Consider the following 56,739-nt stretch of genomic DNA (forward strand, 5'->3'; position numbering starts at 1 on the left):
GGTTACTCCTGGTGAGCCGGGGGCCCCCCCCCCTCGGTTTTGGTGGGTGGCGCGGGCCCAGGCCGGGGTGGGGGGTTGACCGGGGGGGCTGGCCCCGCCGCTACCGGTCAGAGCAGGCCTTCGCGCTTCACGGCCAGGTAGCGTTCCACCAGCGCGGCCGGCAGGGCATCGGCGGTCACGTCCAGAACCATTACCTTCTCGCTGCGCAGTGCTTCGTGCGCCTTCGCGCGCTGCTGCAGGTACAGCGCCGCGGCGCCGGCCTGCGCGGCGTCCTCCAGCGTATGCACCTCGCCTTCGAGCGCGCCGTCCAGCTCGTGCTCGCGTAGGCTGGCCACGCACACCAGGTGGCGGCGCTGCAGCAGGCGCACCGCGGCCAGGAGGTCCTCGATGTCTTCGTCGCGCACGTTGCTGACCAGCATCACCAGCGCACGGCGTCGCTGGCGCAGGGATACTTCGGTGGCGGCGGCCAGGTAATCGGTGGCCACCGGCTGCGGCTGCAGGTCGTAGCTGGCCCGCAGCAGATGCTCGACGGTGCCCATGCCGCGCTGTGGCTGCACCCACCGACGCTCGCCGCCGACGGCGAACAGGCCAGCCGCATCGCCCTGCCGCAACGCCAGATAGGCGACCACCAGCGAGGCGTTCAAGGCATGGTCGAAGTGCGAGAGTCCGCCTTCGCTGGCCAGCATGCGGCGGCCACTGTCGAGCATCAGCAGCAACTGCTGGTTCTTCTCGTCCTGGTACTCGCGGGAGATCAGCTTGCGTGCGCGGGCGGTGGCCTTCCAGTCGAGCTGGCGCAGGCTGTCGCCGACGCGGTACTCGCGCATCTGGTGGAAGTCAGTGCCTTCACCACGCCGGCGCTTCACGTGGGCGCCCACCAAGCGTGAGGCCTGATCGGCGCTGAACAGCGCGAAGCGGGTCAGCGGCACGAAGTTCGGATAGACGCGGACGTCCAGCAGAGGGGGCAGGGTGCGCTGCTGCCACCACAGGCGCCATGGCGAGCGGATGCGCAGCTGCACGCCCTCGAAGCGGAAGCGTCCGCGCTGCTGCGGCTGCAGGGTGTAGTGCAGCGCGCAGGCATGCCCGGGACGCAGCTGCACGCGCTGGGGTAGCGACTCCAGCGGCCAGCCACCCGGCACCAGATCGAATACCTGCACCCGCATCGGCTCTGTGGTCTGCAGGCGCAGGCCCACCTCGCGGCGCACGCCCAGGGCCAGCGCTTCGGGCAGCTCGCGCTGCACCTGTGGCGACGGTCGCCGGGCCTGCCGCCACAGGTCCAGCAACGCCAGCGTACCGATCACCGTGGCAACCAGTGCCCAGCTCCAGCGCGGCAATGCGCCGGCCAGCACCACGCCTCCCAGCGCAGCCCAGGCCAGCAGCAGGACCAGCAGCAGCGGCGCAGGCCTCATCGGCGCGGTGCTTCCACCTTGGCCAGCAGCGCACCCAGCACATCGTCGGCGTCCTGGCCTTCGATCTGCAGTTCCGGTGCCAGCGCGATGCGGTGGCGCAGCGCCGGACGCGCGATGTCGCGCACGTCATCGGGGGTGACGAAGTCACGACCGGCCAGCACGGCCTGCGCGCGCGCAGCACGCACCAGCGCGATGCTGCCACGCGGTCCAGCGCCCACGGCGATGCCGGGCCATTGCCGGGTGGCAGCGACGATGCGCACGGCGTAGTCGATCACTTCGTCATCGACGGTGATCGCGGCCGTGGCCTGCTGCAGCTGCAGCAGTTCTCCGGCGCCCAGTACGCGCGGCACCCGGCTCAGGTCGAAATCGCTGGCGGCGCGGCCACGGGTGATGGCCGTGACCATGCGTTTCTCGTCCTCCAGCTGCGGATAGTCGATCAGCACCTTCAACAGGAAGCGATCCAGCTGCGCTTCCGGCAGCGGGTAGGTGCCTTCCTGTTCCAGCGGGTTCTGCGTGGCCAGGGCCATGAACGGCGGCGCCAGGGTGAACGCCTTGCCTTCGATGGTCACCTGGCCCTCCTGCATCACTTCCAGCAGTGCGGACTGGGTCTTGGCCGGTGCACGGTTGATCTCGTCGGCCAGCAGCAGGTTGGTGAACACCGGCCCGCGACGGATCTTGAAGCTCTCGCTCTTCGGATCGTAGACGGCGTGGCCGCTGACATCGCTGGGCATCAGGTCCGGCGTGAACTGCACGCGGCCATAGTCCAGTTCCAGTGCCTGCGCCAGTGCGCGCACCAGCAGTGTCTTGCCCAGTCCGGGCACGCCTTCGATCAGGACATGGCCGCCAGCCAGAAGGGCAACCAGGATCTGGTCAAGCACGTCGGCCTGGCCGATGAAGGCGTGGCCGACGGCCTGGCGGATGGCGTCGACGCGTTCGATCAGGCGGGCATTGGCGGCCGCCGGACGTTCGGGGACTTCGGTCATAGCAGGGATCTCATCTGGAGCAGCAAGCGGATGCGCTCGCGCAGGGCGGAGGAATCGTGCGGCGGAGGCGGAGTCAGGGCACTGGCAACGCGGCTGCGCGGCCACTGCAGCAGTTCGGCGATGGCCTGTTCGCGTGGCGCGCCTTCCAGCGCAGCAGCGAGTGGCGCGCGCAGGCGCAGGCGATGCACGAACAGGGCATGCACGGCCTGGTACAGGCGCACGCCCTGGCCGAAGCGCAGCAGCAGTTCGCCGCTGGCGCGCACATGTTCCAGCAGCGAGCGGCGCTCGATCACGGGCGATGGCAACAGGCTGCCGAACCGCTGCGAGCGCGCCCACAGCCAGGCCAGCAGTGCCATCAGCAGCGGTACCCACAGCGGCCAGCCCTGGTAGAACAGGCGCACCCACAGTGACGGCGGACGACTGGCATAGACCAGCCACATGGCGCCCTTGCCGTAATTGGGATCGAGCAGGTAGCGGGTCAGATCGCGGTGGGAACGGTCGTGCAGGCCGTCGCTGGCCTGGCCCTTGGCCGCGGCCATCCGCGCGGCCTGCGACTCCACTTCGCTGCGCATGAAATCCATGTCCGCCAGCACGCTCACCCGGCCTTGGCCGTGACGCAGGCGCGCGAACACCAGGTCGTGCCCGCTGCCCCACCGGCGTTCGGTCCGCGCCTCAGCGGCGAAGCCAAGCGTGAAGCGGCGGCCCTTGCAGAATTCCACGTGGCCGGGATCGTCCTGGACATGGAAGGGCTGGCAGTCGCTGCGCTGGTAAAGGCTGTCCACGCCGAGTGCATCCAGCAGCGGCCCCTGCGTGCTGCCGGCATCGTCCTCGGCCGGCGGCGGCGTGCGCAGCAGCAGATGGCCACCGCCGTCGACCCACGCCAACAGCGCCCTGGCGGCCGGCGCCGGCAGCTCGCTGCTGTCCTGCAGCAGCACCACCGTGTCCTGCGGCCCCAGCGCCATCTGCTGCAGGTCCAGCCGCGGCCGCGCATGCACCTCGATGCCATCGGCGCGCAGCGCCTGCCCGAGCACGTACAGCGGGTTGTAACGGGCCTCGCCCTGCGGTGGCAGCGTGACCGTTTCGGTGACCCGCTCATGGGTACGCATGAACAGGATCGCCAGTGGCACGCCGAGCAGCAGCAGCGTCCCCAGCAACAGTGACCAGAACAGGCGCGGGTTCATGCCTGCCACCCGTACTGCTGGCGCAGGGTCGTGGCCAGCGCATCGAAATCGCCGCGGCTGGGCAGGTGACCACCGTAGGCGGCGTATTGCCACATCCGCACGATGCGCGCGAACAGTTCACGGTCGACGCTGTCGGGCATGCGTCGCGAGGCACGCAGGCACTGCGATTCGGTGGCGCCCGGAGGCAGTGCGATGCCGGCACGCTCGCTGACCGTGCGCACGCTGGCCCGGTACAACAGGGCCAGCGCCTGGCGCGGCCGGCCCTGGTCCCACAGCAGACCAGCCTGGGTCGCCACGTCCGGCGGCAGCACCACCGGCAGCTCGACCTGTTCCTCGACCACGTGCGGCGCCGCTGCGGCCCGGCGGCGGCCCGAGCCGCGCAGCCACGGCAGCCACAACCGTGCAGTCAGCACCAGCACCAGAAGGAGGGCACCGAGCAGGCCCCACAGGCCCCATTCGGCCAATCGCGCCAGCCAGGCGATGCTGCTGCTGCGCGACGTGCGTTGGCTCTGGCTGCTGCCGTCGCGTTCCAGTTCCTTGCGTGCGTCCTTTTTCTCTTCCGCCTCTTCGATCGCTTTCCACTGCGTGACCTGGCGGGTCGGGCGCTGCAATGGATCCTCGTAGGCGCGGCTCACGGCCTGGCGGAAGCCCGCGGTATCCACCGGGGTGTCGCCGAAGATCATGGCGGGTGTATCGCCGGGGTTGATCTGCGGTGCCCGGCGCGCGTCGCTCTTGCGGTTGCTCGATGCGTCACCCTCCTGCGCGTGCACCGGCATGGAGGTGAGCGGCAGTGCCAGGCACAGCAGCAGCGCCAGCGACGAGGCAACCGGCAGCAGGCGTTCGCGCAGCCGGCGCAGGGCGATCTCCACGTCCCAGGCTTCCATCTGTGTACGTCGATTCAAGTACAGGCCGAACCCTGCACCGACGTAGAACGGTCCGATCAGTACGGAGGCCAGCCAGCAGGCCAGATTGAATCCCAGCTTCGCCCAGGCGGGCGTGTCCTTGCCGATCATGTCCCAGGCCGCGCGCCAGGAATCGGAGAGCAGCTCGAACGGGATGAACATGAACACCGCGCCGATCGCGCCTGCGACCAGTACGCCCTCGAACACCATGCAGGCTACGGTCAGCACCAGCGCCGGACCCGCCGCGCCGGCTGCGACCGCGCGCCGGCGCGGGCCACGCTGTTCGGCGGTGTTGCCCTCCAGCAGGTTGACCGGCAGGCACAGGCTGCGCAGCACGCTGAAGCGACGCCAGCCCAGGTAGCCCCAGAAACCACGGTTGCCCCACTGCCGCTGTGCCCGCAGGGCGGCCAGGGCGGTGACCGGCTCGCCGAACACACCGCGTGACAGCACATACAGCGGCGCGCGTTCGAACACGGGCTTGCACCACCACATCAGCAGCCAGGCCAGGCCGAATGCGTCCAGCCACCAGCCCAGTGCGTTGGCGATCACGAACAGTGGTGCGCTGGCCAGCAGCCAGCTGCCCCACACCGCACGCGCATGCCGGCGGGTCAGCGCGCTGCCCAGCTCCATCGCTTCCCAGCCGCTGCGTGCGCGCAGCACGACGTCCAGGCGATCAATGCGCATCGCCGCCTCCGCGTCCGCCACGCCACAACCACAGCAGCACGCCGGCCCACAGCACCCCGGCCACACTGAACTTGCCCCACGCCGGCACTTCGGCAATGGACGACCAGAACGCCTCCACGAACGCCGCGACCAGCAACATGAAGGCCACGCCCAGGCACAGCCGGGCACCGATGCGGCCACCTTCGACCAGTGCGTCCAGGCGGCTGCGGCGTCCGGGCGCCAGCAGCTTCATGCCCAGCTGCAGACCGGCGCCGCCTGCGATGACGATGGCGGTGAGCTCGAATGCACCGTGGCCGACCACGAAGCGCCAGAAGGGATCACCATGGCCGATGTGCTGCAGGTGGCCGGCCACCGCGCCGATGATGACGCCGTTGAACAACAGCACCAGCAGCGTGCCCAGCCCGGCCAGCAGGCCGCTGGCGAAAGTGCGCAGGGCGATGCTGATGTTGTTCATGATGTAGTGGCCGAACATCATCCAGTCGGTACCGCTGTCGCGGCCCAGGCGTTCGGCAGCCGGGTCGTACATGCGTTCCATTTCGGCGATCTGGCGGTTGTCCATCACCTGGTGGATCAGGTCCGGGTACAGCTGCACCAGCACGAAGCAGCCCACCGCCGGCAGCGCGAACATCGCCAGGGCGGCCCACATGCTGCGTGCCTGGCTGCGCACCAGCAGCGGGAAATCGGCCACCAGGAATTCAAGCGCGCGCCGCCAGCGCGTGGGAGGCGTCCGGTACAGCACGCTGTGGCCCTGCTGCATCAGCTGTTGCAGGCGCTGCACCAACTGCGGGCTGTAGCCCCGCTCACGGGCCAGTGCCAGCTGCTGGCACAGCCGCCGGTAACGCTGTGGAAACGCAGTGTCGTCCAGCGTGGTGGCCGCGGGCTGGCGGCGGCGACGGCGGGAGGCGCCGGCACGCAGCAGCAGCCACTGCTCCAGGTCCAGCCATTCCTGCTGATGGCGGGCGACGAACTGTTCCTGCTTCATCGCCGTCCCAGCAACCAGTTGGCCATCGCATACAGGCGCAGCACGCCGACCTGGCCATGGGTGCCGGTCAATGGTTCGGCGATGGCGGCCAGTTCCTGCTGGCGGAGCGGTGCCAGCCGCGGGGCACGCTCGGCGAAGGCCAGCAGCGCCGCCTGTTCCTCCGGCCGCAGCGGCTGCGGCGGCGCCAGCACGCTGTCGATGGTGGCCGGCGGCGGCAGGTACAGCGCCGGCGCGTGCACCACCACGGTGCCGGCGACCAGATCGCCCAGGCGGCGGCCGTGCGCGTCGAACAGGCTGCTGAGCAGGCCCAGCGCGTAGGCGAACGGCAGCATGTCGACGGTCCGCAGCAGGTTGCGGGTGATCGCCGCCATCCAGCCCACCGGCGCGCCATCACGGGCCAGCACGCGCAGGCCCAGCGCGCGCTTGCCCGGGGTGCGGCCCCACAGCGCCTCGCAGACGATCGGATACGCCCAGTACACCAGGAACATCAGGGCCAGGTAGAGGCCGGTGCCGAATTCCTTCAACAGTGCCAGCGGGATCGACAGCGCGGCAAGAATCGCGAAACGAATGGCCAGATCGACCAGCCAGGCCAGCGCACGTGGCACCGGACCGGCGGCCGGCAGCTGCAGCGGCACGCCTTCCGGCGTCACCACCTCGCGGTAGGTGTCGAGCATCGGTGCGGCCATCAGAGCGACGGCCTTCGTTGTGGGCGCTGGAGTCCTCTCCGGCTGGCAACCACAGGCATGGGGGTCTCGACAGTTCCTGGTCGGGCCCAGACTTTAGCAGAGCGCGCCGGCAGTCGAGGGCCTCAGCCCAGGTATTCGTCCTTCAGCCGGACGTAGTGGTCGGCCGAGTAATGCAGCGACTCGATCTCCCTGTCGCTCAGCATGCGCGCCGGCCGGGCGGGATTGCCCAGCCAGAGTTCGCCTTCGCCGACCACCTTGCCAGGGCCCACCACTGCACCAGCACCGACGAAGCCGTGGCGCTCCACGCGCGCGCCATCGAGGATGCAGGCGCCCATTCCGATCAGGCTGTAATCGCCGATGCTGCAGGCATGGATGATGCAGCCGTGGCCGACTGTCACGCCTTCGCCGATCAGGGTCGGATGGCCGGCCTTGTTGTACGGGCTGTGATGGCTGACGTGGATGATGGTGCCGTCCTGCACGTTGGTGCGGGCGCCGATGCGGACGAAATTGACGTCGCCACGGATGACGGTACCCGGCCAGATCGAAACATCGTCGGCAAGCTCCACGTCACCAATGAGGGTACACGCCGGGTCGACGTATACGCGTGCGCCGAGCACCGGCATCTTGTCGCGGAAAGGGCGCAGCGGGGTCATCGGTGTCTCCGGAAATCAGGGCGATCGCGACGATGATACGCGGGCCGCTGCGCTCGCCGGGCATGGCCCGGCGCCACCGTCGATGCTGCGTTACGCCACGCGTCCGCGGCGAGCGCGCTCCAGGTGCACCAGCAGCAGCGAGATCGCGGCCGGCGTCATGCCGGGGATGCGCTGCGCCTGGCCAATGGTCTGCGGACGCACACGTTCCAGCTTCTGCAGCACTTCGGCCGACAGGCCACGCACGCTGGCGTAGTCGAAGCCTTCAGCGATCGGCGTGGCTTCGTGCCGCTGCTGGCGCGCGATCTCGTCGCGCTGGCGGTCCAGGTAGCCAGCGTATTTCACGCCGATCTCGACCTGCTCGGCCACCTTGCCATCGGCCACTGCCGGGCCGAGCGAGGGCACCTGCATCAGCTGCGCGTAATCCAGCTCGGGGCGCTTGATCAGGTCGAGCACATTGGTTTCGCGGCTGACAGTCACCCCCAGCGTGTCCTGCACTTCGCGGCCCAGGGCATTGGCCGGGGTCGCCCACAGCGCACCGAGCCGCGCACGTTCGGCGGCTACGGCAGCCTGCTTGGCCTCGAACGCCATCCAGCGCCGATCATCGACCAGTCCCATGTCGCGGCCAACCGGAGTCAGGCGCTGGTCGGCGTTGTCCTCGCGCAGCTGCAGCCGGTACTCGGCGCGGCTGGTGAACATGCGGTACGGCTCGTTGGTGCCGTGGGTGATCAGATCATCCACCAGCACGCCCAGATACGCTTCGTCGCGGCGCGGGCACCAGCCATCCAGGCCGCGCACCTGGCGGGCCGCATTGAGGCCGGCCAGCAGGCCCTGCGCGGCCGCCTCTTCATAACCGGTGGTGCCGTTGATCTGGCCAGCGAAGAACAGGCCGTTGACCAGCTTGGTTTCCAGCGAAGCCTTCAACCCGCGCGGATCGAAGAAGTCGTACTCGATGGCGTAGCCGGGGCGGGTGATGTGCGCGTTCTGGAAGCCCCGGATGCTGCGCACCATCTCCAGCTGCACGTCGAACGGCAGCGAGGTGGAGATGCCGTTGGGATAGATCTCGACGATGCCCAGCCCCTCAGGCTCGACGAAGATCTGGTGGCTGGCCTTTTCGGCGAAGCGCACCACCTTGTCCTCGATGGAGGGGCAGTAACGCGGGCCGATGCCTTCGATCTGGCCGCTGTACAGCGGCGAGCGGTGCAGGGCGTCACGGATGATCTGGTGGGTCTGCTCGGTGGTATGGGTGATCCAGCAGCTGACCTGCTGCGGATGTTCGTCCACCGAGCCGAGGAAGGACATCACCGGCCGCGGCGTATCACCGGGCTGCTCGTCCATCACGCTGTAATCCAGCGAGCGGCCGTCGATGCGCGGTGGCGTGCCGGTCTTCAGGCGGTCGACCTGGAACGGGCGCTCGCGCAGGCGTGCGGCCAGCGTGGTGGCCGGCGGATCGCCCATGCGGCCGGCGGCGTACTGGGTCGGACCGACGTGGATCTTGCCGGCCAGGAAGGTGCCGGCGGTCAGCACCACCGCCTCCGCATCGAAGCGCAGGCCGGTCTGGGTGATGACGCCGCGCACGGCGTCGCCCTCGATGACCAGATCATCGACGGCCGCCTGGAACACGGTCAGGTTGGCCTGGCCCTCGACGAGGGCGCGGATCGCCATGCGGTACAGGTTGCGGTCGGCCTGGCAGCGGGTGGCGCGCACCGCCGGACCCTTGGAGGCATTGAGCGTGCGCCACTGGATGCCGGCGCGGTCGGCGGCATGCGCCATCGCCCCGCCAAGCGCGTCGATCTCCTTGACCAGATGGCCCTTGCCGATACCGCCGATGGCCGGATTGCAGCTCATCGCGCCCACCGTTTCGATGTTGTGGGTCAGCAGGAGGGTGCGCACGCCGGTGCGGGCCGCGGCCAGCGCGGCCTCGGTGCCGGCGTGGCCACCGCCGATGACGATGACGTCGTAACGATGGAAGGAGTGGGTCATGGGGGCGGAGTCGATGGGGGCGGGCGCGGCCGGAGGCGGTGCCGGGGTGGCGATTTTAGCGCCATTCGGCAGGGCGACGCCCGGAGAAGCCAGGGCCGGACGAAATTGACCCTAAAGTTGGCAGGATTTTTGCAGATAACCCAATAGCACCCATCGTGGCTGGCGCCGAAGGCGCCCGTGACCGGAATTGGAACAGGGGCCGGTACAGGCGCACGATGGGGGAGCAGAGGGCCGGCAGTCGGGGGACTGTCCGGCCCTGTTTTTCTTCGCGGAAGGCATCCGCAAAAACAGACGGCCCCGCATTGCGGGGCCGTCTGCCTTCAGAGGTGCCGACATCCGACAGGGCCGGAACAGGGGGGATCCAGATGTTCCTGTCGGATATCGACGTAGAGCTTTCCGCGACGGCCCATACCGCTTCTTGTCACTTTGTGACGCGGGCCGTCACAACCGCTTTAGATTGCCGCTTGGACCGTGTGAAATGCAAGACGGTTCAGCGCTCAAGTGTGCGCTGCGTCGCACGATCCATGTTGCGCCAGGGGGAACCGTTCATCCTGGGCGCACTCGGTGCCGGCGCCGGGCGGGCCGGCGGTGCCGGGCGCTGCACGCTCGGCTGCGGCGGGCGTCGCATCGAGTCCATGTTCCGCCACGGTGAACCACCATTGTTCTCGCGAGGCGGACGCGGCGGACGGTTCTCGCCATTGCCCGGCGGGCGCGGTGGCGGGCGGTGATTGTGCGGTGGACGATAGATCGGACGCGAGTAATACGGGTAGCCATAGCCGCCGTAATAGCCGCCATAGCCTCCGTAGTACGGGCCGTAGTTGTAGGGATAGCCGGCGGGGTAGCGGTACTCCACCGACGGCGCACCGTGGTAGTAGCTGCCGCTGCGGCCACCGCCGACATAGTCGTAGGTGGTGCAGCCGGTCAGGGCCAGCAACAGGCCACCGGCAAGCATCAGGCGCGTTTTCATGTGGGTCCCCCCAGAACGGGTGTGCAGTCAGCTTCGGGCGTGGGCATTGAATCGGCCCTTAATTCCACCACCCAGGATGAATGGCGGCGAAGGCCTGCATGCTGGCATGACCCGTGCCGGGGTCGCCAGCACGAGGGCATACGTTAATCTTGCGTCATGAGCGATTCACTGTTGCCCCGTGCCGAAGATGTCCTGGCTGCCGCCGCGAGGATCGCGCCGCACGCAAGTGTGACGCCGGTGCTGCGCTCGCGCACCCTCGACACGCTTGCCGGCGCACGCCTGGCCTTCAAGGCCGAGCACCTGCAGCGGGGCGGCGCGTTCAAGTTCCGGGGCGCCTGCAACGCCGTCTGGTCGCTGTCGGACGAGCGCGCCGCACGAGGTGTGGTCACCCATTCATCGGGAAATCATGGCGCGGCCCTGGCGCTGGCGGCACGGACGCGGGGCATTCCCTGCCATGTGGTGGTGCCCGAGGGCGCTGTCGCCGCCAAGCTGGCCAACATCGCGCGCCATGGAGCCACGCTCTGGCGTTGCGCGCCGACCATTGCCGAGCGTGAGGCCACCTGCGCCAGGGTGCAGGCCGACACCGGTGCAACCCTGGTGCACCCGTATGCCGATCCGGCGGTGATGGCAGGGCAGGGCACCGCTGCGCTGGAACTGCTGCACAGCGACGGGCCGTTCGACGTGCTAGTGGTGCCAGTGGGCGGTGGTGGCCTGGCCAGCGGTACTGCGCTGGCGCTGCAGCTGGCCGGCCCGCAGACCCGGCTGGTGCTGGCCGAACCGGCTGGTGCCGACGATACCGCCCGCTCGCTGGCCGCTGGCGAGCGGCAGGGCGCGTTCACCCCCGATACCGTCTGCGATGGCCTGCGCACCCTGATCGGTGCGCCCAACTTCGCGCTGCTGCGTGCTGCCGGGGCGGAGGTCATCGTGGTCGACGACGCCGCCACCCTGGCGGCGATGCGCCTGCTGTGGGAGGTGCTCAAGCAGGTGGTTGAACCGTCTTCGGCGACGGTGCTGGCGGCGGTGCTGTCCCAGCCGGAACGGTTTGCCGGGCAGCGGGTGGGCCTGGTGCTGTCCGGTGGCAACGTCGATCTTCCCGCCCTGCGCTGGGGCATGCCTTGAGCCGCGGCCGGCACCGCGAGCGTACCGGCCTGTTCGGTTGGGCGTGGCGGCTGTTCGTGCTGCTGGTGATCTGGCTGCTGGGCGTGACCGCATGGATCGTCTGGGTGGGAGAGCGCGATCAGGCCGCCCAGGCCGATGCGATCATCGTGCTCGGTGCGGCCGCCTATGACGCCAAGCCGTCGCCGGTCTTCGAGGAGCGCATCCGTCATGGCCTGGACCTGTACGAGGCCCGGTATGCACCGCTGCTGATCTTCACCGGGGGGTATGGCGGCAGCGGCGCCCGCTTCTCCGAATCGCAGGTGGCGCGGCGCTATGCGCTCAAGCACGGCGTTCCGGACGACGCGATCCTGATTGAAACCGCTTCGCGCAACACCGTGCAGAATCTGATCGAGGCCAAGCGGCTGATGGACCAGCGCAACCTGCACCGGGTGATCATCGTCAGCGATCCGCTGCACATGGCACGCGCGCTGCGCCTGAGCCGGGCGCTGGGCATCGATGCGCTGGCGTCATCGACGCCGAGCACCCGCTTCCGGAGCTTCCACACCAGCTGGCGTTTCCTGCTGCAGGAAATCTATTTCTTCCATCGCGATCTGGTGCGGCCACCGCTGAGTTCGCCGGCCAATACCTGAGCGGCTGCCGCCTGCGTTGGGTGGGTGCCGACCTTGGTCGGCACATCACCCGTGATCGATCGATCAGGTCTGCTTGCGACGGATCGGAATGGCCGACACCGGTACCGAGGCCACGTCGTGGCCGCCTTCGCGGATCGGTGCGCCCGGGTCCGGTGCCCAGGCATGGGCATAGATCACTTCCCAACTGCTGGGCAGCGTGCCATCGGCACGGCGCATCGGCTCGTAGGCGGCCGCCGCAGCGGCGAAGCGCCCGCGGCCGGTCAGCGTATGCCGACGGTCCACCCGTGCATTGGTCGCGCCCATCGCCCGCAGTTCGCGCATCAAGGCGGGCAGATCCTCGTAGGTCAGGGTGAACAGGTCGCGGTCCAGCACGGGGTCGCGGAAGCCGGCCATCATCAGCGCGTCGCCGAACTGTGCGATCTGCGCGAAACGGCTGACGTGCGGGCGATCATCGGCAGCAGCGAACGCTTCGTTGAGCTCGATCAGGGTTTCCGGTCCGAAGGTCGAGCACAGCAGCAGGCCGCCGGGCTTGAGCACGCGGCGGAAGCCGGCGAACACCGCAGGCAGATCGTCCACCCATTGCAGGCAGAGATTGCTGAAGATCACATCGACACTGTTGTCGGCCAGCGGCAACGCCGCCGCATCGGCGCACAGGCGCTGGAAGGGCTTCCACCACCCGGCCTGGCGCCTGGCCTGATCAAGCATCGGCAGGGCGATATCCAGCGCGATCACCTGTGCCTTCGGCCAGCGCTTTTTCATCAGTGCGCTGGCATGGCCGGTACCGGCACCGATGTCCAGCACCACCTCGGGCCTGCGTGCCTCCAGGTAGTCCAGCGATTCCACCAGCCGTGACTGCACTTCGCGCTGCAGGGCAGCGGCGGCGTCGTAGCTGCTGGCGGCGCGGGAGAACGCACGGCGCACATGGCGGGGATCGAAGTGGGACGGCATTGCAGAATCTCTCAGAACGTACCGGGGTAGGCGCCGCCATCGATCAGCAGGTTCTGCCCGGTGATGTAGCCGGCCTGTGCGCTGCACAGGAAAGCGCAGGACGCGCCGAATTCGTCGGCGGTGCCGAAGCGGCCGGCGGGGATCTGCTGGCGGCGGCGCTCGGCGATCTCTCCGGCATCGCCATCCTTGCCCGCGCTGTGGGCGAAGTTGGCGCGCAGGCGATCAGTGTCGAACTGGCCAGGCAGCAGATTGTTGAGGGTGACGTTGTGGGCGACCGTGCGCCGCGACAGACCGGCGACGAAGCCGGTCAAGCCACTGCGCGCGCCGTTGGACAACGCCAGGGTATCGATCGGCGCCTTCACCGCCGACGAGGTGATGTTGACGATACGGCCGAAGCCGCGTTCGATCATCGCGTCCACGGTGGCGCGGATCAGCGCGATCGGGGCCAGCATGTTGGCGTCCAGTGCAGCGATCCAGTCGTCACGCTCGAAGCTGCGGAAATCGCCCGGCGGCGGCCCGCCCGCGTTGTTGACCAGGATGTCCACCTGCGGGCAGGCGGCCAACGCAGCGGCACGTCCGGCTTCTGTGCTGACGTCGGCAGCGACCGCGTGCACCTCGCCGGCGCCGGGCAGTGCGCGCAGATGCTCGGCGGCGGCCTGCAGCGCTGCTTCGCCGCGCGCAACGATCACCACGTTCACGCCTTCGCGCACCAGTGCGCGCGCGCATCCCAGGCCCAGCCCCTTGCTTGCACCGCAGACCAGGGCCCAGCGGCCCTTGATACCCAGATCCATGCGTCAGCCCTGCGCAGTTCGAAGGAACGTCATTGTCCGTCATCCGCCGGTGTCAGGCCGGCAACGAAGCGTTGCAGGACGGCGGCCACTTCGTCGGCGTGGCCGAGGAAGGGGGCGTGGCCGCCGTGAGCGATGGTCAGCGCCTGTCCGCCGGGCGCGAGCGCCGCTGCAGCCTGTATGGCGGCCGGTGGCACCAGCCTGTCGCGTTGACCGGCGATCCACAGGCTGGGCTTGCCCAGTGCCGGCAGGGCGCCGCGCAGGTCGGTGCTTTCCAGCAGCTGCAGACCCTCCCGCAGGGCGCGTGCGGTCGGTGCACCGCGTTCCACCAGGCGCTGGCGCAGGGTGCGCAGTTCCTCGCGGGCGTGCGCCGAACCCATTACATCCAGGGCCAGGAATCGTTCCAGCGTGCCACCGAAATCGCCGGCCAGCTCACGGCCGAACTGCTCGAACACGGCCGGCTCCACCGCATGCGGCCAGTCGTCGCCGCGCACGAAGCGGGGCGTGGCAGCGATCATCGCCAGTCCCCGCACTTTCGGCAGGGTCGCCGCGGCATGCAGTGCGAACAGCCCGCCCAGCGACCACCCGCACCACACCGCCGGTGGCGTGGCGGCGGCGATCGCGTTGACCACGAAGGGCAGGCGCAACGGCGTGGTGTCCCCGCGGCTGTGGCCGTGTCCGGGAAGATCGACCAGGTGCAGGGTGAACTGCTGCGCCAGGCGCTGGACCAGCGGCGCGAACACACCGCCCTGCAGGGCCCAGCCGTGGATCAGTACCAGGTCCGGCCCCTGGCCGGCGACTTCGATATGCATGCGGAAACCAGCCGAACCTCAAGCCAGGGCCGGCAACGGCGGTGGCGCGGCCTCGCGCGGCGTGATCGAGAGGCGATCACGCGCGCTGGCGATGGCCTCGACCAGCCCCCGCACCTGGTCTGCCGTGTGCAGGGCAGAGAGGGTGACGCGCAGGCGTGCCTTGCCCTCTGGAACGGTCGGCGGGCGAATCGCTCCGACCAGCCATCCCGCCTGCTCCAGCGCCCTGGACAGCGCCAGTGCGGTGTGGTCATCGCCGCACAGCAGGGGCTGGATCGGTGTCTCCGATGCCATCAGGTCCAGCCCGTGGCGGCGCGCTTCGCCGCGGAAGAGTGCGATCAGGTCGACCAGCTTGGTGCGGCGCCAGTTGTCGCGGCGTGCCAGGCGCACTGCTTCCAGTGCCGCCGCCGCCAGCGCCGGCGGCATCGCGGTGGTGTAGATGTAGGGGCGGGCGGTTTCGGCCAGATGCTCGATCAGGTCTTCGCGGCCCAGCACCACCGCGCCGGCGCTGCCCAGCGCCTTGCCCAGGGTGACCAGTTGCAACGGCACGTCGTCCACGCCCAGACCGGCGGCCGCCACCGTGCCCCGGCCATCGCCGACCACGCCAACGCCATGTGCATCGTCCACATAGAACAGTGCCTGCTGCAGGCGCGCGACCAGTGACAGTGCGCGCAGCGGCGCGACGTCGCCGTCCATGCTGAAGACACCATCGGTGGCCAGCATCGCTGCGCCATCGGCTGCGTGCCTGAGCTGGCGCATGGCCCCTTCCGCATCCAGGTGCGGATAGCGGCGCAGGCGTGCGCCCGCCAGCCGCGTGGCATCGAGCAGACTGGCGTGATTGAGCTTGTCCTGCACGCAGACGTCGTTCTCTTCGCTCAGCAGCGCCTGCTGCACCGCCAGGTTGGCGGCAAAACCGCTGCCGAACAGCAGTGCGCGCGGGTAGCCCAGCCACTCGGCCATTTCGCGTTCCAGAGCATCGTGCATCGCGTGGTGGCCGCAGACCAGGTGCGATGCGCCGGCCCCGGCGCCTTCGCGGGCGGCCGCGTCCTGCAATGCATTGACCACGCTGAACTGCTGGGCCAGGCCCAGATAGTCGTTGCTGCAGAAGCCGGTCAGCCAGCGGCCTTCCACTTCCAGGCAGACGCCATCGCGGCGGGTGACCGTGCGCCGTGGGCGGCGACGACCTTGGGCATCGCGCAGCGCGCGCTGGTCCTGGATGCGGGCGGTGAGGTCGGGGCGGGCCATGGCGGCGGGAGGCGGCGACGGGGCGGCTAGGGTAGCGCGTTGCCGCGACGCCTGCTCGGGCCCCGTCTCAGGCTGCGTGAGCGCAGCCGCAGCCGGGTGCAACGCTGCCGATATCGGCATGTACGGTACCGCCGTGGTCGTGGCCCTCGGCGTCCACCTGCACCGCCATCGGCTGCAGGCCCAGCCGCGCGAACAATGCCAGATCGCGCTCGCTTTCCGGGTTGCCGGTGGTCAGCAGCCTGTCGCCATAGAAGATGGAGTTGGCGCCGGCCAGGAAGCACAGCGCCTGCAGTTCGTCGCTCATCGCCTCGCGGCCGGCCGACAGGCGCACCATCGAACGCGGCATGGCAATGCGTGCCACCGCGATCATGCGCACGAACTCGAACGGGTCCAGTTCGGCACTGCCGTGCAGCGGCGTACCGGCCACCTGCACCAGTCTGTTGATCGGCACCGAATCCGGATGGGCCGGCAGCGTGGCCAGGGCCAGCAGCAGGCCCACGCGCTGCGCCCGCGTCTCGCCCATGCCGACGATGCCGCCGCAGCAGGTCTTCAGGCCTGCATCCCGCACGTGTTCCAGCGTGTCCAGGCGGTCCTGGTACTGGCGGGTCTGGATGATCGAGTCGTAGTAGTCCGGCGCGGTGTCGAGGTTATGGTTGTAGTAGTCCAGGCCGGCGTCCTTCAGTGCCCGTGCCTGGTCGCCACTGAGCATGCCCAGCGTTGCGCAGGTTTCCAGGCCCAGTGCCTTCACCCCGGCAATCATCGCCGCCACTTTCGGGATGTCGCGATCCTTCGGCGACCGCCAGGCCGCGCCCATGCAGAAGCGCGACGCACCGGCAGCCTTGGCCTGGCGCGCCTTGGCCAGCACGGCTTCGGTGTCCATCAGCTTCTGTGCGTTGACGCCGGTGCTGTAGCGCTGGGCCTGCGGGCAATACGCGCAGTCCTCCGGGCAGCCGCCGGTCTTCACCGACAGCAGCGTGGAGACCTGCACCCGGGCGGGGTCGAAGTGCTCGCGATGGACCGCAGCGGCCCGGAACAACAGGTCGGGGAGGGGAAGTTCGAACAGCGCCTGCAGTTCATCGTGTTGCCAGTCGTGGCGGATGGCAGTGGCCATGGCGGGACCCGGGTACGAGTGGAGCGAGGGCGGCAGTGTGGAGGGGGGCGGGAGGCCTGTCAACCAATCTATTGCAATTTAAGTTTACATCGGGCGGCCGGACGGGATCTGCGCGCGTAGCGGCACCGTCAGGGCTGTGAGTGGCCAGCCAGACCGCGGCTGTCGCTGGCGTCGGCAGTGGGTCGCGCCTTCGTTGGGGGCGGATCCACATTCGCTGTGCGCGGACCTCCATTCCTCTCATCGCCCCGGAGCAATGACAGCACCGCTCATTTCGCTTACTTCTATGCGCTGGAGGGCCATGCATGGAAGAGCACGGGGAGGTTCCGATGCCGGAAATGCTGGCGAACAATCAACCCAGGAGAAGTACATGTTCGAGAGCCACTATGTCTGCTATTTCTTCATGCAGTGGGGATACATGCAGGGGCTGAGGCGGGTGCCGCTGGAGCATGCGCTGCTGGGCAACATGCAGAATGATTTCGACGCGAAGTTCGGCGATGTCTGTGGAGAAGCGGGCGCACGATTCTTCATCATCGAATTCAAGTCGGACCGCAAGCTGTTCCGCACGGAAGTGGGGACATCGGGAAAACTCCATCGATCAAGGCTCTACCAGCATCTTCGCCACGATGGCCGCTGCCGGGATCTGGCGAACCTTGGCCATTTTGGGTGCTATCCCGTGGAAGGTCAGTCACTCGCCTTCGAGCCGTACGCACACTGTCCCGCGCCACAGCTCAGCAGAGCGGAGCTTTTGGAAGCTGGTCTGGCGACATCGGCCGATTCGCCCTGGAACCAGCTGAATTACCAGGACTGGGTTATTGACTTCCAAACGTTCTATCAGAAGGTCGTACTGTCGGGCGATGAGATGAATGCGTACCATACAGACAGTTTCAAGACCGGCCTTGGCCTGAGTCGGCCGCAGCTGGAGGAGTATGTGCGGTGCATGTATGAGCACCTGAGCTACTTTGAAGACGAGCAGGGCCAAGCTGTCCTCGGCGCGCTCTGCCCCGCATCCGGAAAGGTCTTCATGTTCGAGGACAGTCTGGAGAATCTTCTGAAACGGCTGCATCGCTGCCTGGCCGAATTCAGGGCAACGCTCCATCATGACCACGAGGACCCCCGAGGGACGCGCGGCCCGTCAAGGTGAGACAGCGAAACCGTGATTGGGGCCGTGCCGTAGCGGCTGACCCGCAGTCCAGCTGAGTACCCGTCGGCACACGATGACGGGCATTTCACCGACCCATGTCTGGTCCTTCCGCCGATGGCGTCGCTGCCTGCCATGCGCGAGCCTGCGGCATGCGCATCGTCCACCGCATTGTCGCCGGGGCCCCGTTGCAGCGGCTGCTGCGCCTGCTGATTCCGCTGCGCTGCCTGGTCTGCAACGACCCGGGTCACGACGAGCTGGATCTCTGTGCGGCCTGCTACGCCGGACTGCCGTGGTCGGGTCGCGCCTGCCTGCGCTGCGCGCTGCCGCTGCCGGATGCGGCCCTGACCGTCTGCGGCAGCTGCCGCGAGGAGGCACCACCGCAGCTGGCCACGCACGCGAGCCTGCTGTACCTGCCGCCGGTGGACCAGCTGCTGGTGCGCTACAAGTTCCATCAGGACCTGGCGGCCGGACGCCTGCTCGCGCAGCTGATGCAACGCGCGCCGCCGCCCTGGTCGTGCGCGCCGCTGGTGCCGGTGCCATTGCATGATCGGCGCCTGCGCCTGCGTGGTTACAACCAGGCCGCCGAACTATGCCGGTTGCTGCCGATGCCGGTCTGGCAGGGCCTGTACCGTCGTCGGCATACGGCACCACAATCCGAACGCACGGCCGAACAGCGCAGGGACAACCTGTTCGACGCCTTCGATGCACATGCGCCGGTGCCGCCGCGGCTGACCGTGGTCGATGATGTGATGACCACCGGCAGCACCGTGATGGAAATCGCTGAGACACTGCGCTGCGTGGGTGCCGCAGAGGTGCGCGTGTGGGTCTGCGCACGGGTTCCGTGATCGCCCTCTTCATCGCCAGGGGCTAGGATGAAGCCGATTCCGGATCGAAGGAGTGGTCATGAATTCCCCCTTGTCTCCCCTGTTGTCGGCGGTCGGTCGCAGCTGGTGGATCCTGCTGCTGTATGGCCTGGTCGCACTCGGCTTCGGCATCATCGCGATCGGCTGGCCGCTGTCGGCGGCGACGGCCCTGGCCTGGACGCTGGGCGTGATGGCCATCATCGAAGGTGTCATCAGCCTGTTCGCGCTGATCAGCGGTGGCAGCGGTGCCTCGCGTGGCTGGCTGGCGCTGTATGCCATCGCCTCGCTCGGTTTCGGCATTCTGGCGGTGATCAATCCGCTCGCCACCGCCAGTGTGCTGGTGCTGTTCCTGGCGGCGTGGCTGCTGGTGGCCGGCATCTATCGCATCGTGTACGCAATCCGCGTGCGCAGGCAGATCCAGGGCGAGTGGTTGCTGATACTCAGTGGTGTGCTGGCGGTGGTGCTGGGCTTGTTGTTTGCGGCCAATCCCTACGCGGGCGTGGCCGTGACCACGCTGTGGATCGGCATCGGCAGCCTGCTGTATGGGCTGCTGCAGGTGCTGGTGGCATTCAAGCTGAGGAAGCTGAAGTGAGGTGGGCGGGTTCGTTTCTGCTGGTCGCGGTGCTGGGCCTGGCCGGTTGCATGCCCGGCGCAACAGCGGATGCGGAGGCTGGCAGGGATCATGCGCCGCGTCCGGGCGTGGATGTGCGTCTGAGCGCGATCGATGCTGCCGGCAACGGCACGGCGGTACAGTGGCAGGGTGAAACACTCGCGCTGCGTGAGCCGCCGATTGCCGGCAGTGCCGACATCGCCGATGTCCGTTACGTGCTGGACCAGAGCCAGCAGCCCGGCCTGCAGATCCGCTATCGCAAGGAGGCACAGCAGCGCATCCACGATGGCACGGCCGCACTGGTGGGGAAGCGGGTGGCGATCAGCGTGGATGGCCGCTTGCTGACGGTGGCGACGGTGAGTGGTCCGTTCGGCGAATCGATGATGTTGAGTGGCCTGCCCAGCGTGGCCGAGGCGCAGGAACTGGCATGGCACATCACCGGCCAGCGGGTGCCGGCGCCCTGAACCCTGCTCAGCGCTGCCTGGTCGCGAATCTGGCCTCGATTTCCTCCAGCGACCTGCCCTTGGTTTCCGGCAGCCAGAACGCAGCCACCAGGAAGAACACGAATGTGCATGCCGCCCAGAACAGGAACATGCTGGCGTAGCCATAGTGGCCCACGGTCGGCAGGAAGATCGCGGCGATGGTGGTGGACACGAACTGATTGATCAGCAGCGCGATGCTCATGCCATTGGAGCGGATCCGGTTGGGCATCAGCTCGGACAGTGCCAGCCATACGCAGACGCCAGGGCCCACCGCGAAGAAGGCAACGAACACGAGGATGCAGGCGGCCACCGCCCAGCCGTGGGCCGGCGTTGGCACCGGCCCGATCCGCGCCTGCTCGATGCGCAGTGGTGCGTGCGCTGCGCCGGCCGGGTCTGCGAACGGATTCAGGTGCAGGGTGCGGAAGAAGGCGCCGATGACGCTGTCCGGCTGCACGGTGCCGGCACGGTCGATGCGCAGCTCGCGATCGATCAGGTTGTCACTGCGCAGTGCGCGCACGTTGGTGAAGTCGCCATAGGCGTAGGAGATGGTCAACTGCATCGGACGGCCTTCGCTGTCGATGCCGTCAGTGAGGCGTTGCCACTGCGCCTCGTCCAATACCAGATGCAGGCCATCGCCGCTGGCTGCGGCCTGCAGCTGCGGCTGCACATCGGCGCGGCCGCGTTCGGCCTGGAAAAACAGGGTGGCGGCGGCCAGCAGCGCCACGCAGATACCGCCGCTGCCGAGCATCAGCAGGAACTTGCGGCCCTTGCGATCGACCAGCAGCAGCGCGACCACGGTCATCACCGCATTGAGCAGCTTGATCGCCACGTCGGCGCCATTGGCCACCGAACCGGACAGGCCCGCCTGGTTGAGGATGTTCACCGCATAGGCGAGCACCGAGTTGATGCCGGTGGCCTGGGTGCAGGCCAGGACCACGCAGGCCAGCACGAACGGCACCACGTAGCGGCGGCTGAGCAGCGGATCACGCCTGCCGTTCGTGCCACTGGATTCCGGTGCCTGGATGCGCGCGAGCGTGGGCTCGACCTCGGCGGCAGGCAGCACCCGCAGCAGGCTGCGACGGGCGTCGTCCACCCGACCACGGCGGACCAGCCAGCGCGGCGACTCCGACAGCCAGAAAATGCCGGCACAGAACACCAGGCCCGGCGTCAGGCAGCTCCAGAAGATGGTCCGCCACGCATGGTCCTTCACGGCGAACAGTTCCTGCGCCTGCTGTGCCAGCGGCAGCGAGCGCACGGTTTCGGCAGCGGCATCCACGGTCTGGGCGTGGTACAGGCCGATCAGCGCCGCCAGCACGAGTCCGATGGTCAGCAGCAGCTGGAACATCGCTGCACCCCGGCCACGCCGCTCCGGACTGAGCACCTCGGCCAGGTACAGGGGTACCACCACTCCGATCAGGCCGCCGCTGATGCCCTGCAGCAGTCGGCCCAGCAGCAGCGGCGTGTAGCCCGAAGCGAGCGCCATGATGGGAATGGAGGCGGTGAACAGAACGCCAGCCAGCAGCATCGCGCCGCGGCGTCCGATCAGGTCGGCCACCATGCCGGCAAACAGTGAGGACAGCACACTGCCCAGCAGAACGGCTGCAACAACGAATCCCAGCTGCTGGCTGCTGAGCTGCCAGGCCTGGCTGGCGGTCGCTTCCAGATAGGGCAGGGCACCGGCAATGATGCCGATATCGATGCCGTACAGCAGGCCGCCGAGGCCGCCGATGAAGAGCAGATAGCGTACGGGCCAGCGCGGAGCGGTGCTTGCAGTCATCGGCAGTTCCTGTGGTAGCGCCGGGCCCTGCCCGGCGGCGGTTCTTCGCAGATTGCGTTCTGTGGCGCCGCGCGATGCGTGGCTCTACGGCAGGGATGTTGCTCAGTGCAGCTCGACCACCCGGCCACCCACCACCACCTGCTGCAGGCGCAGTCCAGCGTCCAGCACCACCAGATCGGCGCGGGCGTCGGGCGCGATGCGACCGCGATCGCCCAGGCCCAGGTAGTCGGCCGGGAACGTGGAAACGCGCTGCGAGGCGTCGGCCAGATCCAGCCCCACACGCACCAGGTTGCGCAGTGCCTGGTCCATGGTCAGCGCGCTGCCGGCCAGCGAACCGGTCGCCAGCCGCACGCAACCGCCACACTTGTGCACGCGCTGTTCGCCCAGCGCGTACTCGCCATCCGGCATGCCGGTGGCGGCCGTAGCGTCGGTCACCGCGTACAGGCGCGGAATCGCGCGCGCGGCCAGGCGGATCACGCCGGGATGGATGTGCTGCAGGTCGGGAATGATCTCGGCGTAACGTGCATGGGCGAGCGCCGCCGCCGCGATGCCCGGGCGATAGTGATCGACGCCGGTCATGCCGTTGAACAGATGGGTGAAGCCGGATGCACCCGCCTGCAGAGCAGCCACACCTTCTTCGTAAGTACCCGCGCTGTGGCCGAGCTGCACACGGATGCCCATCGCCGAAAGCGCGGGAATCAGCGCCGTGTGTTCGCCGATCTCCGGCGCCAGCGTCATCACCCGGATCGGTGCCAGCGCATGCAGATGCTGCACCAGCGCCAGCGTCGCCTCGATCGTACGGTTGGGCTGCGCGCCCAGGCGCTGAGGGCTGATGAACGGCCCTTCCAGATGCACGCCGGCGATGCATGCGGCCTCGTCGTCCGGTGCTGCCATGGTGGCGGCCACGCCCTGCAGGGCGTACTCGATCTCGTCCAGGCCGGCGGTCATGGTGGTCGCCAGCAGCGTGGTGGTACCAAAGCGCAGGTGGGTGCGGGCGATGGTGCGGGCCACATCGCCGCCCTGCATCAGGTCCACACCGGCAGCGCCGTGCACATGCAGATCGATGAAACCGGGAAGGATCACCTGCAGCTGCGGGTCATCACCGCCGCTGTGGTCGTCCACCTGCAGCTGGCGCACATGCGAGTCGAAGTGGACATGGCCACGTCGCCACCCCAGCGGGGTGAGGATGCGGCCATGCAGGGAACGGGTGTCGGTCATGCGGGCGGCTCGGCGATGATCACTTCGATGCCCAGCCGCTGCAGGCCCTCGCGGGTTGCGTCGTCGATGCCGGCGTCGGTGATGACGGTATGGATCTGATCCAGGCGGGCGATGCGATGCAGGCTGACACGGCCGAACTTGGAGGCGTCGGTCAGCACGACGATGCGCCGCGCGCGCTCGACCATGCGGTGGTTGAGGCGCGCTTCCGCCTCATCGTGGGTGGTCAGGCCGAACTGCAGGTCCAATCCGTCCACGCCCAGGAACAGGGTGTCGAAGCTGTAGGAATTGAGGCTGGCCTCGGCCTGGCTGCCCTGCAGCGACAGCGACTGCTGACGCAGCAGCCCGCCCGTCAGCAGCACATTGATTCCGGCAGCATTGGCCAGTTCCCACGCGATGTTCAGGCCATTGGTCATCACCGTCACATCGCGGCGGCCACGCAGATGGCGGGCCAGCGTCATGGTGGTCGAACCGGAGTCGATGATGATGTTGTCACCGGCCTGCACCAGGTTCGCCGCGCAGGCGCCGATGGATTCCTTCAGGGGCAGATTCAGCGCATCCTTTTCATGGATGTCCTGCTCCTGCGGAGGCGTGCGTACCAGATTGGCGCCACCGTGGGTGCGGTTGGCCAGGCCCTGTGACTCGAAGTGGGTCAGGTCGGCGCGGATCGTCACCGCGGACACGCCGAAGCGCTCGACCAGATCGGCCACCTGCACCGAGCCGTGCTCGATCAGCAGCTGCAGGATCTGTTGCCGGCGGGAGCGGGTGTTGCGCATGGCGGAGTCTCGGGTCTGCTGTGAGGGGTAGAGATTAGCCGTTCGCAGCAATGCCGGCAGCGGATCGTGTGTCCTGACCGCGCTTGCCTGCCTGGTTGGCGCTGCAGGCGCGGGCATACTCGCCCAGGCACTGGCCGATGCGGTGCTGCACCAGGGCCGTCGGCGTGTTGGCCAGGCGGCCGTCACGCACGGCGCGGTACTGCTCCGGCAGGTACTGGCTCAGCAGCACCAGCGGTGGCGTGTGCTGCTCCAGGTTGAAGAACAGCGTCTGCACGGCGCGCAGCAGTGCCGGTTCGCCCCAGTAGTAGCGGCAGCGGTCACTGAAGGAATAACTGCGCAACAGGCGCAGCGTCGCCTGGTCACCCTGGTAGTAGGGTTGCCAGTACTTCGGCTGCGCCACCATCACCTCCTCCAGCACCTGTGGCAGGCGCGAGCACTGCGCAGCCGGCAGCAGCGCCTGTTCGATCGCTGCCAACGCGAACAGCGCCTCACGATAGGCGAAGGTGGCGGCGGGGCCGACCTTGAGGATCGCGAAATGATCGCGGACCAGCGCATGCAGTCCGCTTTCGCGCTGGTAGTCGGTGGAGTGCGCCTCGAACACGATGCGCGGCTGCTGCTCGAGGAAGTCGGCCAGCGCGTTGGCGGCGACCGGGTCGTACTCGTGCACGCTGCTGTGATCGAAGTCAACGCCCGGCTGCACCACCATCGCGATCACGCGCTGCCAGGCATCGCGCAGTTCGGGGGTATCGAATGCCTGCTGGTGGATGGCCAGGGTCTGCGCGGCGGCTGCCGGTGTGGTCACCTGCAGGCCGCCGGCCAGCGAGGCTTCGCCGCCGGGAACGGGCACTTCGGTGCCGATCACGTACACCGGCGCCGGCAGGCCGAGCCGGGCAGCCGTGCGCTCGGCGATCGTCGCCAGTTCCGACGAACGCGCGGCCACGGTGGCATCAGGCAGCGGCACCGGATCGTCGGCGCAGGACATGCTGCAGTCCAGATGGATCTTGTGGAAGCCGGCGGCCACGTAGGCTTCGATCAGCACGCGCGCGTGGGCCATCGCTTCGGCGGCGGGGCGCTTCTGCCAGGCGTTCGGACCGAGGTGGTCGCCGCCCAGGATCAGCCGCGTGCGCGGAAACCCTTCCTCATCTGCAAGCGTGCCGACATAGTCGCGGTACTGCGGCGGGGTCATGCCGGTGTAGCCGCCGAACTGGTCGACCTGGTTGGAGGTGGCTTCGACCAGCAGCACCGTGTCGTGTGCCAGTGCCACGTGCATGGCCGCGCGCAGCACCTGTTCGTTGCTGCAGCAGACGCTGTACAGGCCCACATTGTGGCCGGCGCGGTGGGAGGCAAGCAGGGTCTGCAACGGGGACATGGTCATGCTCCGGACAATCAGGAAAACGAGGGTTGGCAGGCAAGCAGCGCGGCACCGCGCGCGCCACCGGCATCGCCGAAGCGCGGGGGCACGATCGGCGGCACCTGCACGCCGTTGAACAGATGGGCAGCGATTGCCGCCGGCAGCTGCTGGTACAGCGGGGTGTACTGCGAGAGGCCGCCACCGAGCACGATCACATGCGGGTCCAGGGCCAGCACCAGCGCAGCGAGGCTGTGGCCGAGCAGGTCGCGGTGGATGTCCAGCGCGCTGCGTGCACGCGCATCGCCGCCTTCGGCCAGTGCGATCACCGCACTGGCATCGACGGCCGCGCCGCCCAGGTGGCGTTCGATCATCGCCAGGCCGCTGCCGGATACATAGCGCTCAACGCAGCCCTGCAGGCCGCACGCGCAGTCGATCAACGGCAAGCCGTGACGCTGCAGCAGGTGGCCCGGCACGCTCCAGTGGCCCCACTCCCCGGCCAGGCCGTTGAAGCCGGACAGCAGGCGGCCCTGCAGGCAGAAGCCGCCACCGGCGCCGGTGCCGAGGATCGCGCCGAACATGCTGGGGTAGCCGTCGGCTGCGCCGCCATGCGCTTCGGACAAGGCAAAGCACTGCAGGTCGTTGCCGAAGTGGAGCGGACGCTGCAGGCGTGCCTGCAGGTCGGCCGCCACGCTGTGGCCGGTCAGGGCCGGCACGTTGGCACTCAGCTGGCGGCCGGTGCGGCGGTCACGCACGCCGGGCAGCGCGATGCCGATGGCCGCATCGTTGCGGCCCAGTGCGGCGTCGGCGTCGGCGACCAGCGCCACCACCGACCGCAGAAAGCCATCGTAGTCACCCTGCGGAGTGGCCACCCGGCGGCGCCAGGTGACCTGCATCGCCGCATCGCACGCCACCAGCTCGATCTTGGTGCCGCCGATATCGATGCCGTAGCAGGCATGGGCGATCAACTCAGCCATGGTGGATGGTGACACCCTTGACCACGCGGTTCACCGTGCCGTCGGGGAACGGATTGTCCGGGGTCAGCCCCAGCGCGGCCGAGCGCTGCAGTGCGAACAGCTGGCCGAAGGCCAGCCACACCGGCGCCAGCCAGGGATCACCCAGAACCGGCTCCAGGACGGGTACGGCGAGGGTGTAGTCATCGTCGGCACCGATGTCCGAATGCGGGCCGATGGCCAGCACCTGGCCGGCCACGCCGTCGCGGCGCAGCTCGTCCAGCAGATCCTGCTCGTAGCGGCGTGCAAGCGGCTGCACGCTGCGCAGCACGATCACCAGGGTGCTGCCATCCAGCGTGGATTTCGGGCCGTGGCGGAAACCGAGCGGCGTGTTGGCCAGCGCCAGCACGCGGCCGGCGGTCAGCTCCAGCACCTTCAGCGCGCACTCGCGCGCCAGCGCTTCCAGCGGACCGCTGCCCAGGTAGATGACGCGGTTGAAGGGGCGCTGTGCCAGCGCGGCCACCGGTGCATCCCACTGCGCCTGGCCTTCGCGGGCCAGCGCAGCGAGCTGCGTCAGGCGCGCCACCCGCGTCTGCCACGGTGAGCGGTCGAACACGGTCAGCGCGGCCAGCAGCATGCAGGTCAGGCTGCTGGTCATCGCAAAGGCGCGGTCGCAGCTGGCCGACGGCATCAACAGGGTGCAGGTATCGGCACGGCCGGCACCGCGCCGGGCCAGTTCGCCATCAGCGTTGCAGGTGATGTCGAGGAAGCGTGCGTCATCCACGTCGCTGCGCACACGGTCCACCGCTGCCACGCTTTCCGGGCTGGAGCCACTGCGGCCGAACGAAACCAGCAGGGTGGGGCGGTCGCGTTGCAGATACAGCGCCGGATGGGTCAGCAGGCTGGTGGTATGCACCACACGGACGTCAGCGGCCCACTGCGCGTTGATCGCATCGGCCACCATCTCGGCGATGAAGCCGGAACTACCGGCGCCAGTGAACAACACGCGCTGATCGGGATTGTCGAGGCGGTCGCCCAGGAAGGCCTGCAGGCGTTCGCGGGCCTGCAGCAGATCCTGTGCAAGCGCGTCCCACAGTGCTGGCTGCTGGGCGATTTCAGTAGCGGTATCGGCTCCGCCCCGGCGCTGCCAGGCGGACACATCGGAAAGCAGGGTGACGTCCATTCGGAGGTTCCAGTTGGGCCATCGCACGATCTGTGTTTTCTTTCGAAATGTCAAATACCGAAAGCAAAAAGAAAGATAAAGAGCGCTTGACGTTTCTGGTAGACCGCAATCGTCCAAAACGAAAGGAATCGAAGAATGCCGTATCGCACCAAGCTTAACAGGGGAGTGCAAGCGATTACACAAAGTATTGCGCCGCATCAACTTTCGTTTCAGTCGAACTTATCTTACTTTTTGCTTTCCATTTGTTGACATCTTTCGAATCCCTGCCCTAGAGTCGGCCCAACCGCTTTCGAAACGCCCGGTGAACGGGTTGGGAGTCCGCGTGGAAATCTGCATTCGCCGCTCGCCGCTGATGCTGGCCCTGTTGCCGGTGCTGCTGCTGGCGTCCATGTCGGCCCACGCCGAACCCATCGGCAACCTGCGCTCGGTCACCGCCAGCAAGGCGGGCACGCCCGCCTGGGACCTGCAGACCGACACCGGCGCGCGCGTGCGCATCGAACTGCCGGCTGCCGACATTGTCCGTGTGCAGGCGGGGCGCAAGGGGGTACTGACCGGAGCCGGCGACAAGGCCGCGCCGATCGTGCTGCCCCAGCCCAGTGCCGACGTGCAGGCACAGCTGGAAGAAGATGCGCAGGAGATCCGTCTGCGCACCGGCGCACTCGTGCTGCACGTACAGCGCCAGCCGCTGCGCCTGCGGTTGGAGCGTCTGGACAATGGCCAGCCCACTGCGTTGTGGCAGGAGCTGCAGCCGCTGGACCTGGATGCTGCACAGAGCGTGCAGGTACTCTCGTCGCAGCCCGACGAAGGTTTCTTCGGCGGCGGCCAGCAGAACGGCCGTTACCAGTTCAAGGGACGCGAGCTTGAGGTGTCCTACTCCGGCGGCTGGGAAGAGGGTGATCGACCGAGCCCGGCGCCGATGCTGCTGAGCAGCCGCGGCTGGGGCATGCTGCGCAATACGTGGAGCGACGGCAGCTACGACCTGCGCCAGCCCGATCAGTCCACCCTGCTGCATCGCGAAGATCGTTTCGACGCCTACTACTTCGTCGGTGCCGATCTGCCGGCATTGATCGAGCGCTACACGCAGCTGACCGGCCGCCCCAACATGGTCGCGCGCTGGGCGCTGTCCTATGGCGATGCCGATTGCTACAACGACGGCGACAACGCGAAGAAGCCAGGCACCGTGCCCGAGGGCTGGAGCGATGGCCCGACCGGCACCACGCCTGACGTGGTCGACAGCGTGGCCAAGCAGTACCGGGCACACGACATGCCCGGTGGCTGGATCCTGCCCAACGACGGCTATGGCTGCGGCTACAAGCAGTTGCCCGAGACGGTGAAGGGTCTGGCCGGATACGGCTTCCGCACCGGCCTGTGGACGGAGAACGGTGTCGACAAGATCGCCTGGGAAGTCGGCAAGGCCGGCAGCCGTGTACAGAAGCTGGATGTGGCCTGGACCGGCAAGGGCTATCAGTTCGCGATGGACGCCAACCGCCAGGCGTTCAATGGCATCGTCGACAATTCCGATTCGCGTCCCTTCCTGTGGACGGTGATGGGCTGGGCCGGCATCCAGCGCTACGCGGTTGCCTGGACCGGTGACCAGAGCAGCAGTTGGGATTACATCCGCTGGCACGTGCCGACCCTGGTCGGCTCGGGATTGTCCGGCATGGCCTATGCCAGCGGCGATGTCGATGCGATCTTCGGCGGCAGCGCCGAGACCTACACCCGCGACCTGCAGTGGAAGGCCTTCACTCCGGTACTGATGGGCATGAGTGGCTGGTCGTCGAACGCGCGCAAGCACCCGTGGTGGTACGACGAACCCTACCGCAGCATCAACCGCGATTATCTGAAACTGAAGATGCGGCTGACGCCGTACATGTACGGGCTGGTGCACGACGCCGCGCAGACCGGCGCGCCGCCGGTGCGTGGGTTGATGTGGGATTACCCGCGCGATCCGCACGCGCAGGACGAAACCTACAAGTATCAGTTCCTGCTGGGCCGCGATCTGCTGATCGCACCGGTCTACCGCAGCCAGGCGGCCAGCCGCGGCTGGCGGCGCGACATCCATCTGCCGGCCGGTGGATGGATCGACTACTGGGATGGCCGCCGCGTGCAGGCCGGCGCCGAGGGCCGTCAGCTCGACCGCCAGGTCGACCTTGCCACGCTGCCGGTGTTCGTGCGCGCCGGGGCCATCCTGCCGATGTATCCGTCGATGCTGTTCGATGGCGAGAAGCCGCTGGACGAGGTCACCTTCGATCTCTATCCGCAGGGCGAATCGCAGTACACGCTGTACGAAGACGACGGCAACACCCGCCGCTACCAGCAGGGCGAATCGAGCACGCAGCAGATCCGCGTGCAGGCGCCGGCACAGGGCAGTGGCCCGGTCCAGGTGCAGATCGCGGCCGTGCAGGGCACCTACCAGGGCCAGCTGGCGCAGCGTCGCTACGGCCTGCGCGTGTTGAGCCGGCAGGCCCCGCGCGCAGTGCAGGCCGGCGCCCGTGTGCTGCCCGCGCTCGCCGACGCGGCAGCCTTCAACGGTGCCGACGAAGGCTGGTATTTCGATGCCCGTGAGCGTGGCGGCACCGTCCATGTGCGTACCGCCACGCAGGATATCCGCCAGCCACTGCAGGTGCAGCTGGACTTCGCCGTGACCGCCGCCGCTGCGGACGATGCTTATCCGGCCGCGCCGGTGCTCGGCCGCGAGCTGCCGGCCGACAGCCTGCTGGTGGTCAACCGCCCAGCGGAAGAGCCTGGCCATCCGCTGGAGAACGCGTTCGACGATGACCCGTCCACCTGGTTCCGCAGCGTGCGCAACCAGGCCGTGCGCACCGGCGCCCACGAATGGGTGGTCGGCTTCGGTGAGCGCCGGATGATCGACGGCATCGAGCTGGCGCCACGCAACGACAAGAACTGGAAGCATGGCCAGGTTCGCGACTACGAGGTGTACCTGGGCGACAGCAATGGCGAATGGGGCGAGCCGATCGCCCGGGGCCGGCTGCAGTTGAAGGAAGGAATGCAGCGCATCGACTTCCCCGCACACGCCGGTCGCCTGCTGCGTTTCCGGGTGCTGAGCGTGCAGAACCCCGAAGGTGACGGCGCCAGCAGCACCGACCCGATGGTCACTGCGGCACAGGGCAGCGCCCGCGCGTTCGACGCGTTGCAGCCACGCGATGTCGGCCCGATCGCGCTGTCCACCTTCCACATCCTCGAGCACCAGGAACCGGAGCGACCGGCCCGGCAGCGCTATCTCTCCGAGCTGCCGGTGCCGGCCGCGCTGGCCAGCCAGGTGCGCGCCGACCAGGCGTTCCGTGGCGAGGCCGGCATGCGCATGAACGGCCTGCAGTTCCGCCGTGGCCTGGGAGTGGGCGCGAACAGCCGCATCGACCTGCGTCTGCAGGGCGGCTGGCGTCTGCTGCGTGCGGATCTGGGCATCGATGATGCCTGCCGCAGCGCAGGCGGCCTGCAGTTCCAGGTCTGGGGCGACAACCGCCTGCTCTACGACAGCGGCCTGGTGAAGGCGCCCGGCGTGGTCAAGCCGGAGCTGGACATCCGTGGCCTTACCACCCTGAGCCTGCGCACGCTGGGTGCGCAGGGCAGTCAACCCGCCCAGGTCTGTGCCAACTGGGCCAACGCCGTGCTGATCGGCCAGGAGGGCGACTCCGCCAGCATCGTCGCCCCATGACCCCTTCGTAACACCGCTCCTCCCCCGCCCATACCGACTGCGGCCTGCTGGCCGTGGCCCGGGAGCGTTTTGCCCGCTGATCCACATTCGCGCCGCACCCCTGCCAGGAGAGAACCCCGATGTTGCCCGCACGCTACCGCCGCCCCCCCTGTCGCACGATCGCTCCGCTGACGCTGGCCATTGCCGGCGCGCTGCTCTCGGTCGCCCTGCCTGCCGCTGCGCAGGACAGCAAGGACAACGCCACCGACCTGGCCCGCATCGAGGTCACCGGCTCCAACATCCGCCGTACCGATGTGGAAACCGCTTCGCCGGTCCAGGTCATCAGCAAGCAGGACATCCAGAACATGGGTGCGCGTACGCTGCTGCAGGTGCTCGACAACCTGCCGGCTGCCCGCCCGGCGCAGCAGGATTCGCGCTCGCTGTTCACCGGCTCCGACGGTGCCTCGCAGGCCAATCTGCGTGGGTTGGGCGCACAGGGCACGCTGGTGCTGCTGAACGGTCGTCGCCTGTCGTACTACGGCGCACCCGCCGGCTTCCAGACCCAGTTCGTCAACATCGATGCAATCCCGGCTGCCGCCATCGAACGCATGGAAGTGCTCACCGATGGTGCTTCGGCGGTGTACGGCACCGACGCCGTGGCCGGTGTGATCAACGTGATCACCAAGCGCAACTTCCAGGGCGCGGAGATCAACTTCACCAACGATACGTCATCGCGCATCGACTCCTACGGTGAGCGCCAGGCCAGCATCACCGCCGGCTTCGGCGACCTGGCCGAGAACCGCTTCAACATCTACGGTGCGGTCAACATGTACCGCCGTGACGCGATCCCGTTGCGTGATTTCTACGACAAGCGTCCCGAGCAGTACTACGTCAACAATCCCAATTACCTGACGAACCTGCGCCTGGGCGTGGGCAGCAAGCCGGGTGAGTTCAACCCGGGCAGTTACTTCGCCTTCGATCCGGTCACCGGCCGCCGCGTGCAGGAGGCCGCACCCGGGTGCAAGAACGTGCTGCAGGGCGAGGCCGCCGGTCCGCGTTGTGTCTGGGAGACCTGGATGAACAACGAGATCGACGCCGGCGCCAAATCCGAGCGCAACACCGCCTACCTCAATGGCACCTTCCTGGTGGGCGACTCGACCGAAATCTTCGCCGAGGCGACCTACACCGACATCGATCTGCGTGCCAATGGCGGTACACCCCGCAGCTATGGCACCACCACCGGTAACCCGACCAGCTGGTTCTCCCGCGATACCGGCACTACGGTCAACCAGTTCCTGTATCCCTACCTGGGGCCGAACAACGAGTACAACCACGCCAGCCCTGAACTGAAGGCGATGATGGGCGGCGTAGTCGGCCTGCAGTACCTGCTGCAGGATGCCGGCGCCAACTACTTCGGCCAGCGCAACACCGACAAGAGCTACCGCGTGCTGACCGGTGCACGTGGCAACATGGGTGACTGGAACTGGGAAACTGCTTTCGCCACCGCCGGCACGCACTCCACCACCTACCAGACCATCAACGTCAACCTGAAGGGCTTCGAGAAGGCCTTCGGCCCGTACTCGGTGGATCCGGGTACCGGGCGGGTGATCATTTCCGACCATCCGGCATACAAGTTCGGTGAGATCAGTGAAGCCAACGCAGCGCTGATCCGCGAGGCGTTCCCGACCTTCGACATCCAGTCCTGGACGCGCCTGCACACCCTGGACGGCAAGATCGAAGGCCCGCTGTTCCAGCTGCCGGCCGGTGAGATGCGCGCCGCGTTCGGCTTCAATGCCAGCCGCGAAACCTTCTACACGCCGGGCAATGCCGACGCAGCCGCCGGCCTGATCACCCAGCAGGGCGGCTCGTGGTTCGACGGTGCGCGCAACACCTATGCACTGTTCGCCGAAACGGTGGCGCCGATCACCGACAAGCTGGAACTGGATGCCGCGGTCCGCGTGGACAAATACCCGAACTTCAGCGCCAACGTCGCACCCAAGATCGGCTTCAAGTACCAGGCATTCGATCAACTGATGCTGCGCGGTACCTATTCGACCGGCTTCCGTGCGCCGAGCCTGGCCGAGTCCGGCAGCGGTGGCGTGTTCGCCCAGCTCGGTGGCTACCGCGATGAGGTGCGCTGCGCCGAGACCAACGCAATCGCCGACCTGTTGCGGCAGTCGCAGCGCGCCGGTGACGTGGACCTGGGCAAGAGCCTGGCCAACGTCGATTGCAGCCGCACCGTGGCCCGAATGACCCAGCCCAACCAGGACCTGAAGCCGGAGAAGGCCAAGATCGCCACCCTGGGCTTCGTCTACGAGCCGGCCAGCTGGCTGTCGGTGTCGGCCGACTACTGGTTCATCTACCGCAACAACGAGATCGTCGCCCCGGATTTCAGCCGTGATACCGACATCATCTCCTCCACCCGTTCGCCGATCACTGATGCCGATCGCGCAAACCTGGCCCAGCTGGCGGCGATGTGCGCCGACCCGGCCAGCGGTGTGAGCTGCCCCTCGGTCCTGCCCGGCTACAGCGTGGGCAACGTGGCCAGCGTGGTCGGCCAGTACAAGAACCGCGGCAAGACCCTGGTCGACGGCTTCGACGTGGACGCACGCAGCCGCTTCTCGCTGGGCGAGTGGGGCGGGCTGAACGTGGGCCTGGCCGCCACCATCGCCAATCGCAACCGCTACTACATGGATGAGGAAAGCGGCTGGTACTACGGCGACGTGGTGGGCTACTACAACAACCCGCGCCTGCGCGCCACGCTCAACGCCGACTGGACCTACAAGCAGGTGACCACCAGCATGTTCGTCAACTACGTGGGCGGTACCAAGTGGGCCCGTGACCGCGTGGATGAGGTGGATAACAACAAGGAGACCTGCACCGCCGGCTACCTGGCGCTGCAGGCCAGCAAGTGCGACGGCGCGCCGTCCTGGTGGACAGCCAACCTGAGCGTCACCTGGCGCCCCGACGACGCCTGGAACCTGAGCTTCACCGTCAAGAACCTGTTCGACCGGCTGCCGTTCTACGATCCGAACAGCTTCCTGGGTGACTCCAGCGACTACGCGACGATCTTCGGCCGTGGTTACAGTGTGACCATCGGTTATCGATTCAAGTAAGCAGGTTCGAGTGATCCAGCGCGCCGGTTGCGGCCGGCGCGCTTCCAAGAGGAGAGATGTTTGCCATGAAACGCAGGGAGTTCATCGCGGCCAGTGCCGCCGTCGCCGCCAGCAGCCTGTTGCCACAGACCCCGGCCTGGGCGCGCGGGCGCACGCTCCGCCTGGCCATGATCGGTACCGGCATGCGCGGCCAGGTACTGTTGAAGGAGCTGGTGCGCCGCGACGATGTCGAGGTCATTGCACTGTGCGACATCGAGCCGATCATGCTGGGTCGTGCCGTGGACATGGTCACCAAGGCCGGCAAGCCTGCGCCGAAAACCTATGGTCAGGATCGCGACAGCAACGCCTGGAAGCGCCTTCTGGAACAGAAGGGCATCGATGGCGTGATCATCGCTACGCCGTGGGAATACCACGCGCCGATGGCGATCGCCGCCATGCAGGCGGGCGTGGCCGTAGGCTGCGAGGTGGTGGCCGGCATCACCCTGCAGGACCACTGGGATGTGCTGAAGACCCAGCTCACGACCGGCACGCCGTACATGCTGCTGGAGAACGTCTGCTACCGCCGCGATGTGATGGCCGCCCTGCAGATGGTGCGACAGGGCCTGTTCGGCGAGCTGGTGCATCTGCAGGCCGGCTATCAGCACGACCTGCGCGGGGTGAAGTTCAACTCCGGTGATCCCAGCCAGCCTTACGACAGCGGCGTGGAGTTCGGTCCCAAGGGCTGGAGCGAGGCACGTTGGCGCACCGAGCATTCGGTGGAGCGCAACGGCGAGCTCTACCCCAGCCACAGCATCGGCCCGTGCGCGATGTACACCGGCATCAACCGCGGCAACCGCTTTACCCATATCAACGCTTTCGCGACCAAGGCACGCGGCCTGCACGAGTACACCGTGGCCAAGAGCGGTGGCACCACCCACCCCAGCACCCAAGTGAAGTTCAAGCTGGGTGACATCGTGACCACCACGCTTGCCTGCGAGAACGGTGAGACCATCCTGCTGCAGCACGACACCTCGCTGCCTCGACCGTACTCGATGGGCTTCCGCGTGCAGGGCACCAAGGGTCTGTGGATGGACGTCAACCACTCCATCCACATTGAAGGCCGCAGCCCGCCGCACCAGTGGGAAGAGTTCAAGACCTACCAGGATCAGTACGAGCACCCGTTGTGGAAGCAGCATGCCGACACCGCGGCCAGCGCCGGTCACGGCGGCATGGACTGGTTCGTCATCCATGCGTTCGTCGAGGCACTGAAGGCCAAGGCGCCGATGCCGATCGACATCTACGATGCAGTGACCTGGAGCGCGATCACCCCGCTGTCCGAGCAGTCCATCGCCAATGGCTTCCAGACGCTGGAGTTCCCTGACTTCACCGCTGGCGCGTGGAAGCAGCGCAAGCCGATCTTCGCCTTCGACGGCACGTACTGATCCGTACACCCACGGTAGCGCCGGGCCATGCCCGGCGTTGCTGTGTGGACCGGTGTGCTCGCCCCTGTGGCGCTGGGCCTGCGCTCGGCGGCTGCCGGCTTCCAGTTCTTAGCGTGGAAGATCAGCGGCCTGCTGATTCTGGGGCCGTGCCGGTGGGCCAACAATCGATGGCCTGAGCAGGGAAAGATGGCGCGCCCGGAGGGATTCGAACCCCCGACCAATGGCTTCGGAAGCCACTACTCTATCCGGCTGAGCTACGGGCGCGTTGGCCGCATAGTGTATGCCTACTTTTGCGTTTTCGGAAGTCCAGCAAAGCAGGGGCCGACCCGTCAGGGCTGCGAGGGCGGCACTACCCGGCTTCCCTTGCCCGCAAACGCTGCCTGCTCTTCTCAAGCGCCGACTCGAAGCGCTTCACGCTTCCGCCCAGGAAGAAGAAGTGGTCGGACTGCTTCGCGATGATTGCCTGATAGGCGTTCCTCAGTTCCGGGTCGTTCGACAGGTAGTTCGCCAACAGAGGAAGGCCAGGCAGCGATTCGCTCGGAAGCTGCGGGCCTGCGACCTTCGCTATGGGCCCGCCAGTGCCATCGCGGAGATCGACAAGGAGCGTACGGGTCAGGCGCGAGAGCGGCGCGACCTGTTCACTGTTCCCCGCGACCTGCTGCATGGCTGCGAGCGGGATGGCCGCAAAGAGATGGTAATGGGTTGCGCGCTTGCCCCGGGCAACCTCGGCAGGGAGCAGGCCCTGCTGGGTCACCTGCGCAAGCCCACGTGAGAGCACGCGCTGGCCGGCTTCTTCAATGGATCGATCCTTCAGCACGGCCGCTGAAAGTACGAGGGAGAGACCGCTCCAGTAATAGTGGTTATCGACTGGCTGGGATTGAAAGAATGCGTTTGATGCATCCGCCGCTTGTTTGATCCACGCCCTGGTCGGTGAATCGAGGACACCCTCCAGCTGTGCTTCATCAAGGCCCAGCAGGTTGGCCAGCACGGCGACCATCAGCCAGTCACGGAAGTATCTGTCTTCCCGGCTGCGCGGTTCTCCCAGATAGTCTGTGCGAGCCATTTCATGGACCAGGTTTGTGATGCACTCTCCGACCTGGGCACGACCCGCAGACTCAGCCTCCGCATACTGGGCCGCCAATCGGTTCAGCGCCACCACGGGCCCGCCGATTCGCGTACGGACCGGCTTCTGCTCCGCCACCGCTTTGGGGTTCATCGTGGAGAACGTCGCGTCAACCGACGGGCCGTAGTAGCGCGAGATGATTCCCATCTCCGGGGACATCTGGGGCATCTTCGGACACGCGGATCCTGCGGCATGTCCCTCGCCCACGCTGGCGAGCAGCAGCAGCGCAAACAGCATTGAACAGAGCCGGGTCCAGAGGGTGTTCGACCTGCGTGCATTGGCAAGGGCAGGAATGCTGGCGGAAATCATCATCGACGTAACCTCATTCTGAGTTTCTCCATCAGAGCGCGCATTCCGGCCAGGTCATCACGGTTGATGATCAGGAATCGGTGAATGGGAACGGAGAAAGCGACCCGGTATACGAGAAGGAAGGAGAGCGTTAGTACAACGTTCGAGATCAACATGGAAATCGCCGCACCGTTCAGGCCATAGGCCTCCGTCAGCGGCTTGGCGGTAACGATGTTGAGCATAACTCCCGGAAGCATCAGCAGGAAAACACGGAACGGGGACAGAACCACCGAGAGACTGGGGAACAGGATCGTCCAGGGTGCACCACTGAGCGTTGCAGCGACCAGGAGCACGAACAGCCAGCCATCTGCGGAGAACTGTGAACCCAGCAGCAGCGGGACCGACACATCCGCCGTGGCGATCATGGCCACGGATACTACGGTGAACAGCAGCATGGAGGTGCGAAGCATGGCTGCGCTGCTGTCGACGGCCTCCTTGGTGCTGGATGAGCGGACGCTGTATGAGAATGCCACTACCGCAATGGCCATGCCCACTTCGGTGATGATCTCGGTCAACCGCTGCAGGGCGAAGAACGTACCTGCATCATCACTTGCGGAGGTGTGGCTGACAACCAGGAACGAGACCCGCTTGGCCGCGTTCATCAGCAGCACTGAGAGCATGAACAGGAAGCCCCGGCTGACCAGTTTCCAAGCCAGCGCGGTCGCAGTGCTCTTGCCGGATGGAACGCGGATTGCTGGCAGCTGCTTTGCGAAGAGATAGAGTGCAGCGGCAACCTGGGATATTGCCAGGGCCCATACTGCGCCAAGGAGCGTGAATGCACCGGGGATGACGAGGAGCAGGACAGTGCCGATCAGCAACGCTATTCTGGATGCCAGCTCCGACCGGTTGAACAACTTGATGTCGCCGGTTCCGAGGGGGGTTCCCTGCATCATGCGCAAATAGAGCATGGCCGCCAGAAGGATCGAGAACGGAGCGGCAAGTTGGGCCGGGTCCATCCCCAGATCGGACGCGCGCAGGGTCAGATACGCCGCCGGCACACCCAGCACTGAAAGGACCAGCCACAGGAAGAATCCGCTGCGGGTATAGTCGTGCGTGAGCGCAGGTTCCTTGCCGATGAACACGGCAAGAGAATTGCGGGTGCCCAGGTCGAGAATGGTCGAGTATATGAGCGTCGTCGAGAAAATGAATCCGTAGGCAGCCATCTCCGCCAGGGAGAGCTGCCTGGCGACGATCAGAAAAACCAGAAGATTGACCGATTTCGCTCCAAAACGCGTGACGATCGTCGCAAGTGTATCGAGCGCTCGCTTAGCCATGAGCGCGGGTAATCTGTCGGGTGTCGGCAATCAGGACCTGTCGGAATCCGTCCACGATCCCGTTGAAGGCAATGCGGGTGCCATCGCTGGACCACACCGGATGCGGATCTATACGCCGAGGACCGTTGAGGTTCTTGGTATGAATCCAGCAGAGCGCCTGTTCCTTGTTTGTTTCAAGGTCAATGAGGCGCAGCGGTATATCGTTCTGGGAGTTTCTGAATCCCTCCGACACATAAGAGTCGGTCACCAGGAACCGCCCGGAAGGGTCCAGGCTTGGGTGCCCGCTGCCCTTGTGGCCCGGAGCGACGGTTTCCAGGCAGGTGCCATCGGCCTTGAAGCGCACGAACGCCATCGGCTTACCTTTCGGGCGAAGGTTCATCAGGATGTGCTCGCCGTCCGGAGTCCAGTTGGGATGATGGCCCCCGACCCGCCATAGCGCATCCGGCATGGCGAGCTTGATGTTGGAGCCATCCAGATTCATGGTCACCAGCTGAACCGGCGTTCCGCCGCGGAGGCGTACGCCGGTGCAGAAGAGCACGGCAAAGAGTTTCGTGTTGGTGGGATTGACCTTGACGTTAAACACATAGTACGTGCTGCCTGCCAGCTCTGATTGATCCGGCAGGCATTCAACGATGTCCCTCAAGCTCACCAGAAGCTTCCGTTCCCCGGTCACAAGGTCGGTCCGCCAGATGCCTTCCGTCGAACTCAGGGGCGTTGTCTGCCGCTTCTTTCCGGTCAGCGGATCGGCTACGCCATAGCCCGGGATGATCGCGTTCACATATTCGATGTCGGGAGCATAGGAGTACCGTCGGTCTGGGGAGAGACCATAGACGGGTCCATCCAGAGGGACGACCTTCCGTTGGGCGCGTTCGATGCGCACGCCCGTGGCTCGTCCTTCGACGACGTCGTTGCAGTACAGGATGTCATCGCTGCTGCCCCACTGCACGTTCGCGCCGAGCTGCGCCCCCCAGCCCAAGGTCTCGTGCACGACCTCGCACCCGCCTTCGACCAGGTCAATCACGCACACACGTGCCTTGTCGCCCGGAATGGGGATGCGCTCGATGAACGGAACCTGTGTCACGGCAAGGAAGCGGCCGCTCGGAGAGAACGGGTCAACGTCAAAGAAGGTGGTCATGTAATGACCGGAGTCAGGACTAACCGTCGACACCGGTACCGCACTCTCCTGCGGTCGGTAGGGCCTGGATGGGCTGTCGACTCTAAGGGGGGCCTTGCTCCAGTCACGCATCGGGCCGCGGGCGTGCGCGAGAGCCTGTCGCGCCAACTCCGGCGCTTCCTTCAGCCTTCGCTTGAGGTACTTCAGGTTGTTAATGAAGATCTGAGTGTTCATCGAATGAGGTCCAGGCCGGTCCGCGCCTATCAATTGCCACGAAGATAGAAGCGCCAGGCTTCCTGCATGAATGAGAGTGGGAAGATGACCGCATCCTTGGCGTAGCGCCGGAAAAGCCGGCGCGGATCCGATGCCAGCCGGTACAGCCATTCCAGGCCCGACTTCGACATCCATGCTGGCGCCCGTTTCACATTGCCCGCCATGAAGTCGACCGTAGCGCCGGCGCAGATCGCCATGCCCGGGCGCAGCAGGCTGGCATGCCGATGGATCCACTTCTCCTGCTTTGGTGAACCAAGGCCAAGCACGACGAAGTTGGCGCCGGACTCATTGATCATGGCGACGATCCGATCAGATTGCGCAGCATCCTTCTCGAATCCAAACGGAGGGCTGTACGCACCCACCACGCTCAAGGTCGGGTAGTTGTGGCGGATATGCTCGGCTGCCCGCTGCGGCACATCGTTCATACCGCCCAAGATGAAAACGGAAAGCGGCAGTGCCGCGCTATGTGCGTGGGCCAGGACTGCAGGAACCAGATCGCTGCCGGCGACCCGCTCGGGAACAGGGTGACGGAGTAGACGGCTGGCCATCACCACCGGCCAACCGTCAGCGAGCACGTGGGCTGCTCCTTCGTAGGCGTCGCCAAACTCGTGGTCGGTCCGCAGGATCACGACATGGTCGATGTTCGGGGTTACGACGTACTTCATTTCATCTGTTGACAGGCATTCGGACGCGATCGTCGAAGCCGCCTGCTCCAGGGTCATGAGATCTATCGGGATGTTGAACACGCGCCGCGGCTTCATTTGGGTATTCACTTCAGAACTGATCTCTCGCGCGAACTGATGGCCATCGAGATCATCAGCGTGACAAGGCAATACAGCGTGACCGGCTTGGACGCGTAGTTGGCGCCGGTAAGACTGCCCAGGACCATGGTGACGACCATGAAGAAGGTGTAGGAGTAGGGACGTACCGGATCCCGGCGACCCGAGACAACCAGATGGCTCAGCGCCAGGAGGATCACGAGTGCCATGCCGATGTATCCGGTTTCAAAGAACGCCTGCAGAAAGCTGTTGTGGGGGTGCGGCGGTCGATAGAAGCCAGGCCACATGTAGTCAAAGGCTGCGTTGTCGAACGAGCCGAAGCCGTAACCCTTCCACGGGGATAGGAGCGCTTCGTTGATGCTCTTCATCCAGATCGTCGTGCGTCCGGTCAGGCTGGTGTCAACGCCGGCATCAGCCAGTGTGGATTCGATGTTCGCCTGGAACGTGAGTGCCAGCGCGATGGCGCCCAGCGCCGTTGCGGTCACCAGCCAGCGCATCGGCTTGCGCATGGAGAAGGACACAGTCAGCAGCAGTGACGCAACGACGAATACGGAATACAGGCGGGCGTACGCGAGGTAGAAGACGCCGAGCATCAGTGGTGCTGCGAGGAACAGCAACCAGCGCTGCGGGAGAACCTTGCGCATATCGCCGTTCAGCCAGGCCAGTACGGCCAGTCCCAGCGCACACCCCATGAACAGGCCCAGGCGGAGTTGGTGCTCGAAAACTCCGCGGAGCTCTGGCCGCTCGCCTGACGTGAATGGCTGGAAGGCGAGGCTACGATCGACGGGGATTATCAGCAGCGATAGAACGGCTGTGATCGAACCGAGCATAACCACGTGACGGACAACGAGTTCAACTGGCGCCGCAGCGATGATGCTAGTCGTGAGGAAGATGATCGAAAGCAGCGTGAGCTGGAAGATCGTATCGGTAGCCGAGGGCGACCATGCAGCACTTACGGCAACCAGTACGAGATAGACAAGGAGCAGCCGGTTGGATGATCTGATGGACGGGCTGGGGATGCGCCAGCCGTTGGCCAGTGCCGTAGCGAAGATCGACAGCCCCATCAGAACAATCATCGCCAGGTTGCCGGTTTTGATGCCCTCGAAACGCGGAAGGTTCAGGTCAAGACACAACGCGCCCAGGACGAAAAAGAACACCGAGATGTTGGGGACCCGTATGTCTGCGGTCGCCCGGAATTGATGCTGAGCGCTATTCATGCGTGCAGTGCGGTTCCGTGGGAAGCCGTCGGCCGGCTCTCCCGTTCCAGAAGAAGACGATCAAAGTAGGAATCAAGTCGTTCGCGTTCCGCAAGGCCCTGTGCCCAGGAAAGATCATGCGCGGACTCGATCGTGCCCCCCTGCATGTCGACCACATTGGTTGAAAGGCCAAGGTCGGCAAACAGCGCGCTCACCTTGCCGTGGTTCCCGCCGGGTAGTACCGCGACCGGGCGGGCTCCGGCATTCGCGGCGAGAAGCAGGACGTGCAAGCGATTGGAATAGACACGCTCCGTCATGGAATACCAGTGACAGGCTGTCTCCAGGCTGGAATCGGTTTCGATCAGCGAAATACGCTCTTCGCCGAAGCGCTGGCACAGCCGGGAATGGAGCTCCCGCATGCCGCGCGAGTCACGCCCGACCTGTGAGATCACCGCATGGTGATTGTCCGAGGCGCCTTCGGCGATGATGCGTTCTGCCCACTCCGCAAGCCGTGCAGTGGAAAGGCCGCGATCAGTGCGAAAGCTGAAGGCGCTGGCGATCTGCTTCGAGGTCGCCTCCGTCGCTGGCTGCTGGTAAAGATTGAATGAGAGGTCGGGAACAACGTCGTCAGCTGGAATTCCGATTCGCTCAAGGTAGCGTGCGCTGACCTCATCCCGAACCACGAACGCATGGCAGATCCTGCGCCTTATGCGTGTCACCAGCCGCTCACGCCACGTCATCGGCTCGAACGAGACGCCAACCAGACATACGCGCACGCCAAGACAGCGCAGGGCTAACAGTATGCAGTTGTAGACCAGAGAGGATACGAACGCCCTCGTGTTGTCGCCAACGCCGCCGCCAAGGCCGCCGGGGTTGAGGAAAAAGTAGCACCGATTTCCTGCGATCGCCTGCTTCGCCATGTCCAGCAGCATCCTGCCGCGACCAGAAGTGATCAGCCGTGTATTGGAAAGCTGCTCGACGCCCATGGTTGCGTGGAAGCTCTTCGGTGAACGTGTGAGGTCGATCGTCAAGGGCACCCGTGCAGCGACCAGCGCAGCCAGTTCCTTGTTGATCAAGGCGTCTCCGAGGTTGTCGAACTGCGTCTTGACGCTCATGAATCCCAAGGTTCTGGGCATCATCGCTGCTCCGCCGGGGATGTTGCCTGCTCAGTCAGGGCATGGATGTACGCATAGTTGTGTGCGTGGCGAGCACCATCGCCGCGCGCGGCGACGGCCAGGGCAGTTTTCTTGAACAGCCACTCCGGGGCTACGGTCCTGTAGATACTCTTGAGTACGGTTTTCGGATGGACCGCGCCGCAGTTGCGGAGAATGATGGAAAGAGCACGTATCTTGCTCCGCTTGGCAACTTCGTGGGACAGCGCATAGAGCACGAAGCCTGAGCGGGCCCTGGGAGTCAGCGGGCACATTGGAGAGCCAAGCCAGGCTCGGATGTTCTCTTCGGCGCTCGAACTGGAGATCCGGGCATCTGCCTGGTCATCGAAGAGCACGGCGAGCGGGCGGTCGATGAACAGCAATGTGCCGGACGCGCGACGCGCGCGAATGAAGAAATCCGGATCCTGCACCTTGCGCAGTGCATCATTCCACTTCGTCGCCAGCGCCACATCGCGTCGCACGACGATGCTGGAGGACTGGATGCGCTCATCGTGAACGAAGTAAAACTCGCTGATCTCTTCGTCATCGCCGGGAGCGCGGCTCGGTCGCAGCTGCATGCGGTCATCGCCACGATATACCAGCAGCCGTGAGGCGATGACGCCGGGCTGGCTGACCGCTATTTGATCTGCGATCGTCTGCAGCTTGTCGGGAAGGAAGATGTCATCGCTGTCCAGATATGCGATGTAACTGCCTTGAGCGAGAGAGCCTCCAAGGTTCCGGGCTGCACATGCTCCCTTCCTGTCGCTGGTCTGCCTGACAAGCTGCAGGCGAACATCGGTGAAGCGCGCTGCCACGGCGGCAATGTCCTCATCGGAATGATCGTCGACGACAATGACCTCGAAGTTGTCGAAGGTCTGATTGCGAAGCGATATCAGAGCACGTGTCAGCAGTTCCGACCGGTTCTTGACCGGAATGACGACCGAGAACAGCGGCGCAGGGGTGTCAGGCTTCATAGGTTTATTTCAGTTGTTACCAGGCAGGTCACGGGTATCGCCTCTTTCAGCATCTTAGAGGACCGTGGTCGATTGGGTCTGCGGCGGGCTCCCCGTGACTGAACGGCTCCGTCATACTTGACCCGCATAGGGGGCCTGAACCTTGGGCGAAGGTTCGATCGATCCGGGGCCCGCCCGATGCAGGGCAGGCGGGTGAGGCTTGTTCTCGGCTGGAATCAGCCCACTGCCAGACTTCAGCGGAGTCGCGGAATGGTTCATGTCTGCATCCTTGCAAGTGTCGAGGGCGATGCCCTTCCAAGGCCCCTTACCAGGGCAACCCAGCATGCTACCCGGAGTTCGTGACCTGATCCAAGGCCTGCGGAGCGCTTGCAGCTGAACAGGAGCCGCTTTCGTCCCTGTCGAGGCACCATGCGGCAGTTTGATGACCGTTTCTGGTATGCTAATCCGCTGTTTGTCAACTTCGCCAATTCAGTTTGTGCGGCAAAAGCTGCACTGGTTTGCGCGATGGCCGGGCGATGGTGCCCGGCGTCTTGACGCCCACAGCCTGTTCTTCGAATTTCACGATGGAAGCGATGAGAAAGCAATCAGAGTCACGAGTGGTCAAGGATGACGAGATCGATCTTCGGGAGATCGTGGGTCTGCTCATCGACCGCAAATGGTGGATTCTGGGGCCTACAGCGCTGTTCCTGGCCATAGGCGTCGCGTGCGCAATGCTTATGGCGCCGGTGTATCAGGCACAGGCGCTGGTGCAGGTCGAGTCAAAGATGCCGACCATTCCCGGACTGTCCGATCTGGCTTCCCTCGGCGGTGGCGGCAGCACTGCGGCGACCACCGAAGTTGCGCTGCTCACCTCCCGGACCGTGATTGGTTCCGCTGTCGATCAGCTGCAGCTGGACATCCAGGTCAAGCCGGTTCGATTCCCGTTGATCGGTGGCTTCATCTCCAGGCGCTTCACCCCGGAGTCGGATGGGCAGGTCGCCTCTCCTTGGCTGGGCATGTCCCGCTACGGATGGGGGGGGGAAAGCCTGGACGTTCATCGCCTGCAGGTTCCCGCTGCTCTTCTGGACACCACGCTGCTTCTGGAGGCTGGGGAGTCGACTGGCAGTTACGTACTGTACGACGAGGACGGCGAGGAACTGCTGAAGGGAGCTGTGGGCAAGCCCGCTTCCGGCAAGGGCGTTGAGCTGGAAGTAGCTGCGCTGCATGCCAACCCTGGCATGCGCTTTGAGATCACCAAGCAGCGTAGATTCGATGTCGTCGCCGCATTGCAGGAGGATGTCAGGGCCACTGAGCAGGGCAAGGATTCCGGCATTCTCCAGCTGGTCTACGAGTCCGAAGATCCTCGTGTCGCTGAGAATCTGGTTCAGCAGATCGCCGACGCCTATGTACGTCAGAACGTGGATCGTAGTTCGGCGGAAGCGGCCTCCCAGCTTCAATTCGTGAAAGATCAGCTGCCGACGATCCGCCGCCAGGTGGAGCAGGCGCAGTCCGCGATGAGCGAGTATCAGTCGCGCTCCAATGCGGTCGACATCACCATGCAGACCAAGGGCCTGCTGGAGCAGGAAGTGGCGGTGGAGGCCAGCATCCAGCAGCTTCGTCTGAAGCAGGCCGAGATGGACCGCAGCTTCACGCGCGAGCATCCTGCATATCGCGCGCTGTTGAAGCAGCTTGGAGAACTCGAGGGTCGCAAGTCCGGCTTCCAGCGCCAGGTCGGGCAGTTGCCGGATACGCAGCAGGAGCTGCTGCGGCTTACGCGTGATCTGCAGGTCAGCAACGAGCTTTACACGGCGCTGCTGAACCAAGCGCAGCAGCTGGACGTTGCCCGTGCGGGGGCCGTCGGTAATGTCCGGATCGTGGATCCGGCCGCGGTGGACATCGCTAATCCCGTGAAGCCGCGCAAGGCGCTCATCGTTGCGATCGCCACGCTTCTTGGCGCCTTCCTGGCGACGGCGTTCGTGTTTCTTCAGCGCATGCTGAACCCGGGAATCGAGGATCCCTCCGACATCGAAGCGCTCGGCCTGCCGGTGTACGCAGCCATTCCGCTGAGCGTATCCAGTACGCTGCCGAAGCTTCGCAAGGGCAAGCATGGCACCCGCATGATCGCGGATGGCCGTCAGCACCTGCTTGCGGTGACCGCACCGGCCGACCCCACGGTCGAAGCCCTGCGCAGCCTGCGTACCAGCCTGCACTTTGCAATGCTGGAGGCGAAGAACAACATTCTTGCCATCTCTGGTCCTCGTCCTGGCGTAGGCAAGACCTTTGTGTCAGCCAATCTGGCAGCGGTCATCGCTCAGGCCGGGCAACGCGTGCTCGTGATCGACGCCGACATGCGAAAGGGTACGCTCCACAAGATTCTCGGCGTCTCCCATCAGAAGGGCCTGTCGGACATCCTGGGTGGCAAGCTGGCAGTGGACGAGGCAATTCAGCCAGTTCCGGGCGTGGATTCCATGCACTACATGGTGCGCGGTGATATCCCGCCGAATCCGGCTGAACTGCTTATGCATCCGCGATTCGCGCAGATGCTGAACGATCTGGCGGGCAGGTACGATCTGGTGATCGTCGATACGCCGCCGATCCTCGCCGTAACCGATCCGGCGCTGGTAGCCACCCATGCCGGTTCGAGCCTGCTGGTGACCCGGTTCGGCGTCAACCAGGCGAAGGAGATCGAGCTGACCCTGCAGCGCTTTGAACAGAACGGCGTGCAGATCAAGGGCGCGATCTTCAACGCAGTGGAGAAGCGCGCGACCGGGTACTACAGTTACGGCTATTACGAATACAAGTCGGATGGGAAGGCCTGATCCTTTCCATTCGGGTTGAAGCAAGAAGGCCCGGTACGCGTTGGCGTACCGGGCCTTTTTATTGGCTGTTCCGGCATCACGCCGGATCAGTCGTTTCCGAACAGATCCCGGGTGTAGACCTTGTCGGAGACATCCTCAAGCTCGGCGGACAGCCGGTTGGCCAGAATCAGGTCAGCTTCCGACTTGAATCGCTCCAAGTCGTTGATGACCCGGGAGTTATAGAAGTGCGGGGTCTGTAGTACGGGCTCGTGGACGATGACCTCTATACCCTTGGCCTTGATGCGCTTCATCACGCCCTGGATGGCGGAGGCACGGAAATTATCCGATCCGGATTTCATGACGAGGCGATAGATGCCCACCACCTTCGGTGAGCGCGCGATCACGTCGTCGGCAATGAAGTCCTTGCGGGTACGGTTCGCTTCCACGATGGCGTGGATCAGGTTCTGCGGCACGTTGCTGTAGTTTGCCAGCAGCTGTTTCGTGTCTTTCGGAAGACAGTAGCCGCCGTAGCCGAAGGATGGGTTGTTGTAATGGTTGCCGATACGCGGATCGAGGCTGACGCCGTCGATGATCTGTCGGGTATCGAGTCCATGCACCGCCGCATATGTGTCCAGCTCGTTGAAGTAGGCAACGCGCATGGCCAGGTAGGTGTTGGCGAACAGCTTGATCGCTTCGGCTTCCGTGGAACCTGTGAACACTGTGGGCACGTCCTTGCGGATGGCTCCCTCCCTGAGAAGCTCAGCGAACTCCAACGCACGCTCTGAACGTTCACCCACAATGATGCGGCTGGGATGAAGGTTGTCGTACAGGGCCTTTCCCTCGCGCAGAAACTCCGGAGAGAAAATGACATTCTGTGTACCGAAACGTTCCCTCAGCTGTTCAGTGCAGCCTACCGGGACGGTGGACTTGACCACGACAAGCGCATCCGGATTGATCTGCTGCACATCCCGCAGTACCGATTCAACGGAGCGGGTATTGAAGTAATTGGTGAGGGGGTCATAGTCGGTGGGCGTCGCGATGATGACGAACCGTGCGTCCTCATAGGCCTCCTTGCGATCCAACGTGGCCTTCAGATTCAGGCCGCCCCGCGCGAGAAATGCCTCGATCTCCGCGTCTTCGATTGGAGACTTGCCAGCGTTGATGCGCGCAACGCGATCTGCGTCGATATCCAGCGCGATGACCTCATGGTTCTGTGCCAGCAGAACAGCGTTAGACAGGCCAACGTAACCGGTACCGACCACGGCAATTTTCATGTGGGTTTCCTTTCCTGCATCAGCGGGCAGGTGTGGCCTTGCGCGCAGATGACGTGACATGGGGGTCGCAATGCTACTACATGGATGATGGCCGGGGCCTGACGGCCGGGGTTCGCAACCTTCCCCCACGCCGCGTCGTCGTCCAGGAGTATCCTATCGCCATGGCTGATACCCCCCTCACTTCGCCGCATTCGCCGGCGACGCCGCGCTGGCGGCATTACTGGAGTCTGATGCGCGCGGATCGTCCGATCGGCACGTTGCTGCTGCTGTGGCCCACATGGTGGGCGCTGTGGCTGGCGGCAGGCGGCATGCCACCGCTGTGGACCCTGTTCGTGTTCACCGCGGGTGTCTGGCTGACCCGCTCGGCGGGGTGTGTCATCAATGACTACGCCGATCGCTGGCTCGACCCGCATGTGGAGCGCACCAAGGCCCGTCCGCTGGCGACGGGGGCGATCAGTGGCCGTGCCGCGCTGGTGCTGTTCGCGGTACTGATGCTGGTGGCATTCGGACTGGTGCTGACCCTGAACGGGCTGACCATCGGCATGAGCTTCATCGGCGTGTTCCTGGCCGCCAGCTATCCCTACCTGAAGCGTTATACGCACCTGCCGCAGGTCTATCTGGGCATGTCGTTCGGCTGGGGTATTCCCATGGCATTCGCGGCGGTGCAGGGCGAAGTGCCGCTGCTGGGCTGGCTGCTGTACGCCGGCAACATCCTCTGGTCGACCGCGTATGACACCTGGTACGCCATGGTCGACCGCGAGGACGACCTGAAGATGGGCTCGCGCTCCACGGCGATCCTGTTCGGGGACCTGGATCTGGTGATCCAAGGGGTGCTCTACGCCCTGTTCCTGGCGACCATGGCGCTGGTCGGTGTGCGCGCCGGCCTGGGGAGCTGGTACCTGTCCGGCCTGGCGGTGGCTGCGGCGCTGGTGGTGTACGAATTCTGGATCTGCCGCAACCGCGAGCGGGGGCCATGCTTCAAGGCGTTCCTGCACAACAACTGGGTCGGCGCGGCGCTGTTCGCCGGTATCGCGCTGGATCTGGCGCTGCGCTGACAGGCGCCGCCGGGAAGGGGCGCGATACCCTCCTACGACCAATAGGCGACTGACAGTCCCCGCCGCGAGGCCGAGAATCGAGCCATCGAACCTGGGAGGGTAGGTGATGGCCTCGACGGCAGCAGTGCAGGATGGCTGGATGGCGCGCGCAGCGCTGCGCTCGGCCTCCTGGGCGGAAAAGTGGTTCCCTGATGCCTACGTGTTCGCGGTGCTGGGCGTGGTCATCGTCGCCCTGGCAGCCATCGGCTTCGGTTCCACGCCGCAGACCACGGCCAGTGCCTTTGGCGATGGCTTCTGGAGCCTGATTCCGTTCACCATGCAGATGGCCTTCGTGGTGATCGGCGGTTATGCCGTGGCCACCGCGCCTGTGGTGGCGCGCTTCATCGAACTGCTGGCGCGGGTGCCGCGCACGGGGCGCGGTGCAGTGGTCTATGTAGGCCTGGTCAGCATGCTGGCTTCGCTGCTCAGCTGGGGCTTCTCGCTGGTGTTCGGCGGTCTGCTGGTGCGTGCATTGGCGCGCCGGACCGATCTGCGCATGGACTACCGCGCAGCGGGTGCCTCCGCCTACCTCGGCCTGGGCGCGGTCTGGGCGATGGGCCTGAGTTCTTCGGCTGCGCAGCTGCAGGCGAACCCGGCCAGCATGCCGCCGGGGCTGGTGGAGATCACCGGCGTACTGCCCTTCACTGAAACCATCTTCCTGTGGCAGTCGATCGTGCTGACCGCGGCGTTGATCCTGGTGTCACTGCTGATTGCCTGGTTGACCGCACCGGCGGCTGGCAGTGCGCGCACCGCTGAATCGTTTCCCGGTGCGGCGCAGGCCGAGCCTGAGCCGCTGCAGCGCCGCACGCGCCCCGGCGAATGGCTCGAATACAGCCTACTGCTGACCGTGCTGCTCTCGTTGCTGGCCTTCGGATGGCTGTTCAACGAGTTCGCCAACAAGCCGGTGGTGACCGCAATCGCCAACCTCAATACCTACAACTTCCTGTTCATCTCGCTCGGCCTGCTGCTGCACTGGCGCCCGCGCAGCTTCCTCAACGCTGTGGCCAAGGCGGTGCCCAGCACGACCGGTGTGCTGATCCAGTTCCCGCTGTATGGCGGCATCGCGATGATCCTCACCCACGCGGCCGGCGCCGATGGGCAGACGCTGGCGCACCGGCTGTCCAGCCTGTTCGTGCACATCGCCAGCACCGATACGTTCGCTCTGGTGATGGGCGTGTACTCGGCCGTCCTGGGCTTCTTCGTTCCCTCCGGCGGCGGCAAGTGGATCATCGAAGCACCATACGTGATGCAGGCGGCCAACGAACTGAAGGCGCACCTGGGCTGGGCTGTGCAGGTGTACAACGCCGCCGAAGCACTGCCGAACCTGATCAATCCGTTCTGGATGCTGCCGCTGCTGGGCGTGCTGGGCCTGAAGGCCCGCGACATCGTCGGCTTCACCTTCATCCAGCTGCTGGTGCACATCCCGCTGGTGCTGGGCCTGCTGTGGTTGCTGGGCATGACGCTGGATTACGTGCCGCCTGTGATGCCATGAGGTGCTGCGCCCGCTGCGCGGCCGGGCCGGGCGGGCGCCGCTGAATGGGTCACAGCCTCTGCGGGCATGAGCACATGCCGAACCCGCATGAATCCTTCAGCCGCTTGCGGCACAAGGGGCCACGCCGGTTCATTCACGCGCATGCACATTTCTGTAGCTGCGTCACAACGCATGGTTAACCCACCGCTGCAGACGATGGCCGCAACCACCGCATTCCGCGAGTGGCACTGGAGACACCGCAATGGGCCAGCACAATCAGAACCAGCAGAACCAGCAGAACCAGAAGCAGCAGGATCAGCAGGATCAGCAAGGGCGCGGTCGCGATCAGCAGCAGCAACAGCAGCAGGAACAGCAGCAGCGCGGCCAGCGCAACCAGCAGCAGGGCGGGCAGGACGAGGAAGAGTGACCCTCGCGTCCCTGTCCAGCATCGCCTGAAGCCCCGCCTTGTGCGGGGCTTCTCATTCCAGTGTGCCGATCCGCTCCAGCACGGGCGCCGCCGACATGTCGTTGGGATTGGTACCCGGTACGCCCTGCGGTACGTCCATGCCCATGCTGCGGTAGAGGTCGATCCAATGCCGGGCGATCTTCCCGGTCTGCGGATTGCGGAAGTTCATCGGCTGCAGCGCGAATACATGGTGGGCACGGAAGGCACGTTCGATGAAGTCCGAGCAGTAGTAGCTGTCATCGTTCGGCACGTAGGAGGCGTTGTAGGGCCTTCCAAGCAGGGTACGCGCGGTGGCGACGGCGTCGCCGATGGCAGCGTTGTGCGGTGCGCGCAGGCGGTAGACCACGATCTGCCGCAGCCGGGCGCGCGCCTCCTGCTGGAACGTAGCCAACGTCTGCCGGCGCGAGCCCTTCTCGTCCGCATGCAGCACTTCCCAGCCCTGCGTCGTGGCGGCCACCAGACCCACATGATCGAAACCGGGATGAGCCTGAGTACCGGTCGCGTCATCGATGGCAGCGCTCAGGCCACTTTGCCCTGCGGTGACGAACAGCAGGTCGCCCTCCTGGAGATCCACGGCCGTCGCCGCGGCAGCGGGCAACAACAGGGCGAACAACAGCAGGATGCGGCGCATGGAGGGTCCGGCAACGGGAGGGAACGCCATTGTAGGTTCCTGCACGGCACACGGCCCGTTCAGCCCCGCCGATGCGGTACGGCGCGTATCTCCCAGCCCAATTCCGCATCCCGCAGCTCGCCCGCGGGTACATCTCCCATCAGCACCTGCAATCCCCGTGCGTTGGGCAGGTCCTTCTGTTCGGGGAACCAGCGCCGGTCGGCGGCAACGACGATCAGCAGGCCCTCGTCATCGCCCATCGGTGCGAACTGGGCCGAGGGCGCGCTGATCGGTTGCAGGCCGAAGCGCCCGGCGGCCTGCAGGCGCACCGAATCGACATCGTGGCTGGGCAGACCGACTTCGCTCAGGCAGGTCATCTCACTGCCATGGAAGGCGCCCTCCTGCGGACTGCAGGGAAGCCGGCGCCGGCCGATCAGCTCCAGGATCAGTCCATCCGGGCCGGTGAAGTACACCGACTGCGATTGCCAGCTGCTTTCCAGCGCGAAGTAGTCCAGTCCTGCCGGGTTGCGCTGCAGCGGCGTACGCTCGCGCAGCCAGGTCATGGCGGCCGCGAAACGGTTGTCCGGCACGTTGAAGGCCAGGTGCACGCCGCCGACCGCGACGTCCTCGGCCAGCCGCAGCTCGATCGTGCTCCAGCCGATGTGGATGCGGTTGCCGCTGACCGGCAGCTGCAACACATCGCGGAAATAGGCCGCCACCCCGGTGACGTCGGATACCGGCAGGGTGAGATGCAACAGACGCATGGTCTCTCCGCCTCGAAGCGTGCGCTGACAGTGTAGTGGCACGGGCCTTCGCGCGGCGTCTTCATCCGTGCAACCGGGCGTCGCGAAGCGCTATGGTCGCGGCTTAAGGGCGGCCTCGAAAAACCGCTGCGCCTCCGCCACGGTGCGTGCATGCGTCTGCGCTCTTGGCGTCTGGCTGCTGCACAGGGCGGGCAGTCGCTGCTGGCCCAGCGGCGTGCATTCGGACAGGAAGTCGTAGTGGCCGACACCGGGCAGGACATCCAGTCTCGCCTCCGTGATGGACGCCTTGGCGACCTCCGCGTTGGTGGCTGCAGGAGCGACCGTGTCCGCCGCGCCCTGGATGATCGACACCGGTTGCCGCAGCGCCTGCAACTGCTGGGGCGGGAACGCCTGCATGATCGCCGGTGCCATCAGGAACACGGCGCGCACACCCGGGACCGGGCGGGCATCATCGGCGCGGGCCATCCACGGCGCCAGATGCGCCGCCGCCGCCGCGGCCTTGCGAGCCTCCAGGGTGTGCGACGGCGCCTCGCTCTGTGGCTGGCACACACCGTCATCCGGATGGGCTTCGCAGAAATCACGCAACCGCCGCAGGTCCGGTCGCGCCCCCGCCGCCAGCAGGGCCGTGTAGCCTCCGGCCGAGAAGCCCATTACACCGATCCGCTGCGCATCCACGTGCGGCCCCAGCTTGGGATCGGCCTGCACGGCGGCCAATGCGGCGCGCAGATCATCCGCACGCAGCCAGCTCAGCATGCTGCCCTGCAGGGTCAATTCATCCACGCCGTTGTTGCCGGGATGGTCGACGGCGATCACCAGATAACCAGCGCGCGCCAACGCGGTGCCCAGCCAGCCCATCATGCGGGCGCTGCCGCCGTTGCCATGCGAGAGCAGCAAGGTCGGCAGGCGGCCACCGGCAATGGCGGCCTCCGGCGCCGCCTGGCCCACCACGAACAACGGTGCATTGGGCGGACCGATACGCAGTGGCACTTCGCTGCTGCCCGCCATAGCCGGATACCAGACGGTGTAGCGAAGCGTATCGCGCTGCTGCGCGTCGCGTACCGCAGCGCTGGCCACGGTGGTCACCGCCTGGTGTTCGCCGGCCAGGCCACTGCCGGGGACGCCGGCGAGCGACGCGGGGGCAATCAGGACCAGGCCCAGCAGCAGGTGCATCAAGCGCATCGCACGACTCCTTTCAGTGTGTTGCATTCATCAGGGGTGGGGGTCCACGGGCAGCCAGATCTCCACACCGCCATTGCCGCTGTGCTCGTCGAAGCGGGCGTCGTAGCGTTCCAGGTCCGGCGCCGCGGCAAGACTCAATCCGGAGGTGGGCAGATAGTGATCCAGCAACCAGAACCAGGTGGCGCGGATGGACGAGATGTGGCCGTCATGCCAGGCCACCAGATAGCGGCGCGCGGGAATCTGCAGGCGCTGCCAATGTGCTGGAATCGAGGTCAGCGCGGCGCTGGGCAATGCGGCCAGGTAGGTGAATCCGCCGTCGTCATCGCTGTCGTGGCATACACCAAAACTGACCGGTGCGGGTTTGGGCCACTCCCGGTTGAGCTGCGCCCATTGGCCAGGGATGGCGCCACTGCTGTGGCGGGTGTGGCGCATGCCGATTCCGGCCACCTGGAACGAAGGCGTGTCGAGCAGGCGCGGTGCCACGCTGCAGGCGGTGGGAATGTCGTCCACGCGCGCCGCCTGCACCAGGACCAGATCCGCAGTGCCGGACTCGCGCACCCGTTCGGGGGTCTGCCCGAACTGCTCGCAGAAGGCACGGGTGAACGCGGCATGCGTGGAATAACCGGCGTCCATCGCCACCGGCAGGATTTCGTCGGCACCGTCGGCCAGCCGCTGCGCCGCCATGCTCAAGCGGCGGCCGCGCAGGTAGCGCATCACCGACGTGCCGGTGCGCGCGTGGAACAGACGCGACAGATGGAAGGGCGACAGGCCAGCGGCTGCCGCGATATCGGCCAACGCCAGCGGACGGCCCGCATGGGTTTCGATGTACCACAACGCCTTGCCTGCCGCGCTCATCCCGCCATCCCCGCTGCACTGTCCGGCACAGTAGCGGATCGGCTGCCGCTGCGCTTAGCAGTTCTTGCGCAGTGGATGGCTGACATGGGGAGAGAACCGGGCCGCCGGTCGACTCCGGCAAAGTCCCCGGCCGGCCGGGAGAGCCGGCCCGCCGGGGATACCACACAACGCTTTACCGCCTTACTTGGTTTCTTCCCACTGCACGACGTCGGGCTCGGCGGCGCGGATGCCGGCGGTCGACAGCAGTCGTGTGGTCGCGTCCAGTGCGGCGTTCACCGATGGGTACTCGACGATCGCACGGCCGGAGGCCTTGGACACCTTCACCACGGTGCCGCCGGTGGCCGTTGCCGCGCGCTGTGCGGAGGCTGCATCGGTGAAGAAGACCTTTACCCGGGAGGTGGCCACCACCGGCGCGCCGTCGCTTGAAACGGCGGCGGCGAACTTGCCGGCACCAGCATCCAGACGTGCAGCGGCACCGGTGCTGCTGGCGTCGGTGGAGCGCTTGCTGCGGGTACCGGTGGCGGGCGCCGGTGCGTCGGTCGAGGGCGTGATGCGGAACTCACCGCCCTTGGCCTGCTGCACGGTAGCCGACGGCGCCAGCTGGAAGCGGGTCGCGCCCACGTTGAACGCGCGGCCCGTGGCCCTGGCCTTCAGTTCCTGTGCGTCCACGGCAGACAGGCTCCGGGCTGTGGGGGCCTGGGTCGAGCTCTGCGCCCAGGCGGTAGAGGAGATCGCCGCGACGGCGAGGGTGGTCAGCAGAATTGTCGTCTTCATCATCAGTGCCCCAGAACGCGGATCTTGAAGAATTCGAGGCTGCCGCGCGACGCTGCGTTCGCGGACTGCCCCATGTCGGTCACTTCCAGGGTCCAGGTGCCGTTGCCGGTCTCATCCAGGAAGGCGTTGCTGGACAGCAGGTCCCAACTGGTGAAGTTGCGCTGGATCGCCACGGAACCCGACAGGCCGGAGCCGATCGAGGTGAACGCCGGTTGCACCACGCTGCGCGTACCGCTGGGTGAAACCAGCACGAACTGCAGCTGGCGGGTGTTGCTGTGATTCACCCGAAAGCCCAGCTGCACCGATTCGACGTTGCGTGCGACATTGGCCAGCTGCACCGTCAGCCGCGCTGCCGCAGCGGAGGTGTTGCCGATGGCGACCCGGCGCGTGGTGTTGCGCCATCCGCTGTCCACCAACGGCCCCAGAGACTGGAAGTTCTCTGCGACCTCCACCGCGCGCGCCGCGTTGACCACGCCGAAGCCGTACCAGTTGCTGTAGGCCCGGTTTGCAGCGTTGACGGTCCAGCCCGGCACCAGCGTGCGTCCATCGGCGAGTGTCACGGCAGGCTGGTTGGGATGGTTGCGGGTCGCCGTGGTGGCCAGGATGTACTTCACGTCGCGGTACGTCAGGTTCGGATTGGTTTCCAGCACCAGCGCCGCGACGCCCGACACCATCGGCGCCGAGGCCGAAGTGCCGTTCATCTTGGCGGTGTAATTGCAGGTGCTGTCGACAGCGGACTGATTGCCGTCCAGTGTGTTGCGCAGGCTCGTGTTCTTGTTGCTGCCCTGCGCGCAGCCGGTGACATCGGTGGTGACGATGGCCGGATCGTAGCGGACGGCAGGCTGGCCCGGGACGACCTGCCGCTGCCAGCCGTACTCGCCACCGAATGCGGACACCCACAGCGCGGCACCGGTGGACGAATAGGACGAACGCACGCCGTCGGCGCGCACCGCACCCACGGTGATCACATTGAACAGATTGTTGCGGGGGTCGCGGCCGGCAGGCACGCAGCCGGTGCCGCGGTTCTTGGTGTCGGTGGTGCAGACATCCTGCGTCTGGCTGATCGATGCGTTGTTGAAGTTGTTGCCGGCGGACTTCACGTAGATGCCGCCGCTGCCGCCGCGCGTGCCGGACAGCGCCTGCTCGTACGCGCGGATATCGTTCTCGCTGAACGCGAACGGCAGGTTCGGGTTGCCCGGGCCTGCGCCCCAGCTGTTGTTGAACACCTGCACGTCGGCGGCCTCGGCGCCGTCCCACCACGAGTACTCGATGTTGGCCGTCTGGCTGCCGCTTGCATCGGAGGCCAGTACGTTGAAGCCCTTCAGCGTGGCCGCCGGGGCCACGCCGCGCACGCCCACGCCGTTGGCGCCCACCGCGCCGGCAATGCCGCCGACCATGGTGCCGTGATTGTCCACATCCGGAGCGGAAGGGGAGGGGTTGTTGGAGTTGTTGGCAAAGTTCTTGCCCGCCACGGCTGCCACATTGGCGGCCAGGTCCGGGTGGGCGATCTGCAGGCCGTCGTCGACGATGCCGATGATCACCCCTTCGCCGCGGATGCCATTGCGGAACAGCCCATCCACGTTCAGATCATTGCCGGCAACCGGGCGCGTGTCGCCCTGTACGGCCTGTC

Annotated in this window: 47 protein-coding genes and 1 tRNA gene (1 of these 48 only partly in view); 13 read left to right on the top strand and 35 right to left on the bottom strand. The window is 66.2% G+C overall.

The window, feature by feature from the left end; all coding sequences use genetic code 11:
- Positions 1 to 107: 107 nt before the first annotated feature.
- The 9 genes from ACVOJ1_RS15895 to ACVOJ1_RS15935 form a co-directional block, all read right to left on the bottom strand.
- Complete coding sequence (locus tag ACVOJ1_RS15895; protein WP_065174310.1) at positions 108 to 1,406, bottom strand: DUF58 domain-containing protein; 1,299 nt, start codon at positions 1,404 to 1,406, stop codon at positions 108 to 110.
- Positions 1,403 to 2,389 (bottom strand): AAA family ATPase, encoded by a 987-nt coding sequence (locus ACVOJ1_RS15900; protein WP_053517976.1) that lies wholly within the window; start codon positions 2,387 to 2,389, stop codon positions 1,403 to 1,405. Before ACVOJ1_RS15900 ends, ACVOJ1_RS15895 begins: the two co-directional genes overlap by 4 nt.
- Positions 2,386 to 3,570 (bottom strand): DUF4350 domain-containing protein, encoded by a 1,185-nt coding sequence (locus ACVOJ1_RS15905; RefSeq protein WP_065174311.1) that lies wholly within the window; start codon positions 3,568 to 3,570, stop codon positions 2,386 to 2,388. Before ACVOJ1_RS15905 ends, ACVOJ1_RS15900 begins: the two co-directional genes overlap by 4 nt.
- Positions 3,567 to 5,156, bottom strand: coding sequence for a DUF4129 domain-containing protein (locus tag ACVOJ1_RS15910; protein WP_053517978.1), 1,590 nt, complete (start codon positions 5,154 to 5,156; stop codon positions 3,567 to 3,569). Before ACVOJ1_RS15910 ends, ACVOJ1_RS15905 begins: the two co-directional genes overlap by 4 nt.
- Positions 5,146 to 6,138 (bottom strand): stage II sporulation protein M, encoded by a 993-nt coding sequence (locus ACVOJ1_RS15915; RefSeq protein ID WP_053517980.1) that lies wholly within the window; start codon positions 6,136 to 6,138, stop codon positions 5,146 to 5,148. The genes ACVOJ1_RS15910 and ACVOJ1_RS15915 overlap by 11 nt, the downstream gene beginning before the upstream one ends.
- Positions 6,135 to 6,824 (bottom strand): RDD family protein, encoded by a 690-nt coding sequence (locus ACVOJ1_RS15920; protein ID WP_053517981.1) that lies wholly within the window; start codon positions 6,822 to 6,824, stop codon positions 6,135 to 6,137. The genes ACVOJ1_RS15915 and ACVOJ1_RS15920 overlap by 4 nt, the downstream gene beginning before the upstream one ends.
- 122 nt (positions 6,825 to 6,946) lie before the next feature.
- Positions 6,947 to 7,477 carry a gamma carbonic anhydrase family protein gene (locus ACVOJ1_RS15925; protein WP_053517982.1) on the bottom strand — a complete coding sequence of 177 codons (531 nt, stop codon included), beginning with the start codon at positions 7,475 to 7,477 and terminating at the stop codon, positions 6,947 to 6,949.
- A gap of 90 nt (positions 7,478 to 7,567) precedes the next feature.
- Positions 7,568 to 9,457 (bottom strand): tRNA uridine-5-carboxymethylaminomethyl(34) synthesis enzyme MnmG, encoded by a 1,890-nt coding sequence (gene mnmG, locus ACVOJ1_RS15930; protein ID WP_065174313.1) that lies wholly within the window; start codon positions 9,455 to 9,457, stop codon positions 7,568 to 7,570.
- Positions 9,458 to 9,947: 490 nt separating this feature from the next.
- Entirely contained in the window at positions 9,948 to 10,424 is a 477-nt protein-coding gene (locus ACVOJ1_RS15935) for a hypothetical protein (RefSeq protein ID WP_053517985.1), read from the bottom strand.
- Positions 10,425 to 10,580: 156 nt separating this feature from the next.
- Here ACVOJ1_RS15935 and ACVOJ1_RS15940 point away from each other — a divergent pair, with 156 nt between their 5' ends.
- Entirely contained in the window at positions 10,581 to 11,543 is a 963-nt protein-coding gene (locus ACVOJ1_RS15940; RefSeq protein ID WP_065174314.1) for a pyridoxal-phosphate dependent enzyme, read from the top strand.
- Complete coding sequence (locus ACVOJ1_RS15945) at positions 11,540 to 12,172, top strand: YdcF family protein (RefSeq protein ID WP_111187213.1); 633 nt, start codon at positions 11,540 to 11,542, stop codon at positions 12,170 to 12,172. Before ACVOJ1_RS15940 ends, ACVOJ1_RS15945 begins: the two co-directional genes overlap by 4 nt.
- A gap of 63 nt (positions 12,173 to 12,235) precedes the next feature.
- On the opposite strand, the gene bioC is transcribed toward ACVOJ1_RS15945, so the two are convergent.
- The 5 genes from bioC to bioB all read right to left on the bottom strand — a co-directional run bounded on the left by bioC (position 12,236) and on the right by bioB (position 17,073).
- Positions 12,236 to 13,120: a malonyl-ACP O-methyltransferase BioC gene (gene bioC, locus ACVOJ1_RS15950; protein WP_053517990.1), complete on the bottom strand. Its 885-nt coding sequence runs from the start codon at positions 13,118 to 13,120 to the stop codon at positions 12,236 to 12,238.
- Positions 13,121 to 13,131: 11 nt separating this feature from the next.
- On the bottom strand, positions 13,132 to 13,911 hold the full coding sequence (locus tag ACVOJ1_RS15955; RefSeq protein WP_053517992.1) for an SDR family oxidoreductase: 780 nt from the start codon (positions 13,909 to 13,911) through the stop codon (positions 13,132 to 13,134).
- A 29-nt stretch (positions 13,912 to 13,940) separates the two neighbouring features.
- Complete coding sequence (bioH, locus tag ACVOJ1_RS15960; protein ID WP_065174316.1) at positions 13,941 to 14,720, bottom strand: pimeloyl-ACP methyl ester esterase BioH; 780 nt, start codon at positions 14,718 to 14,720, stop codon at positions 13,941 to 13,943.
- Between the two features lie 18 nt (positions 14,721 to 14,738).
- Positions 14,739 to 15,962 carry an 8-amino-7-oxononanoate synthase gene (gene bioF / locus ACVOJ1_RS15965; protein WP_346480627.1) on the bottom strand — a complete coding sequence of 408 codons (1,224 nt, stop codon included), beginning with the start codon at positions 15,960 to 15,962 and terminating at the stop codon, positions 14,739 to 14,741.
- Positions 15,963 to 16,029: 67 nt separating this feature from the next.
- Complete coding sequence (gene bioB / locus ACVOJ1_RS15970) at positions 16,030 to 17,073, bottom strand: biotin synthase BioB (RefSeq protein WP_346480628.1); 1,044 nt, start codon at positions 17,071 to 17,073, stop codon at positions 16,030 to 16,032.
- A 367-nt stretch (positions 17,074 to 17,440) separates the two neighbouring features.
- On the opposite strand from bioB, the gene ACVOJ1_RS15975 reads away from it, so the two are divergent.
- The 4 genes from ACVOJ1_RS15975 (at position 17,441) to ACVOJ1_RS15990 (ending at position 20,151) form a co-directional block, all read left to right on the top strand.
- Complete coding sequence (locus ACVOJ1_RS15975; protein WP_346480629.1) at positions 17,441 to 18,214, top strand: hypothetical protein; 774 nt, start codon at positions 17,441 to 17,443, stop codon at positions 18,212 to 18,214.
- Between the two features lie 149 nt (positions 18,215 to 18,363).
- Positions 18,364 to 19,059 carry a ComF family protein gene (locus ACVOJ1_RS15980; protein ID WP_111187217.1) on the top strand — a complete coding sequence of 232 codons (696 nt, stop codon included), beginning with the start codon at positions 18,364 to 18,366 and terminating at the stop codon, positions 19,057 to 19,059.
- A 58-nt stretch (positions 19,060 to 19,117) separates the two neighbouring features.
- A complete protein-coding gene (locus tag ACVOJ1_RS15985; RefSeq protein WP_053518003.1) occupies positions 19,118 to 19,669 on the top strand; it encodes an HdeD family acid-resistance protein in 552 nt (183 codons plus the stop codon).
- Entirely contained in the window at positions 19,666 to 20,151 is a 486-nt protein-coding gene (locus ACVOJ1_RS15990) for a SecDF P1 head subdomain-containing protein (RefSeq protein WP_346480630.1), read from the top strand. The genes ACVOJ1_RS15985 and ACVOJ1_RS15990 overlap by 4 nt, the downstream gene beginning before the upstream one ends.
- Before the next feature lie 7 nt (positions 20,152 to 20,158).
- Here ACVOJ1_RS15990 and ACVOJ1_RS15995 read toward each other — a convergent pair whose 3' ends face one another.
- From ACVOJ1_RS15995 to ACVOJ1_RS16020, 6 genes are all read right to left on the bottom strand, one after another.
- Positions 20,159 to 21,946 (bottom strand): MFS transporter, encoded by a 1,788-nt coding sequence (locus ACVOJ1_RS15995; RefSeq protein ID WP_346480631.1) that lies wholly within the window; start codon positions 21,944 to 21,946, stop codon positions 20,159 to 20,161.
- 102 nt (positions 21,947 to 22,048) lie between these two features.
- Entirely contained in the window at positions 22,049 to 23,164 is a 1,116-nt protein-coding gene (locus ACVOJ1_RS16000) for an amidohydrolase family protein (protein ID WP_197600249.1), read from the bottom strand.
- A complete protein-coding gene (locus tag ACVOJ1_RS16005; RefSeq protein WP_258012870.1) occupies positions 23,161 to 24,054 on the bottom strand; it encodes a DeoR family transcriptional regulator in 894 nt (297 codons plus the stop codon). Before ACVOJ1_RS16005 ends, ACVOJ1_RS16000 begins: the two co-directional genes overlap by 4 nt.
- Positions 23,972 to 25,306 (bottom strand): D-tagatose-bisphosphate aldolase, class II, non-catalytic subunit, encoded by a 1,335-nt coding sequence (locus tag ACVOJ1_RS16010; protein ID WP_111187220.1) that lies wholly within the window; start codon positions 25,304 to 25,306, stop codon positions 23,972 to 23,974. Before ACVOJ1_RS16010 ends, ACVOJ1_RS16005 begins: the two co-directional genes overlap by 83 nt.
- Positions 25,307 to 25,323: 17 nt before the next feature.
- The gene (locus ACVOJ1_RS16015) at positions 25,324 to 26,262 is read right to left on the bottom strand and encodes an ROK family protein (RefSeq protein WP_053518015.1); all 939 of its coding nucleotides are present in this window, start codon (positions 26,260 to 26,262) and stop codon (positions 25,324 to 25,326) included.
- A complete protein-coding gene (locus ACVOJ1_RS16020; protein WP_065174327.1) occupies positions 26,255 to 27,421 on the bottom strand; it encodes an SIS domain-containing protein in 1,167 nt (388 codons plus the stop codon). Before ACVOJ1_RS16020 ends, ACVOJ1_RS16015 begins: the two co-directional genes overlap by 8 nt.
- A 322-nt stretch (positions 27,422 to 27,743) precedes the next feature.
- Here ACVOJ1_RS16020 and ACVOJ1_RS16025 point away from each other — a divergent pair, with 322 nt between their 5' ends.
- The 3 genes from ACVOJ1_RS16025 (at position 27,744) to ACVOJ1_RS16035 (ending at position 35,613) form a co-directional block, all read left to right on the top strand.
- Positions 27,744 to 31,097, top strand: coding sequence for a TIM-barrel domain-containing protein (locus ACVOJ1_RS16025; protein WP_346480632.1), 3,354 nt, complete (start codon positions 27,744 to 27,746; stop codon positions 31,095 to 31,097).
- 119 nt (positions 31,098 to 31,216) lie between these two features.
- Positions 31,217 to 34,192, top strand: coding sequence for a TonB-dependent receptor domain-containing protein (locus ACVOJ1_RS16030; RefSeq protein ID WP_065181474.1), 2,976 nt, complete (start codon positions 31,217 to 31,219; stop codon positions 34,190 to 34,192).
- 65 nt (positions 34,193 to 34,257) lie between these two features.
- Positions 34,258 to 35,613 (top strand): Gfo/Idh/MocA family protein, encoded by a 1,356-nt coding sequence (locus tag ACVOJ1_RS16035; protein ID WP_111187265.1) that lies wholly within the window; start codon positions 34,258 to 34,260, stop codon positions 35,611 to 35,613.
- 187 nt (positions 35,614 to 35,800) lie between these two features.
- On the opposite strand, the gene ACVOJ1_RS16040 is transcribed toward ACVOJ1_RS16035, so the two are convergent.
- The 8 genes from ACVOJ1_RS16040 to ACVOJ1_RS16075 all read right to left on the bottom strand — a co-directional run bounded on the left by ACVOJ1_RS16040 (position 35,801) and on the right by ACVOJ1_RS16075 (position 43,845).
- Positions 35,801 to 35,877, bottom strand: a tRNA-Arg gene (locus ACVOJ1_RS16040).
- Positions 35,878 to 35,962: 85 nt separating this feature from the next.
- A complete protein-coding gene (locus tag ACVOJ1_RS16045; protein WP_346480633.1) occupies positions 35,963 to 37,048 on the bottom strand; it encodes an alginate lyase family protein in 1,086 nt (361 codons plus the stop codon).
- Entirely contained in the window at positions 37,045 to 38,358 is a 1,314-nt protein-coding gene (locus ACVOJ1_RS16050) for an MATE family efflux transporter (RefSeq protein ID WP_346480634.1), read from the bottom strand. Before ACVOJ1_RS16050 ends, ACVOJ1_RS16045 begins: the two co-directional genes overlap by 4 nt.
- On the bottom strand, positions 38,351 to 39,706 hold the full coding sequence (locus ACVOJ1_RS16055; protein ID WP_346480635.1) for a TolB family protein: 1,356 nt from the start codon (positions 39,704 to 39,706) through the stop codon (positions 38,351 to 38,353). The genes ACVOJ1_RS16050 and ACVOJ1_RS16055 overlap by 8 nt, the downstream gene beginning before the upstream one ends.
- A gap of 29 nt (positions 39,707 to 39,735) precedes the next feature.
- Positions 39,736 to 40,518: a WecB/TagA/CpsF family glycosyltransferase gene (locus ACVOJ1_RS16060; protein WP_346480636.1), complete on the bottom strand. Its 783-nt coding sequence runs from the start codon at positions 40,516 to 40,518 to the stop codon at positions 39,736 to 39,738.
- Positions 40,515 to 41,741, bottom strand: coding sequence for an O-antigen ligase family protein (locus ACVOJ1_RS16065; protein WP_346480637.1), 1,227 nt, complete (start codon positions 41,739 to 41,741; stop codon positions 40,515 to 40,517). The genes ACVOJ1_RS16060 and ACVOJ1_RS16065 overlap by 4 nt, the downstream gene beginning before the upstream one ends.
- Entirely contained in the window at positions 41,738 to 42,835 is a 1,098-nt protein-coding gene (locus ACVOJ1_RS16070; RefSeq protein ID WP_346480638.1) for a polysaccharide pyruvyl transferase family protein, read from the bottom strand. Before ACVOJ1_RS16070 ends, ACVOJ1_RS16065 begins: the two co-directional genes overlap by 4 nt.
- Positions 42,836 to 42,855: 20 nt before the next feature.
- A complete protein-coding gene (locus ACVOJ1_RS16075; protein ID WP_253119176.1) occupies positions 42,856 to 43,845 on the bottom strand; it encodes a glycosyltransferase family 2 protein in 990 nt (329 codons plus the stop codon).
- A 572-nt stretch (positions 43,846 to 44,417) separates the two neighbouring features.
- Here ACVOJ1_RS16075 and ACVOJ1_RS16080 point away from each other — a divergent pair.
- Positions 44,418 to 46,643, top strand: a complete 2,226-nt coding sequence (locus ACVOJ1_RS16080) for a polysaccharide biosynthesis tyrosine autokinase (RefSeq protein WP_346480647.1) — start codon at positions 44,418 to 44,420, stop codon at positions 46,641 to 46,643.
- 86 nt (positions 46,644 to 46,729) lie between these two features.
- On the opposite strand, the gene ACVOJ1_RS16085 is transcribed toward ACVOJ1_RS16080, so the two are convergent.
- Positions 46,730 to 47,896, bottom strand: a complete 1,167-nt coding sequence (locus ACVOJ1_RS16085) for a nucleotide sugar dehydrogenase (protein ID WP_253119204.1) — start codon at positions 47,894 to 47,896, stop codon at positions 46,730 to 46,732.
- A gap of 161 nt (positions 47,897 to 48,057) precedes the next feature.
- On the opposite strand from ACVOJ1_RS16085, the gene ubiA reads away from it, so the two are divergent.
- The 3 genes from ubiA to ACVOJ1_RS16100 all read left to right on the top strand — a co-directional run bounded on the left by ubiA (position 48,058) and on the right by ACVOJ1_RS16100 (position 50,888).
- The gene (gene ubiA / locus ACVOJ1_RS16090) at positions 48,058 to 48,951 is read left to right on the top strand and encodes a 4-hydroxybenzoate octaprenyltransferase (protein ID WP_128988370.1); all 894 of its coding nucleotides are present in this window, start codon (positions 48,058 to 48,060) and stop codon (positions 48,949 to 48,951) included.
- A gap of 106 nt (positions 48,952 to 49,057) precedes the next feature.
- Complete coding sequence (locus tag ACVOJ1_RS16095; protein WP_346480639.1) at positions 49,058 to 50,482, top strand: short-chain fatty acid transporter; 1,425 nt, start codon at positions 49,058 to 49,060, stop codon at positions 50,480 to 50,482.
- A gap of 241 nt (positions 50,483 to 50,723) precedes the next feature.
- Positions 50,724 to 50,888 (top strand): hypothetical protein, encoded by a 165-nt coding sequence (locus ACVOJ1_RS16100; RefSeq protein WP_180875603.1) that lies wholly within the window; start codon positions 50,724 to 50,726, stop codon positions 50,886 to 50,888.
- A 52-nt stretch (positions 50,889 to 50,940) separates the two neighbouring features.
- On the opposite strand, the gene ACVOJ1_RS16105 is transcribed toward ACVOJ1_RS16100, so the two are convergent.
- The 6 genes from ACVOJ1_RS16105 to ACVOJ1_RS16130 all read right to left on the bottom strand — a co-directional run.
- Positions 50,941 to 51,558: a YiiX/YebB-like N1pC/P60 family cysteine hydrolase gene (locus ACVOJ1_RS16105; protein ID WP_065181487.1), complete on the bottom strand. Its 618-nt coding sequence runs from the start codon at positions 51,556 to 51,558 to the stop codon at positions 50,941 to 50,943.
- A gap of 59 nt (positions 51,559 to 51,617) precedes the next feature.
- Positions 51,618 to 52,301 carry a VOC family protein gene (locus ACVOJ1_RS16110; protein ID WP_346480640.1) on the bottom strand — a complete coding sequence of 228 codons (684 nt, stop codon included), beginning with the start codon at positions 52,299 to 52,301 and terminating at the stop codon, positions 51,618 to 51,620.
- A 90-nt stretch (positions 52,302 to 52,391) separates the two neighbouring features.
- Complete coding sequence (locus ACVOJ1_RS16115) at positions 52,392 to 53,480, bottom strand: alpha/beta hydrolase family protein (protein ID WP_346480641.1); 1,089 nt, start codon at positions 53,478 to 53,480, stop codon at positions 52,392 to 52,394.
- A 30-nt stretch (positions 53,481 to 53,510) separates the two neighbouring features.
- A complete protein-coding gene (locus tag ACVOJ1_RS16120; protein WP_065174337.1) occupies positions 53,511 to 54,335 on the bottom strand; it encodes an AraC family transcriptional regulator in 825 nt (274 codons plus the stop codon).
- A 180-nt stretch (positions 54,336 to 54,515) separates the two neighbouring features.
- Positions 54,516 to 55,112 carry a S8 family serine peptidase gene (locus tag ACVOJ1_RS16125; RefSeq protein ID WP_053518156.1) on the bottom strand — a complete coding sequence of 199 codons (597 nt, stop codon included), beginning with the start codon at positions 55,110 to 55,112 and terminating at the stop codon, positions 54,516 to 54,518.
- Positions 55,112 to 56,739, bottom strand: partial view of a S8 family serine peptidase gene (locus ACVOJ1_RS16130; protein WP_065181491.1) — the 3' portion only. Its footprint extends 148 nt past the window's final position; only the last 1,628 of its 1,776 coding nucleotides appear in the window; the start codon falls outside the window, past its right edge; the stop codon is at positions 55,112 to 55,114. The genes ACVOJ1_RS16125 and ACVOJ1_RS16130 overlap by 1 nt, the downstream gene beginning before the upstream one ends.

The organism is Stenotrophomonas sp. STEN225, assembly GCF_056756445.1.

Excerpts from the sequence above, each read along its gene's own strand:
- ACVOJ1_RS15895 (WP_065174310.1), bottom strand. The coding sequence starts at position 1,406 with ATGAGGCCTGCGCCGCTGCTGCTGGTCCTGCTGCTGGCCTGGGCTGCG.
- ACVOJ1_RS15900 (WP_053517976.1), bottom strand. The coding sequence starts at position 2,389 with ATGACCGAAGTCCCCGAACGTCCGGCGGCCGCCAATGCCCGCCTGATC.
- ACVOJ1_RS15905 (WP_065174311.1), bottom strand. The coding sequence starts at position 3,570 with ATGAACCCGCGCCTGTTCTGGTCACTGTTGCTGGGGACGCTGCTGCTG.
- ACVOJ1_RS15910 (WP_053517978.1), bottom strand. The coding sequence starts at position 5,156 with ATGCGCATTGATCGCCTGGACGTCGTGCTGCGCGCACGCAGCGGCTGG.
- ACVOJ1_RS15915 (WP_053517980.1), bottom strand. The coding sequence starts at position 6,138 with ATGAAGCAGGAACAGTTCGTCGCCCGCCATCAGCAGGAATGGCTGGAC.
- ACVOJ1_RS15920 (WP_053517981.1), bottom strand. The coding sequence starts at position 6,824 with ATGGCCGCACCGATGCTCGACACCTACCGCGAGGTGGTGACGCCGGAA.
- ACVOJ1_RS15925 (WP_053517982.1), bottom strand. The coding sequence starts at position 7,477 with ATGACCCCGCTGCGCCCTTTCCGCGACAAGATGCCGGTGCTCGGCGCA.
- mnmG (WP_065174313.1), bottom strand. The coding sequence starts at position 9,457 with ATGACCCACTCCTTCCATCGTTACGACGTCATCGTCATCGGCGGTGGC.
- ACVOJ1_RS15935 (WP_053517985.1), bottom strand. The coding sequence starts at position 10,424 with ATGAAAACGCGCCTGATGCTTGCCGGTGGCCTGTTGCTGGCCCTGACC.
- ACVOJ1_RS15940 (WP_065174314.1), top strand. The coding sequence starts at position 10,581 with ATGAGCGATTCACTGTTGCCCCGTGCCGAAGATGTCCTGGCTGCCGCC.
- bioC (WP_053517990.1), bottom strand. The coding sequence starts at position 13,120 with ATGCCGTCCCACTTCGATCCCCGCCATGTGCGCCGTGCGTTCTCCCGC.
- ACVOJ1_RS15955 (WP_053517992.1), bottom strand. The coding sequence starts at position 13,911 with ATGGATCTGGGTATCAAGGGCCGCTGGGCCCTGGTCTGCGGTGCAAGC.
- bioH (WP_065174316.1), bottom strand. The coding sequence starts at position 14,720 with ATGCATATCGAAGTCGCCGGCCAGGGGCCGGACCTGGTACTGATCCAC.
- bioF (WP_346480627.1), bottom strand. The coding sequence starts at position 15,962 with ATGGCCCGCCCCGACCTCACCGCCCGCATCCAGGACCAGCGCGCGCTG.
- bioB (WP_346480628.1), bottom strand. The coding sequence starts at position 17,073 with ATGGCCACTGCCATCCGCCACGACTGGCAACACGATGAACTGCAGGCG.
- ACVOJ1_RS15975 (WP_346480629.1), top strand. The coding sequence starts at position 17,441 with ATGTTCGAGAGCCACTATGTCTGCTATTTCTTCATGCAGTGGGGATAC.
- ACVOJ1_RS15980 (WP_111187217.1), top strand. The coding sequence starts at position 18,364 with ATGCGCATCGTCCACCGCATTGTCGCCGGGGCCCCGTTGCAGCGGCTG.
- ACVOJ1_RS15985 (WP_053518003.1), top strand. The coding sequence starts at position 19,118 with ATGAATTCCCCCTTGTCTCCCCTGTTGTCGGCGGTCGGTCGCAGCTGG.
- ACVOJ1_RS15995 (WP_346480631.1), bottom strand. The coding sequence starts at position 21,946 with ATGACTGCAAGCACCGCTCCGCGCTGGCCCGTACGCTATCTGCTCTTC.
- ACVOJ1_RS16000 (WP_197600249.1), bottom strand. The coding sequence starts at position 23,164 with ATGACCGACACCCGTTCCCTGCATGGCCGCATCCTCACCCCGCTGGGG.
- ACVOJ1_RS16005 (WP_258012870.1), bottom strand. The coding sequence starts at position 24,054 with ATGCCCGCGCCTGCAGCGCCAACCAGGCAGGCAAGCGCGGTCAGGACA.
- ACVOJ1_RS16010 (WP_111187220.1), bottom strand. The coding sequence starts at position 25,306 with ATGTCCCCGTTGCAGACCCTGCTTGCCTCCCACCGCGCCGGCCACAAT.
- ACVOJ1_RS16015 (WP_053518015.1), bottom strand. The coding sequence starts at position 26,262 with ATGGCTGAGTTGATCGCCCATGCCTGCTACGGCATCGATATCGGCGGC.
- ACVOJ1_RS16020 (WP_065174327.1), bottom strand. The coding sequence starts at position 27,421 with ATGGACGTCACCCTGCTTTCCGATGTGTCCGCCTGGCAGCGCCGGGGC.
- ACVOJ1_RS16030 (WP_065181474.1), top strand. The coding sequence starts at position 31,217 with ATGTTGCCCGCACGCTACCGCCGCCCCCCCTGTCGCACGATCGCTCCG.
- ACVOJ1_RS16035 (WP_111187265.1), top strand. The coding sequence starts at position 34,258 with ATGAAACGCAGGGAGTTCATCGCGGCCAGTGCCGCCGTCGCCGCCAGC.
- ACVOJ1_RS16045 (WP_346480633.1), bottom strand. The coding sequence starts at position 37,048 with ATGATGATTTCCGCCAGCATTCCTGCCCTTGCCAATGCACGCAGGTCG.
- ACVOJ1_RS16050 (WP_346480634.1), bottom strand. The coding sequence starts at position 38,358 with ATGGCTAAGCGAGCGCTCGATACACTTGCGACGATCGTCACGCGTTTT.
- ACVOJ1_RS16055 (WP_346480635.1), bottom strand. The coding sequence starts at position 39,706 with ATGAACACTCAGATCTTCATTAACAACCTGAAGTACCTCAAGCGAAGG.
- ACVOJ1_RS16065 (WP_346480637.1), bottom strand. The coding sequence starts at position 41,741 with ATGAATAGCGCTCAGCATCAATTCCGGGCGACCGCAGACATACGGGTC.
- ACVOJ1_RS16070 (WP_346480638.1), bottom strand. The coding sequence starts at position 42,835 with ATGAGCGTCAAGACGCAGTTCGACAACCTCGGAGACGCCTTGATCAAC.
- ACVOJ1_RS16075 (WP_253119176.1), bottom strand. The coding sequence starts at position 43,845 with ATGAAGCCTGACACCCCTGCGCCGCTGTTCTCGGTCGTCATTCCGGTC.
- ACVOJ1_RS16080 (WP_346480647.1), top strand. The coding sequence starts at position 44,418 with ATGAGAAAGCAATCAGAGTCACGAGTGGTCAAGGATGACGAGATCGAT.
- ACVOJ1_RS16085 (WP_253119204.1), bottom strand. The coding sequence starts at position 47,896 with ATGAAAATTGCCGTGGTCGGTACCGGTTACGTTGGCCTGTCTAACGCT.
- ubiA (WP_128988370.1), top strand. The coding sequence starts at position 48,058 with ATGGCTGATACCCCCCTCACTTCGCCGCATTCGCCGGCGACGCCGCGC.
- ACVOJ1_RS16095 (WP_346480639.1), top strand. The coding sequence starts at position 49,058 with ATGGCCTCGACGGCAGCAGTGCAGGATGGCTGGATGGCGCGCGCAGCG.
- ACVOJ1_RS16100 (WP_180875603.1), top strand. The coding sequence starts at position 50,724 with ATGGGCCAGCACAATCAGAACCAGCAGAACCAGCAGAACCAGAAGCAG.
- ACVOJ1_RS16105 (WP_065181487.1), bottom strand. The coding sequence starts at position 51,558 with ATGCGCCGCATCCTGCTGTTGTTCGCCCTGTTGTTGCCCGCTGCCGCG.
- ACVOJ1_RS16110 (WP_346480640.1), bottom strand. The coding sequence starts at position 52,301 with ATGCGTCTGTTGCATCTCACCCTGCCGGTATCCGACGTCACCGGGGTG.
- ACVOJ1_RS16115 (WP_346480641.1), bottom strand. The coding sequence starts at position 53,480 with ATGCGCTTGATGCACCTGCTGCTGGGCCTGGTCCTGATTGCCCCCGCG.
- ACVOJ1_RS16120 (WP_065174337.1), bottom strand. The coding sequence starts at position 54,335 with ATGAGCGCGGCAGGCAAGGCGTTGTGGTACATCGAAACCCATGCGGGC.
- ACVOJ1_RS16125 (WP_053518156.1), bottom strand. The coding sequence starts at position 55,112 with ATGATGAAGACGACAATTCTGCTGACCACCCTCGCCGTCGCGGCGATC.